The sequence below is a fragment of the Mannheimia bovis genome, from assembly GCF_014541205.1.
GTDB classification, from domain to species: domain Bacteria; phylum Pseudomonadota; class Gammaproteobacteria; order Enterobacterales; family Pasteurellaceae; genus Mannheimia; species Mannheimia bovis.
In genome coordinates this window covers 1719802-1777472 of record NZ_CP061280.1, presented here as the reverse complement: position 1 = coordinate 1777472, position 57671 = coordinate 1719802, and the positions used below count along the sequence as shown (strand labels likewise).

The 57671-nt window shown below is 38.7% G+C and carries 51 protein-coding genes, 2 other RNA genes, 1 pseudogene and 1 riboswitch (2 of these 55 only partly in view); of the genes and pseudogenes, 30 read left to right on the top strand and 24 right to left on the bottom strand.

The window, feature by feature from the left end:
* From lpxA to uppS, 8 genes are all read right to left on the bottom strand, one after another.
* On the bottom strand, positions 1-87 hold the 5' portion of the coding sequence (lpxA, locus tag ICJ55_RS08785) for an acyl-ACP--UDP-N-acetylglucosamine O-acyltransferase (protein WP_188156459.1). Its footprint begins 708 nt before the window's first position; only the first 87 of its 795 coding nucleotides appear in the window; it begins with the start codon at positions 85-87; the stop codon falls past the left edge of the window.
* Positions 88-115: 28 nt separating this feature from the next.
* Complete coding sequence (gene fabZ / locus ICJ55_RS08780) at positions 116-574, bottom strand: 3-hydroxyacyl-ACP dehydratase FabZ (protein ID WP_188157722.1); 459 nt, start codon at positions 572-574, stop codon at positions 116-118.
* Positions 575-617: 43 nt separating this feature from the next.
* On the bottom strand, positions 618-1643 hold the full coding sequence (gene lpxD, locus ICJ55_RS08775; protein ID WP_188156458.1) for a UDP-3-O-(3-hydroxymyristoyl)glucosamine N-acyltransferase: 1026 nt from the start codon (positions 1641-1643) through the stop codon (positions 618-620).
* The gene (locus ICJ55_RS08770; protein WP_188156457.1) at positions 1643-2428 is read right to left on the bottom strand and encodes an OmpH/Skp family outer membrane protein; all 786 of its coding nucleotides are present in this window, start codon (positions 2426-2428) and stop codon (positions 1643-1645) included. Before ICJ55_RS08770 ends, lpxD begins: the two co-directional genes overlap by 1 nt.
* Before the next feature lie 75 nt (positions 2429-2503).
* Positions 2504-4888, bottom strand: coding sequence for an outer membrane protein assembly factor BamA (gene bamA / locus ICJ55_RS08765; RefSeq protein WP_188156456.1), 2385 nt, complete (start codon positions 4886-4888; stop codon positions 2504-2506).
* Positions 4889-4950: 62 nt separating this feature from the next.
* Positions 4951-6264, bottom strand: coding sequence for an RIP metalloprotease RseP (rseP, locus tag ICJ55_RS08760; RefSeq protein WP_188156455.1), 1314 nt, complete (start codon positions 6262-6264; stop codon positions 4951-4953).
* 3 nt (positions 6265-6267) lie between these two features.
* On the bottom strand, positions 6268-7137 hold the full coding sequence (locus ICJ55_RS08755) for a phosphatidate cytidylyltransferase (protein WP_188156454.1): 870 nt from the start codon (positions 7135-7137) through the stop codon (positions 6268-6270).
* A 21-nt stretch (positions 7138-7158) separates the two neighbouring features.
* Positions 7159-7914, bottom strand: coding sequence for a polyprenyl diphosphate synthase (uppS, locus tag ICJ55_RS08750; protein ID WP_208455127.1), 756 nt, complete (start codon positions 7912-7914; stop codon positions 7159-7161).
* Between the two features lie 156 nt (positions 7915-8070).
* Here uppS and pstS point away from each other — a divergent pair, with 156 nt between their 5' ends.
* From pstS to phoR, 6 genes are all read left to right on the top strand, one after another.
* Positions 8071-9093: a phosphate ABC transporter substrate-binding protein PstS gene (gene pstS / locus ICJ55_RS08745; RefSeq protein WP_188156453.1), complete on the top strand. Its 1023-nt coding sequence runs from the start codon at positions 8071-8073 to the stop codon at positions 9091-9093.
* A gap of 66 nt (positions 9094-9159) precedes the next feature.
* Complete coding sequence (gene pstC, locus ICJ55_RS08740; protein ID WP_188156452.1) at positions 9160-10104, top strand: phosphate ABC transporter permease subunit PstC; 945 nt, start codon at positions 9160-9162, stop codon at positions 10102-10104.
* Entirely contained in the window at positions 10104-10955 is an 852-nt protein-coding gene (gene pstA, locus ICJ55_RS08735) for a phosphate ABC transporter permease PstA (RefSeq protein WP_188156451.1), read from the top strand. Before pstC ends, pstA begins: the two co-directional genes overlap by 1 nt.
* Before the next feature lie 15 nt (positions 10956-10970).
* Positions 10971-11732 (top strand): phosphate ABC transporter ATP-binding protein PstB, encoded by a 762-nt coding sequence (gene pstB / locus ICJ55_RS08730; protein WP_025236171.1) that lies wholly within the window; start codon positions 10971-10973, stop codon positions 11730-11732.
* Positions 11733-11802: 70 nt separating this feature from the next.
* The gene (phoB, locus tag ICJ55_RS08725) at positions 11803-12495 is read left to right on the top strand and encodes a phosphate regulon transcriptional regulator PhoB (protein ID WP_188156450.1); all 693 of its coding nucleotides are present in this window, start codon (positions 11803-11805) and stop codon (positions 12493-12495) included.
* Positions 12495-13769 (top strand): phosphate regulon sensor histidine kinase PhoR, encoded by a 1275-nt coding sequence (phoR, locus tag ICJ55_RS08720; protein WP_188156449.1) that lies wholly within the window; start codon positions 12495-12497, stop codon positions 13767-13769. Before phoB ends, phoR begins: the two co-directional genes overlap by 1 nt.
* Here phoR and gloB read toward each other — a convergent pair.
* From gloB to ftsB, 5 genes are all read right to left on the bottom strand, one after another.
* Positions 13766-14473 carry a hydroxyacylglutathione hydrolase gene (gene gloB, locus ICJ55_RS08715; protein WP_188156448.1) on the bottom strand — a complete coding sequence of 236 codons (708 nt, stop codon included), beginning with the start codon at positions 14471-14473 and terminating at the stop codon, positions 13766-13768. The two genes, phoR and gloB, sit on opposite strands and share 4 nt — an antisense overlap.
* Before the next feature lie 38 nt (positions 14474-14511).
* Positions 14512-14609: signal recognition particle sRNA small type (ffs, locus tag ICJ55_RS08710), an RNA gene on the bottom strand.
* Positions 14610-14832: 223 nt separating this feature from the next.
* Positions 14833-15309, bottom strand: coding sequence for a 2-C-methyl-D-erythritol 2,4-cyclodiphosphate synthase (ispF, locus tag ICJ55_RS08705; RefSeq protein WP_188156447.1), 477 nt, complete (start codon positions 15307-15309; stop codon positions 14833-14835).
* Between the two features lie 17 nt (positions 15310-15326).
* Positions 15327-16010, bottom strand: a complete 684-nt coding sequence (ispD, locus tag ICJ55_RS08700; protein WP_188156446.1) for a 2-C-methyl-D-erythritol 4-phosphate cytidylyltransferase — start codon at positions 16008-16010, stop codon at positions 15327-15329.
* Positions 16011-16018: 8 nt separating this feature from the next.
* Positions 16019-16297 (bottom strand): cell division protein FtsB, encoded by a 279-nt coding sequence (gene ftsB, locus ICJ55_RS08695; protein ID WP_025236163.1) that lies wholly within the window; start codon positions 16295-16297, stop codon positions 16019-16021.
* A gap of 270 nt (positions 16298-16567) precedes the next feature.
* Here ftsB and pckA point away from each other — a divergent pair, with 270 nt between their 5' ends.
* Together pckA and bioB are read left to right on the top strand one after the other, a co-directional pair.
* Complete coding sequence (pckA, locus tag ICJ55_RS08690) at positions 16568-18175, top strand: phosphoenolpyruvate carboxykinase (ATP) (RefSeq protein ID WP_425168883.1); 1608 nt, start codon at positions 16568-16570, stop codon at positions 18173-18175.
* A 79-nt stretch (positions 18176-18254) separates the two neighbouring features.
* Positions 18255-18907 (top strand): annotated as a pseudogene (bioB, locus tag ICJ55_RS08685) (biotin synthase BioB); the annotation flags it as partial.
* 162 nt (positions 18908-19069) lie between these two features.
* Here bioB and paeA read toward each other — a convergent pair.
* Positions 19070-20362 (bottom strand): polyamine export protein PaeA, encoded by a 1293-nt coding sequence (paeA, locus tag ICJ55_RS08680; RefSeq protein ID WP_188156445.1) that lies wholly within the window; start codon positions 20360-20362, stop codon positions 19070-19072.
* A gap of 99 nt (positions 20363-20461) precedes the next feature.
* Positions 20462-20980, bottom strand: a complete 519-nt coding sequence (locus ICJ55_RS08675) for a single-stranded DNA-binding protein (protein WP_188156444.1) — start codon at positions 20978-20980, stop codon at positions 20462-20464.
* 162 nt (positions 20981-21142) lie between these two features.
* Here ICJ55_RS08675 and uvrA point away from each other — a divergent pair, with 162 nt between their 5' ends.
* The 3 genes from uvrA (at position 21143) to lysS (ending at position 27260) form a co-directional block, all read left to right on the top strand.
* The gene (gene uvrA / locus ICJ55_RS08670; protein ID WP_188156443.1) at positions 21143-23971 is read left to right on the top strand and encodes an excinuclease ABC subunit UvrA; all 2829 of its coding nucleotides are present in this window, start codon (positions 21143-21145) and stop codon (positions 23969-23971) included.
* 161 nt (positions 23972-24132) lie between these two features.
* Positions 24133-25608, top strand: coding sequence for a ribonuclease G (rng, locus tag ICJ55_RS08665; protein WP_188156442.1), 1476 nt, complete (start codon positions 24133-24135; stop codon positions 25606-25608).
* A 149-nt stretch (positions 25609-25757) separates the two neighbouring features.
* On the top strand, positions 25758-27260 hold the full coding sequence (gene lysS, locus ICJ55_RS08660; protein ID WP_188156441.1) for a lysine--tRNA ligase: 1503 nt from the start codon (positions 25758-25760) through the stop codon (positions 27258-27260).
* A gap of 61 nt (positions 27261-27321) precedes the next feature.
* Here lysS and ygiD read toward each other — a convergent pair whose 3' ends face one another.
* Positions 27322-28107, bottom strand: a complete 786-nt coding sequence (gene ygiD / locus ICJ55_RS08655) for a 4,5-DOPA-extradiol-dioxygenase (RefSeq protein ID WP_188156440.1) — start codon at positions 28105-28107, stop codon at positions 27322-27324.
* Positions 28108-28247: 140 nt separating this feature from the next.
* On the bottom strand, positions 28248-29321 hold the full coding sequence (gene metX, locus ICJ55_RS08650; protein WP_188156439.1) for a homoserine O-acetyltransferase MetX: 1074 nt from the start codon (positions 29319-29321) through the stop codon (positions 28248-28250).
* Between the two features lie 363 nt (positions 29322-29684).
* Here metX and ICJ55_RS08645 point away from each other — a divergent pair, with 363 nt between their 5' ends.
* A complete protein-coding gene (locus ICJ55_RS08645) occupies positions 29685-30281 on the top strand; it encodes a SanA/YdcF family protein (RefSeq protein ID WP_188157719.1) in 597 nt (198 codons plus the stop codon).
* Between the two features lie 32 nt (positions 30282-30313).
* Here ICJ55_RS08645 and purU read toward each other — a convergent pair whose 3' ends face one another.
* Entirely contained in the window at positions 30314-31150 is an 837-nt protein-coding gene (gene purU, locus ICJ55_RS08640) for a formyltetrahydrofolate deformylase (RefSeq protein ID WP_188156438.1), read from the bottom strand.
* A gap of 73 nt (positions 31151-31223) precedes the next feature.
* Positions 31224-31643 carry an H-NS family histone-like protein gene (locus ICJ55_RS08635; RefSeq protein ID WP_188156437.1) on the bottom strand — a complete coding sequence of 140 codons (420 nt, stop codon included), beginning with the start codon at positions 31641-31643 and terminating at the stop codon, positions 31224-31226.
* Between the two features lie 142 nt (positions 31644-31785).
* A riboswitch (Lysine riboswitch) is annotated at positions 31786-31955 on the top strand.
* Between the two features lie 119 nt (positions 31956-32074).
* Here ICJ55_RS08635 and ICJ55_RS08630 point away from each other — a divergent pair.
* The 5 genes from ICJ55_RS08630 (at position 32075) to ICJ55_RS08610 (ending at position 38315) form a co-directional block, all read left to right on the top strand.
* Entirely contained in the window at positions 32075-33604 is a 1530-nt protein-coding gene (locus ICJ55_RS08630; protein WP_188156436.1) for a Na+/H+ antiporter NhaC family protein, read from the top strand.
* A 241-nt stretch (positions 33605-33845) separates the two neighbouring features.
* The gene (locus ICJ55_RS08625; RefSeq protein ID WP_188156435.1) at positions 33846-34598 is read left to right on the top strand and encodes an SDR family oxidoreductase; all 753 of its coding nucleotides are present in this window, start codon (positions 33846-33848) and stop codon (positions 34596-34598) included.
* Between the two features lie 18 nt (positions 34599-34616).
* Positions 34617-35807: a tryptophan synthase subunit beta gene (trpB, locus tag ICJ55_RS08620; RefSeq protein WP_188156434.1), complete on the top strand. Its 1191-nt coding sequence runs from the start codon at positions 34617-34619 to the stop codon at positions 35805-35807.
* Between the two features lies 1 nt (position 35808).
* Positions 35809-36615, top strand: coding sequence for a tryptophan synthase subunit alpha (gene trpA, locus ICJ55_RS08615; protein WP_188156433.1), 807 nt, complete (start codon positions 35809-35811; stop codon positions 36613-36615).
* Positions 36616-36749: 134 nt separating this feature from the next.
* Entirely contained in the window at positions 36750-38315 is a 1566-nt protein-coding gene (locus tag ICJ55_RS08610; protein WP_188156432.1) for a sialidase family protein, read from the top strand.
* A gap of 84 nt (positions 38316-38399) precedes the next feature.
* Here the strand turns inward: ICJ55_RS08610 and ICJ55_RS08605 are convergent, their stop codons facing one another.
* Entirely contained in the window at positions 38400-39395 is a 996-nt protein-coding gene (locus ICJ55_RS08605; RefSeq protein WP_188156431.1) for a transferrin-binding protein-like solute binding protein, read from the bottom strand.
* 222 nt (positions 39396-39617) lie between these two features.
* On the opposite strand from ICJ55_RS08605, the gene ICJ55_RS08600 reads away from it, so the two are divergent.
* From ICJ55_RS08600 to pepT, 13 genes are all read left to right on the top strand, one after another.
* Positions 39618-41012 carry a YdgA family protein gene (locus ICJ55_RS08600; protein WP_188156430.1) on the top strand — a complete coding sequence of 465 codons (1395 nt, stop codon included), beginning with the start codon at positions 39618-39620 and terminating at the stop codon, positions 41010-41012.
* A 120-nt stretch (positions 41013-41132) separates the two neighbouring features.
* Complete coding sequence (gene polA, locus ICJ55_RS08595; protein ID WP_188156429.1) at positions 41133-43988, top strand: DNA polymerase I; 2856 nt, start codon at positions 41133-41135, stop codon at positions 43986-43988.
* 119 nt (positions 43989-44107) lie between these two features.
* The gene (gene lolA / locus ICJ55_RS08590) at positions 44108-44749 is read left to right on the top strand and encodes an outer membrane lipoprotein periplasmic chaperone LolA (RefSeq protein ID WP_188156428.1); all 642 of its coding nucleotides are present in this window, start codon (positions 44108-44110) and stop codon (positions 44747-44749) included.
* 108 nt (positions 44750-44857) lie between these two features.
* The gene (trpR, locus tag ICJ55_RS08585) at positions 44858-45166 is read left to right on the top strand and encodes a trp operon repressor (protein ID WP_188156427.1); all 309 of its coding nucleotides are present in this window, start codon (positions 44858-44860) and stop codon (positions 45164-45166) included.
* Positions 45167-45940, top strand: a complete 774-nt coding sequence (gene mtgA / locus ICJ55_RS08580; protein ID WP_188156426.1) for a monofunctional biosynthetic peptidoglycan transglycosylase — start codon at positions 45167-45169, stop codon at positions 45938-45940. It begins immediately after the preceding gene.
* A 15-nt stretch (positions 45941-45955) separates the two neighbouring features.
* The gene (gene nfsA, locus ICJ55_RS08575; protein WP_188156425.1) at positions 45956-46681 is read left to right on the top strand and encodes an oxygen-insensitive NADPH nitroreductase; all 726 of its coding nucleotides are present in this window, start codon (positions 45956-45958) and stop codon (positions 46679-46681) included.
* Positions 46678-47592 carry an ATP-grasp domain-containing protein gene (locus tag ICJ55_RS08570; protein WP_188156424.1) on the top strand — a complete coding sequence of 305 codons (915 nt, stop codon included), beginning with the start codon at positions 46678-46680 and terminating at the stop codon, positions 47590-47592. The genes nfsA and ICJ55_RS08570 overlap by 4 nt, the downstream gene beginning before the upstream one ends.
* A gap of 141 nt (positions 47593-47733) precedes the next feature.
* A complete protein-coding gene (rplY, locus tag ICJ55_RS08565; RefSeq protein ID WP_025236087.1) occupies positions 47734-48021 on the top strand; it encodes a 50S ribosomal protein L25 in 288 nt (95 codons plus the stop codon).
* A gap of 122 nt (positions 48022-48143) precedes the next feature.
* Positions 48144-48523: RNase P RNA component class A (gene rnpB / locus ICJ55_RS08560), an RNA gene on the top strand.
* 58 nt (positions 48524-48581) lie between these two features.
* Complete coding sequence (locus ICJ55_RS08555; RefSeq protein WP_188156423.1) at positions 48582-49223, top strand: DUF1007 family protein; 642 nt, start codon at positions 48582-48584, stop codon at positions 49221-49223.
* Complete coding sequence (locus tag ICJ55_RS08550; protein ID WP_188156422.1) at positions 49214-50227, top strand: nickel/cobalt transporter; 1014 nt, start codon at positions 49214-49216, stop codon at positions 50225-50227. The genes ICJ55_RS08555 and ICJ55_RS08550 overlap by 10 nt, the downstream gene beginning before the upstream one ends.
* 103 nt (positions 50228-50330) lie before the next feature.
* Positions 50331-51776, top strand: coding sequence for an alanine/glycine:cation symporter family protein (locus ICJ55_RS08545; RefSeq protein ID WP_188156421.1), 1446 nt, complete (start codon positions 50331-50333; stop codon positions 51774-51776).
* A 327-nt stretch (positions 51777-52103) separates the two neighbouring features.
* Positions 52104-53333 carry a peptidase T gene (gene pepT / locus ICJ55_RS08540; protein WP_188156420.1) on the top strand — a complete coding sequence of 410 codons (1230 nt, stop codon included), beginning with the start codon at positions 52104-52106 and terminating at the stop codon, positions 53331-53333.
* A gap of 102 nt (positions 53334-53435) precedes the next feature.
* Here the strand turns inward: pepT and sucD are convergent, their stop codons facing one another.
* The 4 genes from sucD to sucA form a co-directional block, all read right to left on the bottom strand.
* Positions 53436-54305 (bottom strand): succinate--CoA ligase subunit alpha, encoded by an 870-nt coding sequence (gene sucD / locus ICJ55_RS08535; RefSeq protein WP_188156419.1) that lies wholly within the window; start codon positions 54303-54305, stop codon positions 53436-53438.
* 8 nt (positions 54306-54313) lie between these two features.
* Positions 54314-55474 (bottom strand): ADP-forming succinate--CoA ligase subunit beta, encoded by a 1161-nt coding sequence (gene sucC, locus ICJ55_RS08530; protein WP_188156418.1) that lies wholly within the window; start codon positions 55472-55474, stop codon positions 54314-54316.
* 123 nt (positions 55475-55597) lie between these two features.
* The gene (odhB, locus tag ICJ55_RS08525; protein ID WP_188156417.1) at positions 55598-56827 is read right to left on the bottom strand and encodes a 2-oxoglutarate dehydrogenase complex dihydrolipoyllysine-residue succinyltransferase; all 1230 of its coding nucleotides are present in this window, start codon (positions 56825-56827) and stop codon (positions 55598-55600) included.
* Between the two features lie 114 nt (positions 56828-56941).
* Positions 56942-57671: the final stretch of a 2-oxoglutarate dehydrogenase E1 component gene (gene sucA / locus ICJ55_RS08520; RefSeq protein WP_188156416.1), read on the bottom strand. 2081 nt of this gene lie beyond the right edge of the window; the window shows 730 of its 2811 coding nt (coding positions 2082-2811); its start codon lies off the right edge, out of view; it ends in the stop codon at positions 56942-56944.

Sequence of the window (57671 nt, the reverse complement as noted above, 5' to 3'; positions counted from 1 at the left end):
GCCAATTTCAACATTAGCACCAATTTGTGCACCATCTTCAATGATTGCAAGTGGGCTGATTTTAGCTGTTGAGTCAATTAGACGCATCGTTAGCTCCTCTAATATAGCTAGTTAGTTATTTACGGCGTGCACACATTAAGTCTGCTTCACACACTAATTTTCCATCAACGTATGCTTTACCTGTGAATTTAGTAATACCACGAACTTCTTTTAAAAATTCGACTTCAAGTTGAAGTTGATCGCCGGGTACAACAGGGCGTTTAAAGCGGGCATTATCAATAGCGGCGAAGTAGTAAAGTTCATCGTCACTTAATTTGCCATAGGTCGCAACCGCTAATACACCTGTTGCTTGAGCCATTGCTTCAAGAATAAGTACGCCCGGGAAAATCGGAGCACTTGGGAAATGCCCTGTAAAACAAGGTTCATTAAAGGTTACATTTTTAATCGCTTTTAACCATTTCCCTGCTTCATAATCCGTTACACGATCCACTAAAAGGAAAGGGTATCTGTGTGGTAACATACCCATAATTTCGGTAACTTCAATAATTTTTGATTCACGATTTTCAGTTGTAATTTCTGTCACTTTAGACCTCTAAATAAAAAACTCTCAGTAAAAATTAATCGTTAAAATGTTTTTCTAACGATTTTAAACGTTTGTTCATTTCATCAATATTCATCACTAATGCGGCAGTTTTACGCCACTCTTTATTTGTTTGTAGCGGAATACCTGATGAATAAATGCCTTTTTCTGTAATTGGTCGCATCACCATTCCCATACCGGTAATAATTGCACCATCACAGATTTCCATATGACCGTTGATTACGCTCGCCCCGCCAATTTGGCAGAAACGACCGACTTTGAGACTCCCCGCCATAATGACACCGCCTGCGACAGCAGTACCAAAACCAATATGAACATTATGGGCGATTTGGCAAAGGTTATCAATGATCACATTATCTTCAATAACGGTTGGATCTAGTGCCCCCCTATCAATACAGGTGCAAGAGCCGATTTCTACACGATTGCCGATAATCACACCACCGGTTTGTGGAATTTTAATCCATTGCCCTTTATCGTTAGCATAACCGAAACCATCGCTACCAATCACAGCAGAAGATTGAATTAAACAATCAGAGCCGATTTGCACATTGTGATAAACCGACACATTTGCCCAAAGTTGGGTTCTTGCTCCGATTTTACTGTTTTTGCCGACAAAGCAGCCTGCACCGATTATCGCATCATCGCCTAGCTCTACACCGCTTTCAATCACGGCATTTGCCCCAATAGACACATTATTACCTAATTTGGCTTCAGGCGAAATGACAGCATTCGGGTGAATGCCTGTTGCCGCTTTTGGGGTAGAGTCCATATATTGTGCGAGTAAGGCGTAGGCAACATAAGGATTCGCCACAATAATTAAATTTTGATCTTCACGGCAAAATTCAACATCTGCAGGGCTAACGATGATTGCCCCAGCATTACAAGCGGTTAAATTTTCCCGATATTTTGCATTTGAGATAAAGGTAATTTGCGAGCTGTTTGCTTTATCTAAAGCGGCTATGCTTTGAATAGCCAAATCGGCGTTACCCCTAAGAGTACCGCCGATATGCTCCGCTAAATTAAGTAAACGGAAAGTTGCCATTATTTTTTCGCTTCTTCTGGTTTGGTTTCAGCACCTTCAGGTTTCGTTTCTGCTTGAGCTGGATCTGTCGGTTTTTCTAATTTGATTTCTGGGTGTTTTTTCACAATCGCTTCAAGCACTGCTTCGGTGATATCTTTGCTTTCATCTTCCGCATAAAGTGCAATTTGTGGTTGCAGAACTAACGTGTAACCTTTCGATTTTGCTATTTCTTTGATAGTAGCATTCACTTCTTCTACCGCTTGTTTTTGAGCTTCTTGTGGGTTAATGCCGCCATTTTCTTTGTTCGCTTGCTCAATTTTTTGCTGGAACTCGTCAGCACGTTTTTGGAATGCTTCTGCTTTTTTAGCAAAATCTGCTTCACGCTTTTGAATAGCTTCTACTTTCTTTTGGAAAGCATCGGCTTCTTTTTGAATTGCGTTTTGACGAGCTTGAATATCTTTTGAGCGTAAGCGTGGAGCTTCTTTCTCTAAAGCTGCGACTTTCTTTTTAATATTCGCTTCTACCGTCTTTTGCTCATCTTGTAATTTTTGAGCGTCGGCATTAATTTTATCACGTTCAGCAGTGAGTGCTTTATTCTCTTCAGCTAATTTCTTATCTTCTTCGGCAAACTTTTCTTGGCTTTCTTTCATAAATTTATCGAATTTTGCTGAAGCATCTAATAACACAGGGTGGTTTTGTAAAACGTAGGTTGGATCAACGAAACCGATCGTATCTGCTGCATTTGCCATACCTGTTGCCGTTGCAAGAGCAGCGGTTAAACCTGCGATTTTAAATAATTTTTTCATTTGTTTTCCTTAATCTATATGAAGGTAAGCGGTTAGATTTGCAGATTTTTTTGCAATTTTAACCGCTGAGGTTAATTAGAATGAGCTACCAATATTAAATTGGAATTGTTCAATTTCGTCCTTGTCGTATTTACGAATTGGTTTCGCATAAGAGAATGACAATGGACCAATTGGTGACATCCATTGGAACGCAATACCTGCTGAAGCACGGAAACGTTTGAAGTCTCCATAGTCAGGCAAGGTTGGGTAATCGGTTTGCTTCCATTTGGTATTCCACGCACTAGCGGCATCGACGAAGATCGAGGTTCTTACATTGTGTTGATATTTCTCACTCACAAATGGCGTAGGGGTAATTAATTCCAAACTTGCAGCCGCTAATGCGTTACCGCCGATAATGTCATTATCGTAAGTACGATTAAACAGTTTATCTTTTGCATTGTAGTAAATCGCTTGCGGACCTATTGCACCATAAGCAAAACCTCTTAGCGTACCAATACCACCGGCGGTGTAGAGTTGGTAGAAAGGCACTTCTTTTCCGCTCAATCCGTTAGCATAAGCCACACTCGCTTTAGTTGAGATAACCCATTTATGTTCACGGTTTAATGGGAAATAGTTTCTAAAGTCGGAACTCACACGATAATATTTATTATCAGAACCCGGAATAGTGATTTTACCACCGATATTTGCAGTTGTTCCTTCCGTTGGGAAATAGCCTCTATTTAAGCTGCTATAGTTCCAGCCAAGTGAGAAATCGAAATCATCTGCTTTGATTTTTTCATAGTAATTTGAGTTCGGATCAAACTCAAAGTTCATTGATTTCACATATTTTTCACGGGTATATTCACGAGAGGCATTTTTAATCTTATCGTGCGTATAGCCTAAGCCTAAGTAGTATGAGTTATTTTCATTCACCGGGAAACCAAGCGTACTGCTAATACCATAAGTTTGGCGTTTGTATGAAGCGACGTTATCATTTTTTGAGTTATCGAAATCTTCATAGAAGACATTGCCACCTAAACTTACCCCATCTTTAGTGAAGTACGGTTCGGTGTAGCCTAAGTTTACACTGGTGCCGTAGTCATTACGTTGGCCGCTTAAGCTGATGGTTGAGCCCATACCTAAGAAGTTATCTTGTTTGATACCTGCTTGGTAGCTGATACCACTTTCTGTACCGTAGCCGATACCAAAGTTAATGCTACCTGTATTACGTTCTTTGATTTTATATACCACATCAACTTGGTCTTTTTTGTCGGCTACACTTAGCATTGACATATCAACACTTTCATAGAAACCGGTTCTCTCCAAGCGAGTCTTACCTAAATTCACGTTGTTGGTTGATAACCAAGCCCCTTCTTGCTGACGCATTTCACGGCGGAGGGTAGAGTCTGCAGTTACATCATTACCTTCAAAGCGGATTCGATGCACATACAAGCGTTGGCCGGCATCAACCACGAAGCTGATTTTTACTGTTTTATCATCTTCATTAAATTGTGGATAAATATCTACTTTAGCAGAACCGTAACCGGCATCGCCTAAAATGCTTTTAATTCCTTCATCAATCTGGGTTAAATCAGACTTACGGAAGGTTTGACCTGCTTTAAAATCTTTTAATAATGGATTTAATTTATCACCCATATTGGCAGTGTTGCCGATAATACGCATTTCACTGATGCTATATTTCGAGCCTTCATTTAATTTATAAGTCAGGTTCACTTCGGTTTTATCATCATTGAACTGCACATCGCTATCTTCAATGGCGAATTTGGCATAACCACGATTTAAGTAGAAATCTCTTATTGTTTCTAAATCTTTTTGGTAGGCGGTTTGCTCAAATTTGCTGCTTTCAAAAATATTCCACCAAGATACATCAGGTTGAATATCTAAGTTTTCTAATAATTTTTTCTCAGAGAAGGCATTGTTGCCTTCAAACTTAACCGTTTTTGCACGAGTGACATCGCCTTCATCAAGCACTAATTTAACATTTACGCTGCCTTCAACACTGTTTGTGACCAGCGTATCTACTTTTGCCAAATAGCGACCTGTAGAACGGTAATGCTCTACTAGGCTCTCTTTAAAGGCTGCTAATTTTTCAGCATTAAAAATTTCGCCTTGAGCAATTAAGTTTGCTTTTAAGTTTTGTTCCAAAGCGTCTTTAGGAATAGCCTTATTACCTTCAATTTCTACTTTACCGATAATCGGTTTTTCTGCTAGTTTAATTACAAGGGTATTGCCTTCTCGTGTTGCACGCACATCTGCAAAACGTTGCTGACTGAATAAGTGGCGAACTACATTGGAAACATCCGTATCTGTTGCAGTTTGACCTACTCTAACAGGAATAGATGAAATAATAGCTGCACCTGTTGTTGGCTGAACGCCTTCAACACGAATATCTTTAACGACGAAAGGTGCAGCAATGACACCATTTGCAATTAAAAGAGAAGAAAGTAATAATTTTTTCATTGAAATTATCCTATGATTGTATTGCATTAATTTGCAAAATTATTAGAAAAATAAACCGCTTGTTAAAAATGAATAATATCATTGATAAAGGCAAACACCATTAATCCTAATACAAATGCAATGCCGATTTGTTGAAATAGCATTTGTATTTTTTCAGATAATGCTTTACCTTGAACAGCTTCAACAGCTAATAAAACCAGTTGACCGCCATCTAGTGGTAAAATTGGAAACAAATTCATTACACCTAAATTGACGCTAATTAATGCCATAAAACTTAAGTAATAAATTAAACCAATTTCAGCCGTTGCCCCAGCTCCTTTTGCCATTGAGATAGGACCGCCTAAATTTTTAATTGATAAATCACCGGTAATTAAATTACCGATAAATTGCAGTATGGTTTGAATTAAAGACCATACTTTTTCAATACTTTTATAAAATGCTGTAAGAATATCATATTTTAATTCGGTGCGATATTTATCTGCAAGTCTTTCGTATGTTGGCACAATGCCGATAATGTAGCGGTCATCTCGCTTTTCGGGCTGAATGCTTAGTGTCTTAATTTGTCCTTTTTGTTCAACTTGGAGTTCAATAAAATTGCCTGTTTGAACATTTTCAACAAGCGTAGCCCAATCAAAAGGTTGTTGATTAACCTTGAGAATTCTATCGCCTGAAGCTAATCCTACTTTTTCAGCAGGCGAATTTTCAACAATATCTTTGATTTCTGGCATTACCTTTGTACTTTTAGGGCGAATACCTAATACCGTTAATGGATTTTCTTTAGTGCTATCAATGTTCCAACCGGAAAGATCTAACTCATAATGCTGCGTAGCTTGGCTATCAATTAATCGCCCTTCTACTTGAACATTTTTGCTTCCAATTGAACCCACTAGTGCTAAAGAGGCACTTTCCCAGTCGTGGATATTTTGATTACCGATTTTAGTAATTTCTAATTCAGCAGGTAATTGAGCTTGTGCTGCAATCGTGTTAGGTAACACCTCGCCGATTACAGGCTTAATGGTTGGAATACCTGAAACAAATACCACCCAATAAGCCAGTATTGCAAAAATAAAGTTTGCAGCAGGACCTGCGACAATAATAAATGCACGCTGTAAAACAGACTTCGTTGCTAATGATTGTTCTGGTCTCGCATCAACACCTTGCTCACCATTCCACATCTGCACATAGCCGCCGAGAGGAATTAATGAGAAAGCAAATTCTGTGCCGTGCTTATCCGTTTTTCTAAGCAATACTTTGCCAAACCCGATAGAAAAACGGGTTACTTTTACACCACATTTACGAGCAGCCCAGAAGTGCCCGTATTCGTGTACGAATACCAGTACGCAGATTAATACAAAGAAAGCAATAGTTGATGTCATAACTTATAGCACAAAAAAGAAGAAGGTTGCGAAAAACGGTATTGCTGCTGTTAAGCTATCAATACGATCTAAAATACCACCGTGTCCAGGAATGAGATTGCTGCTGTCTTTAATGCCGGCTTGGCGTTTGAACATACTTTCAACTAAATCGCCTAATACAGAAATTGCAACTGTTGCGATAGAAACTAAAATAAATGGCGTAGTGGCTAATTCTCTGCCAAATACATTTTCGGGTGTAAGCTGTAAGAAGGCAAAAGCAATCACACCAGATGTTAATAAGCCACCCAAAACCCCCTCCCACGATTTACCCGGAGACACTTTCGGTGCAAGTTTTCGTTTGCCAAAGGCTCGACCAAAGAAATAAGCACCGGAGTCCGCCCCCCAAACTAATAAGCAAACATACAGGAATAAATAAGTGCCTTGATACGGATCAATATGGTAATTATGGAAACGTAATGCTAATACACCAATTAAAAAAGGAATTAAGGTAGCAAAACCAAATAGGAATTTAGCTACGACAGACTTTTCCCATAGTCTTGCAGAATTTGGATAAGTAATTACTAATGCAAGAGCAATCAGCCACCAAATGCAGCCAATAAAGAGAATGGGTGTGGTTTCATCCGTAATAAAACGCGTTGCTCGGATATAATCGGTATTCGCAACTACTGCAAAAAGCAATAAACAGATAGTCACCATTGCGACAATAGCACGAGGTAAAGGGCGTTTAAAACCTGCAAATTGAGCCCATTCCCACATTGCCGCAACAATAATGGCAGATAATGCGATAGTTAATGGCAATGGAGAAAGCCAGAAAATAGCTGCCAATACGGCAATAATCATAATAATTGCTGAAAGTACACGTTCTTTAAGCATTGTGTTTCCTTGTAAATTGTATTAACAGCCACCAAATCGGCGTTCACGCTGTTGATAAGCTAAAATTGCTTCACTAAAAGAGTCTTCGTTGAAATCAGGCCATAAAACAGGGCTGAAGAAGAGTTCCGCATAGGCAATTTGCCATAATAAAAAGTTGCTGATCCGTTGTTCGCCACTTGTTCTAATGAGTAAATCCACCTGCGGTTGAGCTTCTGTTACCAAATGTTGCTGAAATAATTCAGGAGTAATTTGTGTAACTTCAAGCTGGTTTTCTTTTACTTGTAACGCTAATTTTTGTGTAGCTTGCACAATATCCCAATAGCCACCGTAGTTTGCTGCAATGTTTAAAATTAGCCCTGTATTGTTCTCTGTTAATTTTTCTGATTCTGCAATACGTTTTTGCAAACTTTCACTAAAGGCGGATTTATCGCCAATAATCTTCAAGCGAATATTATTTTTATGCAATTTTTTGACTTCAGAGTCTAAGGCTTTCATAAAAAGTGTCATTAAAGCGGACACTTCAGTTTCCGGTCTGCTCCAATTCTCACTACTAAACGCATAAAGTGTTAGTACTTTAATCTGATGTTTAGCTGCAAAATTTACTGCAGAACGAACCGCTTTCACGCCGTTTTGATGCCCGAAAACACGTAATTTTCCTTTCTGCTTAGCCCAGCGACCATTGCCGTCCATAATAATGGCAACGTGTTTGGGCATATTTTGAGGATCAAAATTCAAAGGTTCACTCACTAAAATAATAAAATAAGATAAAAATGGCATTAACTATATCATAGGATAGATAATAGTGGAATTGACAAGCGATATTTGCTTTATTTTTTCTAAAAAAATGAAAAATTTAATGCGTTGTCATCAAACTGTCATAATTCTTTTCTACACTTACTCACGCAACAGCAATCTAACGTAAGGAGAATTACTATGCTAATGCGTAAGACTAAAAAAATAATGTTATTAGGTACTCTTTTTGCATCAGTGGCGGCGGTTTCTCACGCTCACACTATTACAGGAGCAGGGGCATCTTTCCCTTATCCGATTTATGCGAAATGGGCAGCTTTATATGAAAAAGAGACAGGCAATAAAGTAAATTATCAATCAATAGGCTCTGGTGGCGGTCAGCAACAAATTATTGCAAAAACCGTTGATTTTGGTGCATCTGATGACCCAATGAAAGCAGAGTTACTACAACAACATCAATTACTGCAATTCCCGGCAATTATTGGCGGTACAGTGTTAGTCGTGAATATTCCCGGTATCAAAGAAGGCGAACTAAAACTTTCCGGTGACTTACTGGCTCAAATCTATCTTGGTAAAGTTGCTAAATGGAATGATGCAGCTATTCAAAAATTAAATCCAAATTTAAATCTCCCTGATAAAGATATTCTTGTTATCCACCGTTCAGATGGCTCTGGTACAACCTTTGGTTTTACTAACTATCTCTCTAAAGTTTCAAGTGAATGGAAATCAACCGTTGGTGAAGGTAAAGCCGTGAAATGGCCGAAAGGGCACGGTGGTAAAGGCAATGAAGGCATTGCAGCCTATGTTCGCCAAATGAAATATTCTATCGGTTATGTAGAATATGCGTATGCAAAACAAAATCAACTGGCGTGGACAGCATTACAAAACTCGGCAGGTGAATTTGTTCAACCGAATAAAGAAAGCTTTATGGCAGCCGCAAGTAATGCGAAATGGAATGAAGCAGAAGGTATGGGTGTCATTCTAACCAATGAAGCAGGTGAAAAATCTTGGCCTATTACTGCAGCAAGTTTCATCTTAATTCACAAAAAAGAGGGTAAACCTGAAGCAACGCAAAATGTGGTGAAATTCTTTGATTGGGCGTTTGCCAAAGGACAAGATGCCGCCGCTGAGTTGGATTATGTGCCAATTCCTGAAGATGTTGTAAAAAGCATTCAAAATAAATGGAACACTGAATTGCAAAAATAATGAAAAAAGCGACCGCTTGTAGAAGTGGTTGCCTATTTTTGACAGCTTTCATATAGAAAAATAATTATGTCTAAAATGAACCAGTTTTTAAATCAAAATCGATTTGAAATATTTTTTAGAAATATGACCGCTTGTTTTGCGTGGTTAGTATTTCTATTACTTGCTGCAATTATGATTTCGTTATTTGTAGAAAGTTGGCCAAGTATCAAAAAATTTGGCGTAAGCTTTTTATGGGATAGCGAATGGGATCCTGTGCAGAATCAATATGGTGCATTAATGCCGATTGTGGGGACATTAATCACTTCCTGTTTAGCCTTAATGATTGCAGTACCGATTTCATTTGGAATTGCAGTATTTATCAACGAACTTTCGCCACAATGGCTAAAACGCCCAATTGGAACGGCGGTTGAAATGTTAGCTGCTATTCCTTCTATCATTTATGGTATGTGGGGCTTATTTGTATTCGTACCTTTATTTCAAGAACACATTCAACCGACGATGATCGAATGGTTTGGTGATCTGCCTGTACTTGAATATTTATTTTCTGGTGCACCTTTTGGTATTGGTTTATTCACTGCCGGCTTAGTGCTTGCCATTATGATTATTCCATTCATCGCTTCAATGATGCGTGATGTGTTTGCAATTGTGCCACCAATGTTAAAAGAAAGTGCCTACGGATTAGGTTCAACCCGTTGGGAGGTATTATGGAAAGTAGTGCTACCTTATACCAAAACAGGACTTATCGGCAGTATTATGTTAGGTTTTGGGCGTGCATTAGGTGAAACAATGGCAGTTACTTTTGTGATTGGAAATGCGTTCCAAATACCAAATTCATTATTCTCGCCTTCGGTTTCTATTGCTTCAGCTATTGCAAATGAATTTAACGAAGCCTCGGGCTTACAAAAATCAGCATTAATTGAATTAGGTTTAGTTCTTTTCTTAATTACAACGATTGTACTGTCTATTTCTCGCTTAATGATTTTAAGAATGCAGCGTAAGGAAGGAAAATAATGAAAAATTTACAGAACGCTCGTTTTTACAGACGTAAATGTTGTAACCGCATAATGCTAAGTCTAGCCTATGTGGCGGTTGCTTTCGGATTGTTTTGGCTTTGTTGGATTTTATATTCACTGATTAGTCGAGGTATTCCGGGGCTTTCATTAGAACTTTTCACACAAATTACCCCGGCACCCAATGAGCAGGGTGGTTTAAGCAATGCGATTTTAGGCTCATTGCTTATTGTGGGAACCGGTACGCTTATCGGTACGCCAATCGGCATTTTAGCAGGCACGTATTTAGCAGAATATGGCAACTATAGCCGTTTTGCCAAAGTAACTCGTTTCTTAAATGATATTTTACTTTCTGCTCCGTCAATTATTATTGGCTTATTTGTGTATACGCTTTATGTTTCGAAAGTAGGGCATTTTTCAGGCTGGGCAGGATCTTTAGCCTTAGCATTATTGGTTATTCCAATTGTGGTGAGAACGACAGACAGTATGCTTAACCTTATTCCTAATAACTTGCGTGAAGCCACCATTGCATTAGGCTGCCCACAATGGCGAGTGATTGTGATGATCTGCTATCGTGCAGCAAAATCAGGGATCTTAACCGGCGTATTACTTGCAGTTGCTCGTATTGCAGGTGAAACTGCCCCATTATTGTTTACTGCATTATCAAACCAATTTATGTCTTGGGATATGAATGCACCAATGGCAAACTTACCTGTTGTGATTTACCAATATGCGGCAAGTCCGTTTACAGATTGGAATAATCTTGCGTGGGCAGGTGCGATTTTAATTACGCTATTCGTGTTATGTATCAATGTTTTAACCCGTGTTTTCTTACAACCAAAACAGAAATAATTAAGGTGTTTAGAAATGAACGTAGAACCAAAAATTTCAGTAAAAAATCTTAACTTTTATTATGGCGATTTCCACGCTTTAAAAAATATCAATTTAAATATTGCGAAAAATAAAGTAACTGCATTTATCGGACCTTCCGGCTGTGGTAAATCCACGTTATTGAGAACTTTCAATCGTATGTTTGAGCTTTACCCGAACCAAAGAGCAGAAGGGGAGATCAATTTAGACGGTGAAAATCTATTAACTACCGATACGGATATTTCCATTATTCGTGCAAAAGTGGGTATGGTATTCCAAAAACCGACACCGTTCCCGATGTCAATTTATGACAACATTGCTTTTGGTATCCGCTTATTTGAGAAGCTATCCAAACAAGAGATGAATGAGCGAGTAGAGTGGGCTTTAACCAAAGCCGCTTTATGGAATGAGGTGAAAAATAAGTTGCATCAAAGTGGTGATAGCTTATCAGGCGGACAACAGCAACGTTTATGTATTGCTAGAGCCATTGCCATCAAACCCGATGTCTTATTGTTAGATGAGCCTTGTTCAGCACTCGATCCGATTTCTACAATGAAAATTGAAGCCTTGATTACCGAACTCAAGCAAGATTATACTGTGGCAATGGTAACGCACAATATGCAACAAGCTGCTCGTTGCTCTGATTACACCGCATTTATGTATCTTGGTGAGTTAGTGGAATTTGGCGAAACTGCTCAAATCTTTAGTCAACCTAAAATTCCACGTACAGCGGATTATATTCAGGGCAAAATGGGCTAATAAATTTAATTCAAATGCAGTGTTAATACCAATTTCACTGCATTTCTTCTATTTGATGGAGTAATGAATAATGAGCAGAAGCATTTTAGTCGTAGAAGATGAACGTGGCATTCGTGAGATGATTAGCCTTTTTCTAATGCAGCATCAATACGATGTCATTGAAGCAGAAGATTATCAAAGTGCAGTGAAAAAACTGGCTGAAAAGCCACAATTGGTTTTATTGGATTGGATGTTACCGGGGCGTTCAGGCGTGCAACTCATTGAATATATGAAAAAGAACGAAGAAACGGCTCAAATACCTGTCATTATGCTCACTGCTCGGAGTGCAGAAGAAGATTGTATTACTTGTTTAAATGCTGGGGCAGATGATTATGTCATCAAGCCATTTTCTCCTAAAGTGTTATTGGCTAGAATTGAAGCCGTTTGGCGAAGAATTTACGAGCAAACCACACAAATTATTCAGATAGGTGATTTAACGTTGGACGAAAATGCTCAACGAGTTTCTTATCTATCTGAACAAATTCATCTAAGCCACACTGAATTCAAATTACTCCATTTTTTTATGACACACCCGGAAAAAGTGTATTCCCGTGAGCAGTTATTAAATCGAATTTGGGGTGATGATTTAGAAGTAGAAGATCGAACGGTAGATAGTTATATCCGCCGTTTACGCCGAAGCCTTGAACCTTACCAATGCGATAGCTATGTGCAAACGGTAAGAGGAAGTGGCTATCGTTTTTCGCAATATATTCAAGGTGAGTGATGAAAAAATTACTTAACTTTTTAGCAGAGCTGATTTTATCTGCTTTAATTGCTTTCATATTTAGTTTATTTGGCTTAGATTTCAGCACTTGGCTGATTGTCATCTTTGTTGGTTTATTGGTATGGCATCACATCACAGAACATCGTTTACTTCAAACCTTAAATCCGCAAGGTAAGAAAGAACTAGAACTGATTAATTTAGAAAATTTTTCCCAAACAATTGCTTATTATCGGAATAAAAATAAAAAAGAGAAGTTTGAAAATTTACGTTTGCTGTCTAAATTAAATAAAAATATCCAATATTTACCTGATGCAATTATGATCGCACAAGCAGACGGTGAGCTTGTTTGGTGTAATAATGCTGCTCAAAAAATGTTTGATTTCTATTGGCATAAAAAAACGCAAAAAAACATTCTCAACGTGATTTTTTACAAACAATTTAAGCACTATTTTGCCCAGCCGAAGAAAAGCCGACCGCTTGTATTACTGACTTACAATGAGCGTTATATTGAAATTCATATTCATCAATATGATCCGGAAACCTTGTTGATTATTGGGCGTGATATTACTGAAATGATAAAACTGCTACGTTCCAGACAAACTTTTTTAAGTAATATCAACCACGAGTTACGAACGCCGCTCACGGTTCTGCAAGGCTATTTGGAAATATTAGCGGATCAACCTGTACAAAGTTTGCTACAAGAAAAAGCGATAAAGGCAATGCAAGAGCAGAGCTTGCGAATGACGAACTTATTACAGCAGTTGAATATGTTGGCGAAAATTGAAACCTCATCAAATAAAGACCATCAATTGTTTGATATGTCTGCAATGATCCTTTCACTCAAAAAAGATGCGGAAATTTTAAATACTTATTCACACCAAATTACCTTTGATATTCAACCAAGCGTAGAAATATTGGGTAATGAACATCAACTACATAGCGTGGTGTCTAACTTGATTTATAATTCAATTAAACATTCGGGGCAGGCTTGTCATATTGAGATCAGCTGGAAACCGTGTGAGGAAGGTATGAAATTTGAGGTAAAAGACGATGGAATTGGTATTCCTGAAATCCACTTGCCGCATTTAACCGAACGCTTTTACCGAGTTGATGAATCCCGAAGTAAGAAAACAGGGGGCAGCGGTTTAGGGCTGGCAATAGTGAAGCACGCATTAGAGCAACACGCCTCAACACTCAACATTACCAGCAAAGAAGGCGAGGGGAGCAGTTTCTCTTTTGTGTTGAAATCAGCACTATGCTCCCATAATCATTAAAAATTATCTTTTTGTTTACGAAGTGCAATAAATTCGTCTAAATTGACCGCTTGCATAAACGGATTTACCTGCATTTCAAGCCCAATGGTAGTAGGTAAAGTCGGCTTATTTTGTGAACGTAAAATATCAACCTGTTCTTGATATTCTGCGAGAGTACAACTCGCAGGTAACACGGCTTCGGCAAATTTTAGATTGCTCTTAGTATATTCGTGGGCAGGATAGGCCCTAACCGAATTAGGGAGATTTTTAAAGCGTTGTAATGCCTCAAATTGGGCTCGATAATCACCTGTGAATACACGTCCGCAACCGCCGGAAAATAACGCATCGCCACAAAATAGATAATCATAGCCAAACAAATAGCTAATATGTCCTGCAGTATGCCCTGCACTTTTAATAATGCTCACATCATAATCAAACAGGTTGATATGTTGCTCTGGTGAAACAATCACATTGGCAAACTCAGCGACTTCTTGCGGACCATAAATAGGAATATTGGGATATTTCTCAACAATGCCAGCCACACCATCAGTATGGTCGTGATGATTATGGGTAAGTAAGATAGCGGTCAAATTTAACGAATTTTTTGCAATAAAGTCTAATACAGGCTGATGTTCTGACGGATCAACAATAATCACATCTTGTTCTTTACGAATTGCCCAAATATAGTTATCGCTTAATGCCGGAATGGGAATGATCTGGAGCATAGTTTTCTCCTGATAGGGAGTTTAGATAAAAGGGTGGGGCGTTACCAGCGACCCTCGGCACACAGAAATTTCAACCCAGACTGCTTTCTTCCGAACCTGATCAAGTAAGCTGAACACCATTGCGAGGAACCAATAACGCCCCATCGGATTACGCTTGTTGCGTAAGGCTTTCTATTATAGATAAATTTAAAAATAAGACAAGGTGGAATTTTACAAGCGGTTATTTTCTGATAGGAATTTGCAAAACTTTGCGAAAAATTATTCACAATCCTTGTAAGGATTGTTCGCAGTTTTGCTGCCGTTGGCAAAGCCAACGTTCAAAAAGCGATGCTTTTTGAGACCGCTTGTCTTGTAATGTATTATGCTTTTAGCAATAACGCCACTGCTTCACAAGCAATACCTTCTCCACGCCCAGTAAAGCCCAACTTTTCCGTTGTAGTGGCTTTTACATTCACTTGGGAAATATCGCATTTCAAATCATCAGCAATAGTTTGACGCATTTTATCGATATGCGGACGCATTTTCGGTGCTTGGGCGATAATAGTTACATCAACATTGCCTACTTTATATCCTTGTTCTTGAACTTGGCGATAGGCTTCAATTAATAAACCTCGACTATCAGCATTTTTATATTGCATATCGGTATCCGGGAAAAGTTTGCCAATATCGCCTAATGCAACTGCACCGAGTAACGCATCGGTTAGAGCGTGAAGGGCAACATCGCCATCACTATGAGCAATAAAACCAGTGTGGTAAGGTACTTCAACGCCTGCAATAATGAGCGGTCGGTTTTCGCCAAAGGCGTGAACGTCAAAACCGTGTCCAATACGAATCATATATTATTTCTCCAAATTTATAAGCTAGAGTGATGAGTGAGGTAAAACTCTGCTAAGGCTAAATCTTCCGGGCGGGTAATTTTGATATTATCGCTTCTGCCGGCAACAAGTTGTGGTTGGTAGCCGCTTAGCTCCATAGCAGAGGCTTCATCTGTTACAATTTGCCTTTTGCTAAAGGCTGTCTCTAACGCAGTTTTTAGCTTCTTGGCAGGAAAGAATTGTGGCGTTAAAGCGTGCCATAAGGTTGAGCGATCTTCTGTATGCAAAATTTGTGTACCATTGGCTCGCTTCATTGTATCAATGGCAGGAGTGGCTAAAATGCCCCCTCGCTCATCTTCAATTTGCAAAAGTTTATCTAAATCCGACCGCTTGAGGCAGGGGCGAGCAGCATCGTGAACTAACGCCCAAGCATTTTCATCCTCAATGGCGTTTAACGCATTGAATACGGAATCTGCTCGTGTTTCGCCACCAAACACAATTTGGATTTGGGGCGATTTGAGTAATGCAATTTCGGTATAGAAAGGATCATCTTTTGCTACCGCCACAATCACTTTGGCAATTTTAGGGTGATCAAGAAAAAGGGAAACCGTATGTTCTAAAATGGTTTTCCCTTTTAATGTTAAATATTGTTTTGGTTTGTCTGCCTGCATTCGGCTGCCTACGCCTGAAGCAGGAATAACCGCAAAAATTTTTCTTTTCATAAATGTTTTTATTTATTTTTTGGCACGATACGGTAGAACATTTCATTCTCTTTTACCATTTCACGTTCAAGTCTGGCACGCTCTTCAAGTGCATCTACCCCATTTTTTAAGTCATAGATTTCTGCTTCAATCAGTTTATTGCGAGCGGTTAATCTCTCATTCTCTTCTTTTAAAGCAGAAACTTCCTCTTGAAGCTCTTGGTAATCTGTCCACCCATTTTTGCCAAACCAAAAACTATATTGGAAAAAGCAGAGTAGGAAGGCAAAAAAAATAATCAATAAACGCATTTATTTTCTCTTTGTTTTAAATGATAAGTACAAGCGGTCAGATTTTACCTTGAATTTGCAAAAAATCCTAAATTTCTTACCGCTTGTAGCAAAATTTCTGGTTTGACAAGCCTGAATCCATTTTAAAATTTGATGTAAAACAAAAAAATATAGAAATTTTGTTAAATTTAGGAGAAAAATTTCAAAAATTTGAAGTATGTAACATTTTTTTTATTTCATTTGAGTATAATAGGCACAGTTGAATTTTATAACTATTATGAGGTAATTACTATGTTAAATCGTATTGAACAAGAACTTGCAGACTTAGGTATTACAAATGTTAAAGAAATCGTTCGTAACCCTAGCTATGAGCAACTGTTTGAAGAAGAAATGAAATCAGATCTTCAAGGTTATGAAAAAGGTGTTTTAACAAACTTAGGTGCAGTAGCTGTTGATACAGGTATTTTTACCGGTCGTTCTCCAAAAGACAAATACATCGTTTTAGATGAAAAAACAAAAGATACTGTTTGGTGGACATCTGATGCGGCTAAAAATGATAATAAGCCGATGAACCAATCAACGTGGCAAAGCCTAAAAGGTTTAGTAACTGATGAGCTTTCAAACAAACGCTTGTTCATTATTGATGCATTCTGTGGTGCAAGCCCGGAACATCGTATCAATGTGCGTATTATTACGCAAGTGGCTTGGCAAGCACACTTCGTGAAAAATATGTTTATTCGCCCAACAGAAGAAGAGTTGAAAGATTTCAAACCTGATTTCGTGGTAATGAATGGTTCTCAAGTAACTAACCCGAATTGGAAAGAGCAAGGTTTAAATTCTGAAAACTTTGTGGCATTTAATATCACAGAAGGTGTACAAATCATTGGTGGTACTTGGTACGGCGGTGAGATGAAAAAAGGTTTATTCTCAATGATGAACTACTTCTTACCACTTAAAGGTGTTGCATCAATGCACTGTTCTGCAAACGTGGGTGAAGAAGGTGATGTTGCCGTATTCTTTGGTTTATCAGGAACAGGTAAAACCACATTATCAACCGATCCAAAACGTAAATTAATCGGTGATGACGAACACGGTTGGGACGAAAACGGCGTATTTAACTACGAAGGTGGTTGCTATGCGAAAACTATCAACCTTTCTATCGAAAATGAGCCGGATATTTACCGAGCAATCCGTCGTGATGCGTTATTAGAAAACGTGGTTGTGCGTGAAGATGGTACTATTGATTTTGATGATAAATCAAAAACTGAAAATACACGTGTAAGCTATCCGATTTATCACATTGATAATATTGCAGTGCCATCAAAAGCAGGGCATGCGAAAAAAGTGATTTTCTTAACTGCTGATGCGTTCGGTGTGTTGCCTCCGGTATCTAAACTTACACCAGAGCAAACAAAATACTACTTCTTATCAGGCTTTACTGCGAAATTAGCTGGTACAGAGCGTGGTATTACTGAGCCAACCCCTACATTCTCAGCTTGTTTCGGTGCTGCGTTCTTATCTCTACATCCAACACAATATGCTGAAGTGTTAGTGAAACGTATGGAAGCAGCCGGTGCAGAAGCTTACTTAGTGAACACTGGTTGGAACGGTACTGGTAAACGTATCTCAATTAAAGATACACGTGGTATCATTGATGCAATTTTAGATGGCTCAATCGATAAAGCGGAAATGGGTAGCTTACCAATCTTTGATTTAGCTATTCCAACAGCATTACCTGGTGTTGATACCAATATTTTAGATCCTCGCAATACTTACGAAGACAAAGCACAATGGCAAGCGAAAGCAGAAGACTTAGCTGGTAGATTTGTGAAAAACTTCGAAAAATATGCAACAAATGATGAAGGTAAAGCATTAATTGCGGCAGGTCCAAAATTATAATTTGTAATTTAAAATAATTAAATATTTCAAGGACTAAACCTTTTGCAAGGTTTAGTCCTTTTGTATAAAAGGAGAGTAAATGACAACATTCCAGCTAAGGCTCAAACCAAAAGATGAACTTATACCACACCCAACAGCTCAATATTGGCGAAAATGCCAAGTGGAGCACTTTTTGATATGCCGTTTATGGATTTAGTATTTAAAGCTGCTCAAATTCATCGAGAAAATTTTGATGCAAATGCTATTCAGCTTTCAACTTTACTTTCTATTAAAACAGGTGGTTGCCCAGAAGATTGTGAATATTGTCCACAATCTGCCCGCTATGATACCGGACTGGAAAAGCAGACAATGCTAGATATTGACACCATTGTTGCAAAAGCCAAAATTGCCAAAGAAAGAGGAGCAAGCCGTTTTTGTATGGGCGCTGCTTGGCGAGGACCAAAACCAAGAGATATTAAAGTGGTATCTGAAATTGTTGGGGCAGTGAAAGCATTGGGGTTAGAAACTTGCGGTACGTTTGGAATGCTTGAAGAAGGAATGGCGGAAGAATTAAAAGAAGCAGGCTTGGATTATTATAATCACAATTTAGATACCGATCCTGAACGCTATAATCAAATTATCCACACACGCAATCACGAATACAGAATGGATACCTTAGGCAAAGTACGTAATGCAGGCTTAAAAGTATGTTGTGGCGGTATTGTGGGTATGAATGAAAACCGACCACAGAAAATCCGGAAGAAGATTATGACCGTCAGCTAATGGATAAATTGAATTTATATCTATTACAATATGAAGAAAGGAGTTGACGAATACAAGCGGTTGAATTTTACGAAAATTTTGCAAATTGTTTAAACTTAAGTATAGGGCGAGTTCCACTCGCCCATAAATTTGCTACATCACATCATTTCGGATCGAAACCATCACTTGATCGATTTTGAAGTTATCGGTATCAATAATTTCAAACTTATATTTATCCCATAACACAAAATCGGTTTTCTTTGGAATTTTGCGTAAAATGTACATCATAAATCCCGCGATGGTTTCGTAGTTTTCTGCATTTGGGAACTCAGCAATCTCTAAGGCTCGCATTACATCTTCTAGTGGAGTTGCCCCATCAATCAACCAAGAATGTTCATTACGCTGAACAATTTGCTCTTCTTCGTGAGAAACCAGCTCACCCATTACAATACTCATTACATCATTTAGGGTAACAATACCCACTACTAATGCATATTCATTCACAATAACGGCAAAATCTTCACCGGTTGATTTAAAGAGTTCTAAAACTTCATATAAAGAGAGTGTATCCGGAATAAACAGTGATTTACGCAGAATAGCCGGATCAGTCAGTTTTACCTGCTTCTCTTGTAGGTAAAGCGTTAAAATGTTATGGGTTTCAACATAGCCTAAAATTTTATCGATAGATTTATCACAAATTAATAGCTTAGAGTGAGAATTTGCTTTTACGGTTTCAAGCACTTGATCCCTATTGAAAGTTTGATCCAAGAAAACAATATTTTCACGTGTTGTCATTGTGGAGGTAACAGTACGTTGTTGCATTTCAAAGATATTTTCAATCAAGTATTGCTCTTGTTCTTTGACAATCCCGGCTTGAGCCCCGGCATCAACTACTGCAAAAATATCCTCAGAAGTCATATTATCTTCTCGAATAGTTGGTACTCGAAACAGTTTGAAAATCGCATTTGCAATAGTGTCAAACACCCAAACTAAAGGTTTAAATATAATGATTGAAAAGGTCATTATTCCTATTGTTCGCAAGGCAATTTTTTCCGGATTTGCCATTGCTAGTCGTTTAGGAATAAGATCGGCAAATAAAATAAAAGCTACCGTTACAAAAATGAAGGCTAACCAAGAGCTTGCACTTTCAACCCATTCTGCTTGGCTATATTGAGAAAGTAGAGAATAGACAAAAGGGCTAACAATGCTCTCACCGATTACTCCACCTAAAATCGCTACCATATTTAAGCCGATTTGCACAACAGTGATGAACCGCCCCGGTTGTTCCTGTAATTTCAGCACTTGGCTCGCTTTTGTGTTTCCTTCATTTGCCAGTTGCTGTAATTTAAGTTTTCTCGCTCCGGCTAGAGATATTTCAGCAGAGGAAATAATTGCACTAATGATAATAAGTGCAATCAAAATTAAAATTGCTTCAAATAAATTCATAATAGATGTTAGATAAAAATAAAAATCTGCACCTTAATCAGTCGGTTTTACTCAACTTTTGGTGTGCAGATCACATTTTGCTTATAAACTGATTAATGATTAGAACGGAATATCATCATCAAAGTTATTCATTGCAGGCTCAGCTTGTGGAACAGGTTTAGATTGCTGTGGTGCTGAACTTGAAGTTTGGTTATAACCATAATTACTATTGCCTTGATTATAGCTATTACCCGCAGGTGCTGAATTACCCCAACCACTCGGTTGTCCACCCATATCGTTGCCTTGACGACTACCTAACATTTGTAATACATCGCCTTGAATTTCGGTAGTGTAGCGATCTTGCCCGTTTTGGTCTTGCCATTTACGGGTTCTTAAACGACCTTCTACATAAACTTGTGAGCCTTTACGTAAATATTGACCACAAACTTCTGCTTGACGACGGTAGAACACAATACGATGCCATTCGGTTACTTCACGGCGTTCGCCAGTGTTTTTATCTGTCCAGCTTTCTGATGTTGCAACACTAATATTTGCAACTGCTTCGCCGTTTGGCATTGTACGCATTTCCGGGTCGTTACCCAAGTTACCTACGATAATTACTTTGTTAATACCAGCCATAAAATCCTCTTTCTATGCTTTTATACAAAATTGTGGAGTATTCTACCCGAAAATTAACTTATTGAACACTGAAAAACTGATATTTTGTACAGTTTTATCAAAATATGCGATAATGCTCGAAAATTTAGAAAATAGTGCTGGACATAATTGGATATAGGAAATATGCAACATATTGATATTCGTGGTGCAAGAACGCACAACTTAAAAAACATCAATTTAATCTTACCGAGAGATAAATTTATTGTCATCACGGGGCTTTCCGGCTCAGGTAAATCTTCTTTAGCCTTTGATACACTTTATGCTGAAGGGCAACGCCGTTATGTAGAATCGCTTTCTGCATATGCTCGTCAATTCCTTTCTTTAATGGAGAAGCCTGATGTGGATCATATTGAGGGGCTTTCGCCTGCAATTTCTATTGAGCAAAAATCAACCTCTCATAACCCCCGTTCTACGGTAGGTACAGTAACAGAAATTCACGACTATTTGCGTTTATTATTTGCTCGAGTAGGTGAGCCTCGCTGTCCTGATCACAATGTGCCATTAGCCGCTCAAACCATTTCACAAATGGTGGATAGAGTAATGGAAGAGCCTGAAGGAAAACGTTTGATGTTGCTTGCCCCGGTGGTGAAAGATCGCAAAGGCGAACACGTAAAATTATTGGAAAATTTGACCGCTAGTGGTTACTTAAGGGCAAGAATTGACGGTGAAATTTGTGATTTATCTGATCCTCCGGCGTTAGAGCTTCAGAAAAAGCACACCATTGAAGTAGTAGTGGATCGTTTTAAAGTACGAGCCGATCTGGCAACCCGTTTAGCAGAATCGTTTGAAACTGCATTAGATTTATCAGGCTCAACTGCGATTATTGCGGATATGGACGACCCAAATGCGGAAGAAATTGTCTTTTCATCGAGCTTTGCTTGCCCACATTGTGGCTATTCATTACAGGAATTAGAGCCACGCTTATTTTCATTTAATAACCCTGCTGGAGCTTGCCCAAGTTGCGATGGCTTAGGGGTAGAGCAGTTTTTTGATGAAAAGAAAGTAGTGCAAAATTATGATGTTTCATTAGCTGCAGGGGCAATTAAAGGTTGGGATCGACGCAGCTTCTACTATTTCGGATTACTTAAAGCGGTTGCAGAACATTACGGATTTGATTTAGAAACCCCATTCGGGCAGTTATCGAAAAAACACCAAAATCTCATCTTAAACGGCACGAAAGAAGAGATTGAGTTTGTTTATGTCAATGATCGAGGCGATAAAGTTAAACGCAAACACGCTTTTGAAGGTGTGTTAAATAATATGGCTCGCCGTTATAAAGAAACCGAATCTAACTCGGTGCGAGATGAATTAGCGAAATATATCAATACTCGCCCTTGCGTGGAGTGTGAAGGCTCTCGTTTGCGTCGTGAAGCCCGTTATGTTTTCCTTGATAAAACTAACTTACCGATGGTATCAGAAAAAAGCATTGGCGAAGCGTTGGCTTTCTTTGAGGAAATCAAACTCTCTGGGCAAAAAGAGAAAATTGCTGAGAAGATCCTAAAAGAAATTCGTGAGCGTTTACAGTTTTTAGTGAACGTGGGCTTGAATTATCTCTCACTTTCTCGTTCGGCAGAAACCCTTTCAGGTGGTGAGGCACAGCGTATCCGTCTCGCCAGCCAAATCGGTGCAGGCTTAGTTGGGGTAATGTATGTATTGGACGAACCCTCTATAGGCTTACATCAACGAGATAACGAACGCCTGCTTAATACACTGATCCATTTGCGTAACTTAGGCAATACGGTGATTGTGGTAGAGCACGATGAAGATGCCATTCGAGCCGCTGATCATATTGTAGATATCGGACCAGGAGCGGGAGTTCACGGCGGTCAAGTAATTGCACAAGGCACTGCTAAAGAAATTATGCAGATTGAGGAATCAGTCACGGGGCAATTCCTTTCAGGTCAGCAAAAAATTGAAATTCCTCTTAAAAGAGTAGCGTATGATGGTTCAAAATTGCTTACTTTATCAGGAGCAAGTGGTAATAATTTGAAAAAGGTAAAGCTGGAAATTCCGGTTGGCTTGTTTACTTGTATCACAGGGGTTTCGGGGTCGGGCAAATCGACTTTGATTAACGATACCTTATTCCCACTGGCACAAAATGCGTTAAATCGTGCAGAAAATAGTGATGTTGCTCCTTATGAAACTATTGATGGCTTGGCTCACTTTGATAAAGTGATCGATATAGATCAAAGCCCGATTGGGCGAACCCCTCGCTCAAATCCAGCCACTTACACCGGGCTATTTACCCCAATTCGTGAGTTATTTGCAGGTACGCAAGAGGCTCGGGCAAGAGGTTATAACGTAGGGCGTTTTAGCTTCAATGTGCGTGGTGGACGCTGCGAAGCCTGTCAAGGTGATGGTGTGATTAAGGTGGAAATGCATTTCTTACCCGATGTTTATGTGCCGTGCGATCACTGTAAAGGTAAGCGTTATAACCGTGAAACGCTGGAAATTCGCTATAAAGGCAAAACCATTCACCAAGTGCTGGATATGACAGTGGAAGAGGCGAGGGAGTTTTTTGCCCCTGTGCCGATGATTGCTCGTAAGCTACAAACCTTGATGGACGTAGGGCTATCTTATATCCGCTTAGGTCAATCTTCTACTACGCTTTCAGGTGGGGAAGCTCAACGTGTGAAATTGGCGACAGAGCTTTCAAAACGAGATACGGGTAAAACGCTGTACATTTTAGATGAACCGACTACAGGCTTGCATTTTGCCGATATTAAACAGTTACTTGGCGTGTTACATCGTTTGCGTGATCAGGGCAATACTATTGTGGTGATCGAACATAATTTAGATGTGATTAAAACCGCAGACTGGATTGTCGATCTCGGTCCTGAAGGTGGTAGCGGTGGTGGAGAGATTATTGCTACAGGCACACCGGAACAGGTAGCTAAAGATAAACGTTCTCACACTGCAAGATTCCTAAAAGAGATCTTAGCAAAAGGATAATTCAAGTAAAGGTTACAAGTGGTCATATTTTGAGAATTTTTTGCATTTGCAAAATCTTGGAGAAATATGACCGCTTGTTGTTTGTAAGATCTATCTAAGATTTTGTTTTATTAATGATGAAATGGTAAACTTCTAAACAGTTTAAAATATAGAGATAAGATATGAGTGGAACAGAATTATTAGTCAATGTAACCCCGAGTGAAACAAGGGTTGCATTGGTTGAAAACGGCTTATTAAAAGAACTCCACATTGAGCGTGAAGCAAAACGTGGTATTGTGGGGAATATTTACAAAGGGCGAGTAACCCGTGTATTGCCCGGAATGCAGTCTGCTTTTGTGGATATCGGCTTGGAGAAAGCTGCTTTTTTGCACGCTTCCGATATTGTTTCTCACACCGAATGTGTTGATGAAAATGAGAAAAAGCAATTTGTGGTAAAAGATATTGCCGAGCTTGTGCGTGAAGGGCAAGATATTGTTGTTCAAGTCGTTAAAGATCCGATTGGTACAAAAGGGGCGAGACTGACAACGGATATTACCTTGCCTTCTCGCTATTTGGTTTTTATGCCTGAAAATAGCCACGTTGGGGTTTCACAACGTATTGAAAGTGAGGCGGAGCGTGAGCGTTTAAAAACATTAGTTGAGCCTTATTGTGATGAATTGGGGGGCTTTATTGTCCGTACTGCAGCGGAAGAAGCGAGCGAAGAAAGTTTAAAGCAAGATGTAGCATTTTTAAAACGCTTATGGCGTAAAGTGTTGGAACGCAAGACAAAATATCCTGCCAAATCAATGCTTTATGGTGAATTGGCATTAGCTCAACGTGTGTTGAGAGATTTTATCGGTACACATATTAATGCTGTTTGGATTGATTCAAAAACAACCTGCGAGCAGGTCAAAGAGTTTTTAACTGAGTTTATGCCGGAACTGACGAATTCCGTGAGCTTATACACCGGGGCAAAAACCTTATTTGATGCTTATGGCGTAGAAGAGGCGATTCAGAAGGCACTGAATAAGCGAGTAAACCTAAAATCAGGTGGTTATCTGATCATTGAACAAACAGAAGCGATGACAACGATTGACATCAATACTGGGGCATTTGTTGGGCATCGAAACCTTGCTCACACCATTTTCAACACGAATATTGAAGCAACGCAGGCAATTGCACATCAGCTACAGTTACGCAATTTAGGCGGTATTATCATTATTGATTTTATTGATATGCAAGAGGAAGAACACCGCAATTTAGTGTTGCAGTCGCTACAAGATGCATTAAAAGGCGATAGGGTAAAAACCAACGTGAATGGTTTTACCCAGCTTGGTTTGGTTGAAATGACGCGTAAACGTACACGTGAGAGTTTAGAACGCATTCTTTGTTGTGATTGCCCTGAGTGTCAAGGTCGTGGTACGGTGAAAACCGTTGAAACGGTGTGTTATGAAATTATGCGTGAAATTGTGCGTGTTCATCATTTATTCAAAGCAGAGAAAATGCACGTTTATGCGTCTAAAGAGGTGGCAGATTACTTAATTAATGAAGAAAGCCACGCATTATTGGCGGAGTTGCAAGCCTTTATCGGGGCAAAAATTGAGATAAAAATTGAGCCATATTATCATCAAGATCAGTTCGATGTTGTTGTGATGTGATGAATTAGAGGATTGGAGCTATTTAGTTTTAATCCTCTTTTTGCAAAATTTATCGAAAATCTTACCGCTTGTTTCCTACCAAAATTGCCTAAAATAACGTATAATCGCCCAGTTTTATTTATCCAAATTTTGAAATCTAAGGTAATTCAATGTCTGAAGTAGAAAATCAAGAATTAGATCTGAATGGCGAAATGTTAGCCCGTCGTGAAAAATTAACTAAAATTCGTGAGCAGGGTAACGCTTTCCCAAATACTTTCCGCCGTGATGCGTTAGCAAAAGATTTACATAGTCAATATGATGAAGTAGACGGTGAAGTATTAAAAGAACAAAATATTCAAGTGAAAGTTGCCGGTCGTATTATGCTAAAACGTGTAATGGGTAAAGCCTCTTTCTTTACTATTCAAGATGTTAGCGGTGCAATTCAGCTTTATGTTGCTCGTGATAACTTGGCTGAAAATATTTACGAAGAAAAAGTTAGTCTGTGGGACTTAGGCGATATTATTGGTGTTGAAGGTACTTTATTCAAAACCAAAACTGGCGAATTAACCGTTCGTTGTTCAGAAGTACAACTCTTAACAAAAGCGTTACGCCCATTACCTGATAAACATCACGGTTTAACGGACTTGGAAACTCGTTATCGTCAGCGTTATTTAGATTTAATTTCTAACGAAGAATCACGCCGTACCTTTATGATCCGCTCACAAGTAGTTTCTGGTATTCGTAAATTTTTCTTAGATAGAGATTTTATTGAAGTTGAAACGCCAATGTTACAAGTGATCCCGGGCGGTGCAGCAGCAAAACCGTTTGTAACGCACCACAATGCGTTAGATGTGGATATGTATTTGCGTATCGCTCCTGAGCTTTACCTGAAACGCCTTGTAGTGGGTGGCTTTGAACGTGTATTTGAATTAAACCGTAACTTCCGTAACGAGGGGGTTTCTGTTCGTCACAATCCTGAATTTACAATGATTGAATACTACCAAGCCTATGCGGATTACCACGATTTAATGGATAACACCGAAGAGCTGTTACGCCAATTAGCGTTGGATATTCTTGGTACAACTGATGTGCCGTATGGCGAATATGTATTCAATTTTGGTAAACCGTTTGAGCGTATTACAATGCACGATGCAATCGTGAAATATGGTAACGGTATTAAACGTGAAGATTTAGATAACTTCGAGAAAACGGTCGAAATTGCCAAAGGTTTAGGTATTGAAATTCAAAAATCGTGGGGCTTGGGTTCTGTTGTAAATGCAATTTTTGAAGAAGTAGCAGAGCACCAGTTAATTCAGCCGACTTTCTTAATGGCTCACCCTGCAGAAATTTCACCGCTTGCACGTCGCAATGATGAAAACCCTGAAGTAACAGATCGTTTCGAGCTGTTTATCGGTGGACGTGAAATCGGTAACGGTTTCTCAGAGTTGAATGATGCGGAAGACCAAGCAGAACGTTTTGATGCTCAAGTAGCCGCAAAAGATGCAGGTGATGATGAAGCGATGTTTAAAGATGAAGACTTTATCGTGGCGTTAGAACACGGTTTACCACCAACTGCAGGTGAAGGCTTAGGGATTGACCGCCTGGCAATGATTTTTGCTAATGCACCATCAATCCGTGATGTGATTTTATTCCCTGCAATGCGTCAGAAATAATTTCTAAAAATAATAAATAAGCCCCACTAGGAAATTCCTTAGTGGGGCTTTGCTATTTAGACTAACCGATTTTTATTGATGTCATACTTAGCGATCCGCCAACCAGTTCGTCATTAAAGAAAGTAATTTCTTCATTCTCTTCTTGTTGAGCAACAACATAAAGCAATGGCAAGTAATGCTCTGGTGTGGGAATTGAAAGCTCTGCTGCTTGTCCGAATTGTTGGGTTTCGATAATTGCATCATAGTTGCCGTCCACAATCGCCTGATTGATATATTCACGGAAGGCGAATGCCCAATCATACCCAGCTCCAATCTGTTCCATATGTTGCCAGCTAATTGCCCGTAAATTATGTACAATGTTACCACTGCCGATAATTAGAACGCCTTGTTCACGCAATGGTTTTAATTTTTGGGCTAATTCAAAATGCCATTTCGCCGGCTGGTTGCGGTGAATACTCAGCTGAATGACGGGGATATCTGCTTCTGGGTAAAGGTGTTTCAGTACAGACCACATTCCGTGATCGTAACCACGTGTTGGGTTGAGTTCCGCTTGTTCCGGCAGTAAAAGCTGCTGAATATGTTCAGCTAACTCAGGGCAGCCTTGAGCAGGGTAAGTTACTTGGCTCAACTCTTCAGGGAAACCGTGGAAATCGTAAATTAATTCGGGATTTTGACCGCTTGTAATCTGTAATTTACTGCTATACCAATGAGCGGAAATCATTAAAATCGCTTTTGGTTTTTCAAAGGTTTTGGTGATCTGTTTGAAGCCTAGATTAAATGGGTTTTGAGCATCGAGTGTGTTCATCGGGTTGCCGTGTCCGACAAAGAGGGCTGGTAATTTTTTCATCTTATTTCTCCATTTATTTAGTCGAGTACAGTATAAATAGAGCAAATAAAGAGAAAAAGAGGCAAAAAAGCAAAAGATTATTTCCGATGGGGAAATAATAAGAAATACAAGCGGTTAAATTTTTCTTAAAAAATGCAAATTTACTTTTCCAGCCCTTTTTTAATCATCGGCTCAAAGAAATCATAATCAACCAGAAAGGCATCGTGTCCGAAATCAGAGTGAAATTCGTGAAAATCTAAATTCACCCCTGCGTGTTCTAATTTCTGTTTGCTTTTATATACATCAACTTGTTTGAACAGTTGATCACTGGTTACTGCTACAAACACGTAATTGGCTTTAATACGCTTTAACGCAGTTTCTTCATTTTCATAGCCAAGAGCAGGGTCATATAAATCTAGGGCTCTTAATAAGCGAAGGTAAGTATTGGCATCAAAGCGACCTAAAAATTTGGTGCCTTGATAGCTTAAGTAAGATTCTACTTGAAAATGATCACCCCAAATTTGCCCTTGCTGTTTGGTTTCTCGCCCGAAAGCTTTAGCCAGTTGAATATCCGTACGGTAAGTCAGCATTCCTAACATTCGGGCAATTTTTAAGCCATTATCGGGTGCGATGCCATCATAATAATCTCCACCATTGAAATGTGGATCATTAATAATTGCCTGACGCATAACGTGGTTAAAACCAATCGCTTCCGCACTTAAAGTAAGTGAAGAACAAAGGTTGATAATATTACGTACCTGATCCGGGTAGCTAATGCCCCATTGCGTGGCTTGCATTCCACCAAAAGAGCCACCAATGACAGCGTGGAGAATTGGAATTTCTAAGTAATCAATTAAGGCTTTTTGTACATTAACAATATCTTGAACCGTAATAATCGGGAATTGGCTACCGTAAGGTTTATTGGTTTTCGGATCAATTGAAGAAGGACCTGTTGTGCCTTTACAACCACCTAAAACATTACTGCAAATAAAGAAATATTTTTCCGTATCAAAGGCTAAACCCTTGCCGATAAAATCCTGCCACCAGCCTTTCTCGGTTGCAGAATCGTAATAAGGCTCGGCATCGCCGGTTAAGGCGTGGCAGATCAACACAGCATTGCTTTTATCTGCATTTAATTCGCCGTAAGTTTGGTAAGCCACTGTGATAGGGGAAAGTTCGCCGCCTAGTGAAAGGGATAATGGCATTTCCTCAAAAAGTGTAATGTGCTGAGCCATAGAATCCTTATTTGCAAAAAATTATGCTTTTTTAACCGCTTGTAATTGTAATAATATAGTTAAATTAACGGTGTTGTTGTCAATTGTCAAGAAGTTTTAGCCGTCTAAACGTCTAGATTTTTAAGCGGCTAAAAATTTTAGGTTTTAAGTGTGATAAATAGAGCTTAAGACTTAACAAACACGCCAAAATAGAATAAATTGGTTGAACGCTCAGGCAATTTCGTTTGTCTTTGATATACTCATTACCCGAGTAATAAAAATAAATAAAGTTGTTTATTGAAAGTTGAAACTTAAGGGAGCAGATAATTGCCGTTTTTTCATCAAATTAAGCAGTTTGGCATAAAAATATTTAAAGTGATTGTGATGTTACATTTGATAGGAATTGCAATCTTATTAATTGTGGATTCTATTACCAGTTATGCTGTGCGAGATAAAGTCTATAGCGAGATTAAGGAACTGCCTCATCGAGATTATGCCGTAGTGCTTGGGACGGCAAAATTTTATTCAAAAAATGTAATTAATGAATATTATAAATATCGCTTGGAAGCTGCGAAACAACTAGTGAAAAGTGAAAAAGTAAATAAACTTTTAGTCAGTGGAGATAATAAAACTCCTTATTATAATGAGCCTAAAACAATGACCAATGATTTGCTGAAAATGGGTATACCTCAGCCACAAATTAAGCAAGATTATGCAGGCTATACTACTTTCGATTCGATTATAAGAGCGACAGAAGTGTATAAATTACCGCCATTTACGATTGTGTCGCAGAAGTTTCATTGTGAAAGGGCATTATTTATTGCGAAATTTAAAAATATAGATGCGATTTGCTTTGCTGCGAAATATCCAGATGGGGCTTATCAAGTAAGGTTGAGAGAGATTTTTGCAAGAACGGCAATGCTATTTAATTTATTAATAGGTAAAACCCCTGAAACATTGGAAGATATACCATCTAAATAAAAATAGCCAGTTTTAATTACTGGCTATTTGTTTTATAAAATAATGGTTTTATTTTTATAAACAAAGATCTTATCAGAAAGAACTAATTCTAATGCTTGGCTAAGAACGGTTTTTTCTACGTCTCGCCCTGCACGCATCATTGCTTCTGCGGTATAGGTGTGATCTACGTTGATCACATTTTGCATAATAATCGGACCTTCATCTAATTCATCATTTACAAAATGAGCCGTTGCACCAATAATTTTTACCCCACGCTCATAAGCTCGTTGGTATGGCTTCGCACCAATAAATGCAGGTAAGAAAGAGTGGTGAATATTTACCACACGATTTGGATAACGTGCTACAAATTCAGGATTAAGCACACGCATATATTTAGCTAATACAATATAATCCGGGGCGTATTCGTCAATTTTATCGGCTAATAATTTATCGTGTTCAACACGGGTCAGATTTTCGTGGCTGACCAAGTGGAACGGCACATCAAAGCGTTCAACTAATTCTCTTAATGTGTCGTGATTACCGATTACAGCTGCAATTTCTACATCTAAACCACCATAATAGTTTTTCATTAATAAATCGCCTAAACAGTGAGCTTCTTTGGTTACTAAAATAACAATACGCTTTCTCTGCTTTGGCAATAATTTATAAATTGAACCCTCAGGCAAAGTAAATTCTAGATCGGCTAGTAATGTTTTATCGTTAAAAATACCGTTTAACTCCGTACGCATAAAAAAGCGTTTCGTTTCGTTATCCACAAATTCCGAGTTTTTAATAATATTTAATTGGTGTTTGTAACAAATATTGGTAATTTTAGCGACTAACCCTGTATCATCTGGGCATTCAGTTAATAAAATTTTATGTTCAAGCATTTGATATCCTATTATAAAAATAAGAGAACCCAATTAGAGTTCTCTCATATCTAATCTTTATATAAATAATAAATTAAATAGCAAAATCTTCTAATTTCTTGCCTTTATCAAGTGCTTCTTGCAATGCTTTTGGTGTTCTGCCTTGACCTGTCCACGTTTTTTCATTACCTTCAGAATCAACAAATTTATATTTAGCAGGACGAGAGGCAATCGGTTTGCGTGCTTTAGGGGCTTTGCGACCTTTAATTACTTTATCTGCTAATAATTGAGCTAATTCATCAATAGAAAGCCCATCTTGTTTTAACATTTCTGCGTATTTATTTAAGTTTTCTAATTGTTTTGCTTTTTCTTGCTCTTCTTTTCTGATTTCTTCTTCTTTTTCAGCAATAATAGTATCTAATTTTTCAGCAAGTGATTTTAATTGTTCAAGTGCTAAATCTTTAGCAAATACTCTTAAACTACGGATGTTTAAAAGACTTTTTAAATCTGACATTGTATTCTCCTTAATGTTTTTAGTTAAGAAATAAAATCTATTCTTATTTATCATATATTAAAAGATATTTAAGGTAAATAAATATAAATAAAAAAGAGGTACTTTATATCTTAGGATATTCGTGGTATCTTTGTGTTGTCCTACAAAATGTAGAGGTGCAAATTCAATAAGTATTTTTTCTGAGTGGAAAACGATGAAGAAAAAGGAAAGGTGGATTTGCCGAAATCAATTAGGCGTCATCTTAATTGGTTGGGGTCGTTCTCGAAAGAAACGACACTGTCGTAGTAAATGCTACGGAGTGCTACTGTTAGGGTGGGTTTTAGTTTGTCATATTTCCTTCCTTTATATTTATTTCTATAAATATCTCAGTACATTTCTTGTTTGGCTATCATTATTATATACAAATTATACAAAGTCATTTTAGAGGTTTTATGAATCTAGTTGATTATTCCACATCGTTTTGGTCTGTGTTACCTGCTCTGATTGCATTAATTTTAGCAATTGTGACACGCAAAGTGATTATTTCATTAAGCATTGGGATTATATTTGGTGCATTTATGCTAACCAATAGTAATTTTCTTGATGCACTTACTTATATTAAAAATAGTGTTGTTTCTTTAGTTTATAAAGGACCGGAAGAGGGATTAAACGCTAATAATATCAATATTATTTTATTCTTAATTTTATTAGGGGTATTAACTTCTTTATTAAGCATTTCAGGAAGTAATCAAGCCTTTGCGAATTGGGCTCAAAAAAGAATAAAAGGTAAACGTGGTGCAAAATTGGTAGCAGCAGGTTTAGTATTTTTCACTTTTATTGATGACTATTTCCATAGTTTAGCGGTAGGGGCAATTGCTCGTCCTGTAACGGATAAATTCCGAGTTTCTCGTGCAAAATTAGCTTATATCCTTGATTCAACCGCTGCACCAATGTGCGTATTGATGCCGATTTCAAGCTGGGGTGCTTATATTATTACCTTAATTGCGGGTTTATTGGCAACACACTCAATCACAGGGTATTCGCCACTAGGTGCATTTATGACAATGAGTGCAATGAACTTCTATGCGATTTTCTCTATGATTATGGTATTCTTTGTGGCTTATTTCTCATTTGATATTGGCTCAATGGCTCGTTTTGAACGCCAAACTGAACATTTAGCAGAAGTAGAGGAAGAAACTATTGAAGTTAAAGGTCGAATGCGAAATTTAGTATTCCCGATTATTACCTTAATTGTAGCTACGGTTGCGATGATGATCAAAACAGGTGCTGATGCGTTATCTGAAGCCGGTACCCCATTCTCTATTTTAGGAGCGTTTGAAAATACTACTGTGGGCGTTTCGTTAGTAGTGGGTGGTCTTGCCGCACTGATTGTTGCTACCGTTTGTATTATGGCAAGCGGTCATATTTCGCTAAAAAATTACTTCCGTGCTTATGGATTGGGCGTAAAAATGATGTCGGGTGCAATTACGATTTTATTCTTCGCTTGGACAATTAATGGCGTAGTAAGTGATATGCAAACAGGCAAATACTTATCAGGCTTAGTTGGCGAGCATATTGCAGCAGGATTCTTACCGGCAATTTTATTCGTATTAGCCGCATTTATGGCATTCTCAACAGGTACAAGCTGGGGAACATTCGGTATTATGTTACCGATTGGAGCGGCAATGGCGGTTCATTCTGATCCTACATTAATCATTCCTTGCTTGTCGGCAGTAATGGCGGGGGCGGTATGCGGAGACCACTGTTCACCGGTGTCGGACACCACGATTTTGTCTTCAACCGGTGCACAATGTAACCATATGGATCACGTTATTTCGCAATTACCGTATGCATTATTAGTTGCTGCTGCATCTATTGTTGGCTACTTAGTAGTAGGTTTCACACAATCGGCTTTATTAGGATTTGTAGCAACAGCTGCGGTGATGGCAGTCTTAATTTTAATCTTTAAAGCAAAAAAGTAGAAAAATAAAGGTTAATTTCTAAAAATGTGAAGGCAATCACAGAATTAAATTTATTTATGCTATAGAATGCAACCTAAGATATGGATATCGAATGTTGTGTTATATAAATCTTAAAATAAGATCCTCCTATGTATTTAGCGTACCTTTTGGTACGCTTTTTTCTTTTCTAAGCTATATATTTCTTGCAATTTTTAAAATTTTGTACTACTTTAATAGTACATTTTAATTTTGAGGGCAAAAGATGAAAACTGCATTAGTAACAGGGGCAACCGCCGGTTTTGGCTTAGCAATTTGTAAATTACTTCTTCAATCAGGCTATAGAGTGATTGGCACAGGCAGACGTGCAGAGCGTTTAAGCGAACTACATTTGCAATTTGGCGACAATTTTCTACCGCTTGTATTTGATATTCAAGATCCCTCAGAAGTTGAAAAAGCATTAAATAGCCGCCCTCAAAGTTGGCGAAAGATTGACTTATTAGTGAATAACGCAGGTTTGGCGTTAGGTTTAGAGCCTGCTCATAAAGCAGATTTAAATGACTGGTATCAAATGATCGATACTAATATTAAAGGCTTGGTAACAATGACACGCTTAGTTCTCCCTGAAATGATTGAACATAATTCAGGACATATTATTAATATTGGTTCGATTGCAGGGACTTACCCTTATCCGGGTGGGAATGTCTATGGTGGTACAAAAGCCTTTGTGAAGCAGTTTAGCTTAAACTTGCGTGCAGATTTAGCAGGTACAAAAGTACGAGTATCTAACGTTGAGCCGGGCTTATGTGGCGGAACGGAATTTTCTAATGTTCGCTTTAAAGGTAATGATGAGAAAGCAGCGAAAATTTATGAAAATGTTGAATTTGTTCGTCCTGAAGATGTGGCTAATATCGTGCTTTGGTTAAATCAACAACCGGAACACGTCAATATTAACCGTGTTGAAGTAATGCCGGTAGCTCAAACGTCATCTGCCTTGAATGTAACAAGAAACCTATAAATATATAAAGGAAATATTATGTCAGATACACTTCTTAATCCTTATTTTGGCGAATTTGGTGGTATGTATGTACCTGAAATTTTAGTGCCGGTACTCAAAGAATTAGAACAGGCTTTTGTTGAAGCTCAACAAGATCCAACATTCCAAGCAGAATTTACAGATTTATTAAAAAACTACGCAGGTCGCCCAACGGCATTAACGCTTTGCCGTAATCTTACTAAAGGCACTAATACTAAACTTTATTTAAAACGTGAAGATTTATTGCACGGTGGGGCACATAAAACGAACCAAGTATTAGGGCAAATTTTACTCGCAAAACGTATGGGGAAAACCCGCATTATTGCTGAAACGGGAGCAGGTCAGCACGGAGTGGCAACCGCTCTTGCCTGTGCAATGCTTGGTATGCCTTGTGTGGTTTATATGGGGGCGAAAGACGTGGAACGCCAATCGCCTAACGTGTTTCGTATGCGTTTGATGGGGGCGGATGTGATTCCTGTCGAAAAAGGTTCTTGCTCACTAAAAGATGCCTGTTGTGAAGCGATGCGTGATTGGGCGGCAAACTATGATACTACCCACTATTTAATTGGTACGGCAGCAGGTCCACACCCATTCCCGACAATAGTGCGTGAGTTCCAAAAAATGATTGGCGAAGAAACCAAACGCCAAATTTTAGAAAAAGAAGACCGCTTGCCGGATGCTGTCATTGCCGCTGTTGGCGGTGGTTCTAATGCCATTGGTATGTTTGCAGACTTCATTGAAGAAATATCAGTGAAGTTAATCGGTGTAGAGCCGGCAGGCAAAGGCATTGAAACAGGCGAGCACGGTGCTCCGCTCAAACACGGTACAACGGGGATTTACTTCGGTATGAAATCGCCGATTATGCAAGATAAAGATGGGCAAATTGAAGAATCTTATTCCATTTCAGCCGGCTTAGATTTCCCGTCAGTTGGTCCGCAACACGCTTATTTAAACGCAACAGGGAGGGCAGAATATGTCTCTATTACTGACCAAGAAGCATTAGATGCTTTCCAAGCACTCGCTAAAAATGAAGGGATTATTCCTGCGTTAGAGTCTTCACACGCCTTAGCTTATGCACTGAAGTTGATTAAGCAAAATCCTGAAAAAGATCAACTGTTAGTGGTGAATTTATCTGGACGTGGCGATAAAGACATTTTCACGGTCGATAAAATTTTAAATGGAGGAGAGTAAAATGAGCCGTTTTGATACCTTATTTAACCGCTTAAAAGCGAAAAACGAAGGGGCTTTCGTACCATTTGTTACTTTATGCGATCCTGATTTTGACCGTAGTTTTGAAATTATTGAAACGATGATTGCCAATGGGGCTGATGCGTTAGAATTAGGTTTCCCATTTTCAGATCCGCTATTAGATGGCCCTGTTATTCAAGCGGCTAACAAACGTGCATTAGATGCAGGTTACAGTACAGATGCTTGCTTTGCCTTGATTGAAAAAATTCGAGCGAAATATCCCGATATTCCAATTGGTTTATTGCTTTGTGCGAACTTAATTTTTGTGCCAACTGCAGATACATTCTTCCAACGCTGCCAACAATCCGGGGTTGATGCCGTGTTAATTGCGGATTTACCTATTTTAGCAGCAGAAGAATTTGTGCCAACAGCTAAAAAATATGGTATTCAGCCTGTGTTTATCTGCCCGCCAAATGCAGATGAAAATACCATTCAACGCATTGCAAAATTAACTGAAGGCTATACTTATTTAGTTTCTCGTGCAGGTGTAACCAGTGCGGAAAACCAAGCTCACGCAAGTAATCTTGATAATTTAGTGGAGAGCTTAAAACAAGCGAATGCTGCACCAATCTTACAAGGTTTTGGTATTGCTAAACCGGAACAAGTGAAAGAAGCCTTAAGACTTGGTGCTGATGGAGCAATTTCAGGTTCGGCAATTGTGAAGATTATTGAACGTAATTTAGATAACCAAGCGAATTTGCTGGAAGAACTTGCTGAATTTGTACAAGCGATGAAAGCTGCGACTAAGTAACTGACAAGCGGTTATTTTACCGAAAAAATTTGCAAACGCTTTTAACTTAAAAATAAGTTAAAAGCGTTTTGTTTTACTGTTCAAAATTAATACATTAAGCTAAAATACGCCGCTTAATTTTGAATAGAGATATTATGAAACCTATTATCGTTTTTTGTTTATTCTGCCTATGTTTACCTTACAGTTTTGCCAAGCAGACGGCTGGAGCAGTGAATGCTTATGGTGAGGAACTGGAAATTGCGAATAATATTGTTATTGGGCAAGAAAAGCCCCTTTTTGTGGCGAATAAATTGGCAAAAAATTACCGTATTCCCTCGCTATTAACCACCGAAGACGGCATTGTGTTAGCGGCAATTGATAAACATCAATTTGATAATAAGGATTGGGGTAATATTGATTTAGTTATCCGTCGAAGTTTGGATAACGGCAAAACTTGGCAGAACGACCAAGTCGTGATCGATTTAATTGAGCAGCCCTACAATGCTCCTAATTTTGAAAATACCCAATCGGCATTTGTTATTGACCCTGTGATGGTGCAAGACAAAAATTCCGAACGCATTTTCTTATTGGTGGATATGTACCCCGAATCGAGTGGCATTCATAGTCATATTACTTATCACGGCAAAAGAGAGCCTGCTAACCCAGCCAATGCGTTAGGTAGTGGTTACACTAACATTGATGGTCAAGCCTTTTTGAAACTGATTGGTAAAGATCAGACCTATACTTTGCGAGAGCAAAGCCATACTTTAGGTCGAGTGTATGATACCCAAAACAATCCAACAGACTACCAAGTAGTAACTCGAGGCAATCCTTATAAAGCCTATCGAGACTTAGGTGATGTTTATTTAGGCGAGATAAATGAAGCAAATTACCAAGGTAATATTTTTCTTTCTTCGCAAAAAGAGTTTAATCGTTCCGCCCCATTTACAGTACAGAAGACGAGTTATTTATGGCTTATTTACAGCGATGATAACGGCAAAACGTGGTCGAATCCGATTGATTTAAACCCACAGCTGAAAACCGATTCGATGAAATTTCTCGGCACAGGTCCTGGTACAGGTGTACAGTTAGAAAGCGGTTCATTATTAGTGCCGGTTTATTTTATTGACCAAAATGATAATGAACTCACTGCGATAATTAAAAGTGAGGACGGCGGAGAAACTTGGGTAATGGGAGAAACACCGGTTAAATTTAGTGGTAACAAAGCCCCTTATAAGGCGAGTGAATCACATATTGTAGAGCTGAATGACGGCACAATAATGCTTTTTACCCGTACCAATAAAGGCAATGTATTGGTGTCTACCAGTAATACTGAAGGTATGACGTGGCAAAGTAGCGAATTTGATGCGGAGTTACTCAATTCCTACACGCAATTATCAGCAATAAAATATTCAAAAGAAATTAACGACAAAGAGTATGTACTGCTTTCTAACGCTCATTCTAAGCAAATGTGGAAACGCATTAATGGAAGAGTTTGGATTGGTGAAATCAAGTCAGATAATACCATTGATTGGCAAGATTATATTCAGATAACTGATGATAATGAAACTTTTGGCTACAGTAGCATTGCAGAGTTGCCGGACGGAAAAGTCGGTTTACTTTATGAAAAAGTGGGTGGTGAGATCAGATATGTTCGCTTAGAGGTTGAACAGATATTAAAAGATGATAGGCTAAATAACTACAAGCAGTCGTTTTTCTAAATTTTTGCTAAAAGACTATTATTTATTTAATTCTTGTAAATATAAAAAGACCGCTTGTAGCGGTCTTTGAAAGAAAGTTAATTGTTATTGAGATTTTTCTGCTCGGAATACACCAATAGCATTTTGTTGGTCATCACCCTTACGAATATAGTCACCAGCTAATTCTCCAGCATTCTCGCCAAAGAAGCCACCCTGCACACTCACATAGTTTTTACTCCCAGAGAATGTGTTCTGAGTAATGTTGCCTGAAATTTCGACAGGCTCAAAACCACTATTTTCCAAAGATGATTTAATTGTACCAGTTAAGGTTTTTTGGTTAAAGTCAGCTGTAAACTCGGCTAAGCCATTATCATCAATAGTGTCAAGTTTACCTGCTTTATCATTTTTAGCATACAGGCTGAAACTGTGTCCTTTATAAGTCAGAGCACCTTCTTTAGGCATATTTTTTGTCTGATTTATATTGGCATTAAACAAATAACGATTTTCTAAGTCATTTTGCTGAACAAAAGCAATTAAGGTATTAGTGCCCTTTTGAACTATTAATGTGCTGTTTGCATCTTCAATGTTTATCTTATTACCATTTAAACCGGGTCTTGAAAGTGGGATTTGTTTACCTTCAACGTTTAGAAGTGTTGTCAGTTCAGTATCTGGCGAGTTTAAATGACCTGTTTCAATGCCCCCACTATTTTTAGGAATGGTAAATATACCACCAACGGTAGGAGAGTTTTGAGTGTAGGCAGTTTCTTCCTGTGGCAATAAATCATCTGGTTTTGGAGGCTGTTCTGGTTGAGCCGGTTGAGCAGGTTGTTCTGGTTGAACAGGTTGTGCTGGTTGAGCAGGTTGTGCTGGTTGAGCAGGTTGTGCTGGTTGAGCAGGTTGTGCTGGTTGAGCAGGCTGTGCTGGTTGAGCAGGCTGTGCTGGTTGAGCAGGTTGTGCTGGTTGAGCAGGTTGTGCTGGTTGAGCAGGTTGTACTGGTGATACCTGTTTATTATCAGTAGTGTTGCTATTGCTACCACTGCTACCACAAGCCACTAAACCAAGAGCCATTAAAATGGTTAATGCAACATTTGTTTTTTTCATATCGAACCTCGTTAAGTTAGAAATAATCACTTAAATTGTATGCTTTTTATCTTAATAATCAAGCGAGTTTTATTAATTTACACTATTTTGTTAAGTTCAGTGATATAAGTCATTTTTTATTTATGGTAAACTCAATTACGATATATCTAAACTTGCAAAATGATATGTCGGTAAATAACAAGCGATCATTTTTTTAATATTTTTTACAGATAAAGGAAAATTATGAAATTAAGCAAAATTGCTCTTTCAGTTGTAGCGGTAATTGGTGTATCTCTAGTTGGCGGTAGCTGGTATACGGGCAAACAAGTTGAAGAAAAATATCAAGCATTAGTCGTTCAAGCCAATAACCAACTTAAGCAACTAAGTGGCGAGTTTGGAGCAAATATTGAGCTCAAAGATGTGCAAATTGATCGCCATTTCTTTAGTTCTGATGCGAAATATCGTTTAGAAGTGGATTTTGGCGATGGTAAAAAATTAGATTTTATCGGTAATGATAAACTTCATCACGGTCCGCTACCGCTTAATCGTTTAGCGAAGTTTAATTTTGCTCCTGTGATGATGAGTATGGAAAATAGCCTTCAAGGACCAGAGATATTTAAAAAATTTGTCGGTGAACAAATTGGTTCGGGGGTGGCTAATATCAGCTATTCTGGAGATACAAAAGGATATTTTGATTTCTCGCCAATTAAATATAGCGATGAAACAGGCACTATTGAAACAACCCCTGTCAAAGTGCAATATAGTTACGACCAAAAATTAAAAGGCATTGATAGCACTGTTGAGCTAGAGAGTTTTAAAATAAAAGCAGAAGAAGTTGATTTGCAAATTCAAGGTATAGTTTATGATGTTCAAACTGAAAGTAATGAAAGTTACCCTAATTTAACTTTCGGCAAAGGAAGTGGAAAAATCAACGCTATTGAGTTTAAGTCTAAAGATGGCAAATTATCTCAAATTAAAGATATTGTGGTTAAAGGCGATAACCTATTAAAAGGCGAGCGTGTGATTTCGACAGGAGATTTAGAGGCGGCTTCTTTCAACATTGAAGGTATTGAACTGGGTAAATTAAAAATGGATATGGCATACGATTTAGATGCTAAATTAACCAACGATATTACGCCTTTATTATCTAGTCCTGAAGGATTTGAAGATGAACTTTTAATGCAGTTGTTGGCAAAATCGGTGAAGTTCCATATTAATAACTTCTCACTTGAAAATAGCAAAGGTAAATTTAATTTAGCTTTATTATTGAATATGGCTCAATTTGATCCACAAAATATGAGCAATATGCAAGAGGTATTAAAAGCTCTTTCAAGTAGTAAATTTACTTCAAATATCAACCGTGAATATGCAGAAGATATTATTCGCCAAATCTCAATGGTTACAGAGAAATTGAGCGAAGAAGAGGCAAAAAGGTTTGCCAAACAACAAGTTGATGCGGCTTTTCTGAATGCAGGCGTTGAACAGTACGGATTAAGAAAAGTAGATGAAAATAACGTGAAGATTGAATTATCGGTTGAGAATGAGAAATTAATCTTAAATGGTCGTGAATTAACCGAAGATGAAATTCAAATGGCGTTATTTGTGATTATGATGGGAGCCGGCTCGTTCGGTCAATAATCGTAAATATCAGATAGAAAGCGTATTTTAGCTATGGCTGAAATACGCTTTTTTTATCCCTTTCTTTCACTATTCTTGTATAATAACGCCAATATTTATTTGATTTTCAAGAGATTTTTTATGGCAACTATCGCAAAAAATCCACTGGTGCTGGTGGATGGTTCTTCTTACTTATATCGAGCATTTCACGCATTTCCTCCGCTAAGTAACCGTTTTGGTGAGCCAACAGGGGCAATGTATGGTGTATTGAATATGTTAAAAAGCTTGATTTCACAAGTAAACCCAAGCCATATTGCGGTAGTATTTGATGCGAAGGGCAAAACCTTCCGTGATGAATTATTTGAACAGTATAAATCACACAGACCACCAATGCCTGAGGATTTACGCCCTCAAATTGAGCCATTACACCGTATTATCAAAGCCTTAGGTATTCCGCTGATCTCCATTGAAGGGGTAGAAGCGGACGATGTGATCGGCACCCTTGCCGTGCAAGCTGCCAAAGATGGCAAAGACGTGTTAATCAGTACAGGCGATAAAGATATGGCACAACTGGTGAACGATCACATTATGTTGATAAATACGATGAACAACACTTTGCTTGACCGTGAAGGCGTCATCGAAAAATATGGCATTCCGCCCGAGTTGATTATCGATTTCTTAGCCCTAATGGGCGATTCCGCCGATAATATTCCGGGTGTAAAAGGTGTGGGTGAAAAAACGGCGTTAGCCTTATTACAAGGGATTGGTTCCCTTAAACAGATTTATGAAAATTTAGATCAGATTGCGACACTTTCGTTTCGTGGGGCAAAAAACTTTGCCCCGAAATTAGAGGCAGAAAAAGCCAATGCGGATTTATCCTACCTGCTCGCCACCATCAAAACTGATGTGGAATTAGACGTTACCCACGATCAACTTTTAACCCAAGCACAAAATCGTGCAGAGCTTGCTACATTATTTGAGCATTATGAATTTAAGCGTTGGTTAAATGAAGTAAATAACAATGCGAATCCTGTTACACAAACTCCAGCTGAAAAAGTGCCGAATAATTACCAAGCAACGCAAGCGGTTAAAAATGAGGAAAATTTTGCAGATCCTATTGCTATTGACCGTAGCAAATATGAAACGGTGGACATGGAAGCAAAATTAGCGGCTTGGATTGAAAAGCTTACATCAGCCAATATCATTGCGGTGGATACCGAAACGGATAGTTTAGATTCTATGTCAGCCAATTTGGTGGGAATTTCCTTTGCCCTTGAAAATGGCGAGGCTTACTATATTCCACTTGGGCATAAGCAAAAAGCCCTGCCACAACAAGCGGATATGTTTGGCGATGATGAAGCAGAAACCGAAATCGCAGACGAATTGGTAAAAAATCAGCTAAATTTGACCGCTTGTTTAACCCAACTCAAGCCGATTTTAGAGAATAGTGCCATTAAAAAAATCGGGCAGAACATTAAATATGATTTAACTATTTTTGCTAACTACGGCATTGAGCTACAAGGTGTTGAGTTTGATACGATGATCGAATCCTACACGCTAAACAGCACAGGTCGTCATAATATGGACGACTTAGCTTACCGTTATTTAGGGCATAAAACCATTCCGTTTGAAGAGTTAGCAGGTAAAGGCAAAAATCAGCTTACTTTTGATAAAATTGAGATCGCCAAAGCAGCGGAATATGCTGCCGAAGATGCCGATGTAACGATGAAACTGCACCAAGTGCTATGGCAGAAATTATCACAAGAGCCTGAATTGGTAAAACTCTTTAACGAAATCGAAATGCCATTGGTTAGCGTGCTTTCTCGCGTCGAACGCAATGGCGTATTGATTGACCCGAAGAAATTATTAACGCAATCGGCAGAAATTGAAAAACGCTTAAGTGAAGTTGAGCAGCTAGTTCACACCGAAGCAGGGCAAGTGTTTAACCTTGCTTCAACTAAGCAGTTACAAGAAATTTTGTTTGATAAATTAGGCTTACCGGTACTGAAGAAAACCCCGAAAGGAGCTCCTTCAACTAACGAGGAAGTGCTAGATGAATTAGCTCAACAAGGTCATCTTGTGCCGAAATTATTAATGGAGCATCGTGGTTTAAGTAAGTTGAAATCGACTTACACAGACAAATTACCTCAGTTGATTAATGCAAAAACAGGGCGAGTACATACCTCTTACAATCAAGCAGTAACGGCGACAGGGCGACTTTCGTCAAGTGATCCGAATTTACAGAACATTCCGATCCGAAACGAAGAAGGCAGACGTATTCGCCAAGCTTTTGTGGCAAGAGAAGGCTATAAAATTGTCGCAGCCGACTATTCCCAAATTGAGCTACGCATTATGGCTCACTTGGCGAATGACGAAGGAATGATTAAAGCCTTTGCTGAGGGTAAAGATATTCACCGAGCAACGGCAGCAGAAATTTTTGGTGTGGCATTAGAGGATGTTACTAGCGAACAACGTCGCAGTGCGAAGGCTATCAATTTCGGGCTGATTTACGGAATGTCGTCATTTGGGCTTTCAAACCAATTGGGGATTGGGCGAGCTGAAGCTCAAAAATATATGGATCTCTACTTCCAACGTTACCCGGCAGTACAGCAGTTTATGACGGATATTCGTGAAGTTGCCGCAGAAAAAGGCTATGTAGAAACTTTATTCGGTCGTCGTTTATATTTACCTGATATTAAATCAAGCAATGCTATTTTGCGTAAAGCGGCAGAACGAGTGGCAATTAATGCACCAATGCAAGGCACGGCGGCGGATATTATCAAAGTTGCGATGATCGGCATTGATAAAGCTATTCACGGCGATGATGAAATCAAAATGATTATGCAAGTACACGATGAATTGGTGTTTGAAGTGAAAGCCGATAAAATCGAGCATTATAGCCAGCTAATCAAAGCAGAAATGGAAAAAGCTATTTCGCTTAAAGTGCCATTAATTGCTGAAGTTGGCATTGGCGATAATTGGGACGAGGCTCATTAATCTAACGCTATACAATTATCCCTTTTTAATGTATTGTTGTAGTAGTTCGTTAATATGAAACTTTTCAAAATTTCATTGTCAAAGAAGAACAAATCTTTTTTGATAAATAAGGAAAATAGATGAAAGCATTATTCAAGAAATCAGTATTTGGTTTAGCTTTATTAGGCTTAACAGGCACAGTGTTTGCTGATGCACAATCGGTAGCGGAATTGCAACGTCGTTTAGAGCAAGTTAGCCAATATAGTGCGGATTTTGATCAAACTGTCCGTTCAAGCAAAGGGAAAGAGATCCAAAAAGGGCAGGGTAAATTCCAAGTAAAACGCCCGAATTTATTTAGAATGGATACAAAATCGCCACAAGAAAATTTAATTGTTTCTGACGGTAAAGATTTATGGTTTTACGACCCATTTGTTTTACAAGTAACGGTAAATACAGTGCAAGATGCAGTGAACAATACACCGTTTGTGCTTTTAACCAGCAGTGATAAAAACCATTGGGATCAATATGACGTAACTCAAAATGCCGATACGTTCGTATTAAAACCAAAATCGAAAAAAAGTAATTTAAAGCAGTTTGATGTGCGTATCGACCAAAGCGGTTTATTAAAAGGTTTCAGCACCATTGAGCGTGATGGACAGAGCAATCTCTATGTGTTGCGTAACATTACCACAGGCGGTGTTTCAAATGACTTATTCAAATTCAGTGTACCGAAAGGGGCTGAGTTAGATGATCAACGTGGTGGCAAGAAATCGAAAAAATAAGGTAATACAAGCGGTCTTTTTTAGTAAATTTTTTACACAAATACTTGCGTTTGAGCGTAACGAGTAAAATACGACCGCTTGTATATTCTTGTATATTAAGGAATATCAATGAAAACGCTTTATAATCAACGAGATCCAAAAGAGTGGGAGCAATTTTTAGTTTTGCTTAAACAAGCCGTTGCTGAAGATAGATTGGAGCTCTTTTTCTCGATGTTTTTGACCGCCGATGAGAGAGAATCTTTGGGATTGCGAGTTCAAATTGTGCAGGCTTTATTAAAAGCTGAAGATTCACAACGTGAAATTCAGCAAAATTTGAATACCAGTGCAGCAACCATTACACGTGGCTCGAATATGCTTAAAACACTAGACCCGAATTTCCTGCAATGGGTAAATGCTAAACTTAACGGTATGAAGTAAATGGCAAAGCGTAACAACCGTTTTCTAAGCTCTCTTTTGAAGAAAATAGGGCTTTTTTTTATTCCTCGAAAAATTAAATCAAAATCAGCTTGGCTCTGGTTTGGGGTTAGCCGTTTATTTACTTTTTTCGGAAGTTTTTTCTTGATAGGGACTTTGCTTTTTTCTGTTTTGCCCGTACCGTATTCGGCTTATATGGTGCAGAAAAAAGTTGAAAATATACTGCAAGGAAAAACCTATAACATCAAAAAAGATTGGGTAAGCCTTGATGACATTTCTTGGCAGATGCAAATGGCGGTGATTGCTTCGGAAGATCAGAAATTTGAAAGCCATTTTGGTTTAGATCTTACTGCGATTGAAACTGCCCTAAAACTGAATGCAAAATCCAGCAAAGTGCGTGGAGGTTCAACCATTTCACAACAAACGGTTAAAAACCTGTTTTTATGGCACGGTCAAAGCTGGATAAGAAAGGGCATTGAAGCTCCGCTGACTATTTTTGTTGAGAATATCTGGACAAAATCCCGTATTTTAGAGGTATATCTCAACATTGCAGAATTTGGGCACGGGATTTTTGGTGTTGAAGCAGCTGCTCAACATTTTTTCAAGAAATCAGCAAAAAATTTGAGCTTGCAAGAAGCCGCATTATTAGCCGCCTCGTTACCTAATCCGAATGTGTTTAAAGTGGATAAGCCCGGACCAACTATGCGAAAACGTCAAGCGTGGATTATGCGTCAAGTAAACCAACTTGATGGAAAAAATTATTTAGACAAACTTTAGGTGGGAAGAATAAATATGACAACACAAAGCAAAGCGACACTTAAAACGATTTTATCTCATCGTTCGATTCGTAAATTTACCGAACAACCGATTTCAGAAGAGGTATTTCAGACCTTAATTAATGCGGGGAAAGCGGATTCAAGCTCTAACCATTTACAATGCGTAAGCGTTATCCGTGTAACGGATAAACAAATTCGTGAAACCTTAACAGAGGTTTCAGGTATGCAATATGTAGCTGATTGTGCAGAGTTTTTGGTGTTCTGCATTGATTTTAATAAACACAAACAGCTTGTGCCGGAATCGCAATTGGAATGGGCGGAAGTGTCTATTATTGGAGCGGTTGATACGGGAATTTTTGCTCAAAATGTACTGTTAGCAGCAGAGTCTTTAGGGTTAGGTGGTGTTTATATTGGTGCATTGCGTAATGATATTAAACGTGTATCCGAAGCATTAAATTTGCCTGAATACTGTGTACCATTAGTCGGAATGTGTTTGGGCTATCCTGCACAAGATCCTGATTTAAAACCTCGTTTACCAAACACTTTGATTTGTCATACTAATCAGTATCAGCCTTTTGATGAGGTAGAATTTGCAAAATATAACGAAAATTTGACCGCTTACTACCAAGCGAGAATCGGCGAACCTCAGCAATGGCAAGCTGCAATTCATAAAACTTTAGATAAACCGGTTCGACCGCATATTCTGCCGTTTTTTAATCAGAAAGGATTATTGAAAAAATGAGATGGCTAATGCTATGTCGTGAGCCTCGCTTATATAGTTGCAAACGAATTAAAGAAGCCTGTGTAGAAAGAGGGATCGAACTGGATATTTTAGATCCTAACAGAATGTTACTTTCTCTAAATAATGGAAAATTTGAGATTTTTTACCAAGAAGGAGAAAATTACGATAAACATCGCTCTGAACCTGTTTTATTGAAGGATTACGATGGTATTTTACCTCGTTTTGGTACAAGTAGTACGGAAATGGGCTGTGCAGTGTTACGCCATTTTGAGGCTAAAGGTATTCCTGTTTTGAACCATTCGGAAGCATTCGCTTTAGCCCGAAATAAGTGGCGTTCGTTGCAAAAATTAGCTGAACATAATTTGCCTGTTCCGAATACCAACTTCGCCGGGCATTTAGTGTCTGTTAAATCTCAATTAAATTATTTCACTTTTCCACTTATTGCAAAAGTGCTGAATGGCTCGCAAGGTAATGGGGTAATGCTGTTTGAAAATAAAAGCAATACGGAAGCGGTATTATCAACTTTTAGGCAAGTTGATGAGCCTTATCTATGTCAACAATTCATCAGTGAGGCTAAAGGACAAGATATTCGTGCTTTTGTGATTGGTGATAGAGTAATTTCTGCAATGAGTAGAAATAATTCGGCAAAAGATTTTCGATCCAATCTTCATCAAGGCGGAATTGCTCAACGTATTGAATTAACCAAAGAGGAAATCGCATTAGCAATTAAAGCAACCAAAGCGATAGGGCTTGATGTTGCAGGCGTGGATTTTTTGCGGGCAGACAATGGGATAGTTATTTTAGAAGTCAATGCAAGTCCGGGCTTTGAAGGCATTGAGCAAGTGAATGAAGTCAATATTGCGAGAGAAATGGTGAACTATTTTATAGAGAAAATCCGCAAATTATCGTAATTTACGTTGCATTTCTCGCCAATTTCAGTAAAATACGCACTCGGCATATCTCTTGGTATGCCGAAGTTTTTTAACAAACAGCTGGGTCGCCTGCTGTTTTTCTATTAACGGGATAATCCCAATATTTAAGAGAATAAAACAATGTCATTCAAATTTGAAGCTGAAGTTCGTTCAACGCAAGGTAAGGGTGCGAGCCGCCGCCTGCGTCATAATGGTCAAGTTCCTGCAATCATCTACGGTGGTAGTGCAGAACCTGTATCAATCATCTTAAACCACGATGATGTAAACAACGCACAAGTACACGATGCGTTCTACAACGAAGTTTTAACTATCGTTGTTGCGGGCAAAGAAGAGCAAGTTAAAGTACAAGCGATTCAACGCCACCCAACTAAACCAAAACTAGTTCACTTAGACTTCAAACGTGCGTAATCGCTCGTTAGTGAATTAAAGAAAAGGATTAAGTTTTTGAAACTTAATCCTTTTTTGCATTTCTAATAGGGTGCAAGCGGTTAAATTTTTGCAAAATTTTGCGAATCTGCTATACTTGCTCCTGAGTTGGTTAGACAATCGCTGGTTTATTGAAGCCTCTAAATTCGTGAAAACGAGAACTGGGGGACAAGTAAACGAGAGGAAAGTCCGAGCTACACAGGGCAGAGTGCCGGATAACGTCCGGGGGGCGTGAGCCTACGACCAGTGCAACAGAGAGCAGACCGCCTGTTTCGGCAGGTAAGGGTGAAAGGGTGTGGTAAGAGCACACCGTGCCGGTGGTAACATTCGGCAGCAGGGTAAACTCCACTCGTAGCAAGACCAAATAGGAACTCAATCGGTTGCCCGCCGAGAGTTCGGGTAGGTTGCTTGAGCGTATGTGTAAATATACGCCTAGAGGAATGATTGTCCACGACAGAACTCGGCTTATCGACCGACTCACCAAATTTCTGAAAGCGAACAGGGGCAACTTGTTCGCTTTTTTATTTTTATAGTGAATGAATATGAAATTATTAAAATCTTTCGTTATTACATTATCTACATTATGTTCTAGCTATGCGTTTTCTCACCCGCATTCGTTTGTCGATCTAAAAAATAAAGTGATTGTAGACGGCACAATGTTGAAATCATTCCAAATGGAATGGATGCTTGATGAAATTGCCTCTTCTGAATTGATTTATGAGATGAATAATAGTGCGGATAAAGAGAAAACGCGTAAAGATATTACCGCAGAAATGGTGCAATCCGCCCTGCAAAACCATTATTTCAGTGTGTTGTACGATAGTAAAAATCAGCCGATAAAATTTACCACTCAACCGACAGAAACCCGTTTTGAAATCAAAAATAATCGAGTTGTGTTTTATATTACTTTCCATTTAAGTAAGCCTTATGATTTGAAACAAAATAAGGCAAGATTTTCGACTTATGAGCCAAGTTATTATATTGCAATGGAATACAACCATGCTAATGAGATTAGTATTAACAATACCAGCTGCAACGTGGCATTAATACAGCCACAAGTAGATAATAAATTGCGTTTATATGCTTCAAGTTTGGATAAAACCCAATCACCCGATATGCCTGATAATGAAGATTATTCATTAGGGGCACAATTTGCACAGAAAGTGGAGATTGTATGCGATTGAAGTCAAAACAATGGGGAATACTAGCGGTCGGATTTCTCGCATTTTTTGCACTTTATCAACTGTATCCGATTTTGCTCTTTAAAGTGATGGAGTGGCAAAAGGTATTCAATTCAGAACTCTCCGGCTCGTTAAATGCATTGAACAATAATCAGACTAAAGCCGGACTTACCTTAGTGTTTATCAGCTTTTTATATGGCGTATTTCACGCTGTAGGTCCCGGGCACGGTAAGTTTATTCTAACGAGCTACCTTTCTCTTGAAAAAACGAAGCTCAATCAGGCAATGAAAATTACTTTCGCCTCAGCTTTAGTGCAAGGATTAGTGGCGGTTTTGCTCGTTACTGTGATTGTGGTTATTTTTACACTTTCCCGCCAATATTTTAATTTAACTTTGAAATGGGTAGAGCGTGCTAGCTTTGCGATGATGATTTTGCTTGGGCTTTATTGGTGCTATCAGGTTTTCAAAGAAACAAAGAAAGTGAGCAAGCCTAAAATTAAATCAATTCGGTTCTCTCAACAAGTGGTACAACAACCCATTGTGCAAAAAATTCCGCAAAAACGACCGCTTGTTCAGCATACGTATCACATTCACGATGAACATTGTGGCTGCGGACATAAGCATTTACCTACCTCAAATGAAATGCAGAAAGCTAAAGATTGGAAAACACAGCTAATGTTGATTTTAAGTATTGGTGCGAGACCTTGCTCTGGGGCAATTTTAGTCTTATTCCTCTCTTATACTTTAGATCTTTATGTTTGGGGCGTAATTTCAGCCTTAGTAATGGCAATCGGAACAGGTTTTACCTTGAGCCTATTTGCTTATTTAGTGATTGTGGCAAGGAATAAAGCGGTTAAAGTAAGTGGTTGGTATTTTTCTGCGCAAGTGAATAGAAATGTGGTTCGATTATTCAAGTTTAGCTTGGGAATAGCACTGATTTTATTTGCTGTTATGCTACTTCATAGTAGCTTTATTGATACTAGCACAGGGATTTTATTTAGACGTTAATTTGATACAGATTAAAAATTATTATAGAAACTATCAAAAAAACTGTTTAAAAAGAGAAAATCAGGTAAACTAGCTCGCTTTTATTTTAATTAAGAGGTCTTTTATGGATTCTATTATTTTATTTTTTGAAGGTATTCTCACTTGGGTAGTCAATACGATTGATGCCCCCCTTTGGGATATTACTATTATTTTATTACTGGGTGCAGGACTGTTTTTTACCATAACAACTGGTTTTGTGCAGTTTCGTCTTCTGCCACAAAGTTTGCGTGAAATGTGGGGAGGGCGTTCTGCTTCAGGTCAGTCTCTTACCCCTTTCCAAGCCTTTACGACGGGTTTGGCAAGCCGTGTTGGCGTAGGTAATATCGGTGGGGTGGCAACTGCGATTGCATTAGGTGGTCCGGGAGCCGTTTTCTGGATGTGGGTAACAGCATTAATGGGTATGAGTTCTGCATTTGCGGAATCTTCTTTAGCTCAATTATATAAAACCAAAGATCCGAATGGTATGTTTCGTGGTGGACCAGCTTACTACATCACTCGCGGTTTAAAACTTCCTTCACTAGCGATTGCATTTGCAGTTACCTTAATTTTTACCTTTGGTTTTGCTTTCAATGCAGTGCAATCAAATTCTATTGTAGAAGCAACCAAAAATGCGTGGGATTGGAATCCGGTTTATGTTGGTGTTACCTTAGTAGTGATTACCGGAATTATTATTTCCGGTGGGGTAAAACGTATCGGTAAAGTGTCTGCACAAGTAGTACCAATGATGGCATTATTCTACCTCATTATTGCCGTTATTATTTTAGGTATGAATATTGAACGAGTACCACATATTATCGGTTTAATTATTGAAAGTGCTTTTGATTTCTCGGCAGCAGCAGGCGGTATGTTCGGGGCATTAGTTTCAAAAACGATGTTAATGGGGATTAAGCGTGGCTTGTTCTCAAATGAAGCTGGTATGGGTTCTGCTCCAAACTCAGCGGCAACATCAGATGCTAAACACCCAGCAAGTCAAGGCTTAATTCAAATGTTAGGTGTATTTGTCGATACAATTGTGGTTTGTACCTGTACTGCAATTATTATCTTAATGTCTGATAATTATGGTGGGGAAAGTTTAAGAGGCATCTCTCTTACCCAAACAGCATTACAATTCCACTTAGGCGAGTTTGGTTTGCACTTCTTAGCCTTTGTTATCCTCCTTTTCTGTTTTACCTCAATTATCGGTAACTACGCTTATGCAGAAACTAACATTCGTTACATTAAAAACACATCGTGGTTTGTGTGGAGTTTCCGTGCAATTGTATTATTCTTCGTTTATTTTGGTGCAGTTCGAGATGGTGGCATTGTATGGGCATTTGCTGACACCGTAATGGCATCAATGGCGGTCATCAATCTAGTCGCAATTTTAATTCTTGCACCTATTGTGTGGATTATTATGAAAGACTATATCCGCCAACTAAAACAAGGCAAAGAGCCGGTATTTAGAATTGAAGAACACCAAGATTTAATTCACAAAGGTGTTGATCCACTTATTTGGAAATCAAAAGAGTAATATTAAAGCATAATAGATAAAAGAGGTTTAAGGCTTATACAGGGGCTTTAAGCCTCTTTTAGAAACATAAGAAATTAACTATTTTGCATAATAGAATGTTCTCTAATAGCCCCCCAAAATTTACTTTTCCCCTTGAATTCTTTAAGTTTAATTGCATTTTGTTTTTCTCGGAAAAATATTCTATAACAGCGTTTAGACGTTCAATAGCGGATAAAAATGAAGTTATTGTGATTTATCTCAACTCTATCGACACTATAAATTGAATACATTTAGCTAAACTGTTATGTTTATACTATCCTTAATTTGACAATAATAGGGAGAATAAAGATGGATTTACAACAACCGCTAGTAGAACGTTTTTTTCGTTATTTATCTATAAGTAGCCAAAGTAAAGCATCGGAAACCACTGTACCGAGTAGCGAAGGACAATGGGAGTTAGCCCGTTTACTGGCAGACGAATTAAAGCAGCTTGGATTGAAAAATGTAGAAATTGATGCACACGCTAATGTAACTGCTATTTGGCAAGGAACATTGAAAAATGCTGTACCGATTGGTTTTGTTGCTCATTTAGATACGGTGGATGTAGCACTTTCAGCGGATATTCACCCGCAAATTAAAACTTTTTATGGGGAAGATCTGCAATTAAATGACAATGAAAATATTTGGCTTCGTGTAGGCGAGCATTCTGAAATCTTACCTTATTTGAATCAAGAGATTATTTTCAGTGATGGGACTAGTGTATTGGGTGCAGATAATAAAGCAGCAATTGCTAATATTATGACGGCACTTTCGATTTTAAAAGAAGATCAAATCCCGACCGGAGATATTTACATAGCATTTGTGCCTGATGAAGAAATTGGTTTACGTGGAGCAAAGCTATTAGATTTAACTAAATTTAAACCGGATTTTGCTTATACGATTGATTGTTGCGAATTAGGTGAGGTTGTATATGAAAACTTTAATGCGGCATCGGCAACAGTAATAATTCAAGGGGTAAGTGCACACCCAATGTCGGCGAAAGGTGTGTTATTAAATCCGATTTTAGTGGCACAGGATCTCATTAGCTTGTTTGATCGTAACCAAACTCCGGAATGCACTGAAAATAAAGAAGGCTATTGGTGGATAAACGGAATGGAGGCAAATTATACTCAAGCCACGTTGCGTATTGCGATACGTGATTTTGATAAACAGTCTTTTGAAAAGCGTAAGGCTTTTATAGAAAACGCAGTGGAGGAAATACAGCTTCGTTATCCTCGAGCGAAAATAGAGTGCAAAATCAATGATATCTACGGTAACATTGCGAATAGCTTAACGGAAGATCGCCGTTCCATTGATTTGTTATTTGCAGCAATGGAAGAAATGGGTGTTCCCCCTAAAGTGATACCGATGCGTGGAGGTACGGACGGTGCTGCATTATCAGTCAAAGGTATTACGACCCCGAATTATTTTACCGGAGCACATAATTTTCATTCCAAATTTGAATTTTTGCCAATCCCATCTTTTGTGAAATCTTGTGAACTAACATTAAAATTAATTCAACTGGCAGCTAAGGGCTGATCTCAAGACTAAACAAAAAGTATAATTAGCAAACTATATGCCAATAAACAAGAGGTCTAATTTGCAAAAAAATCCACAAATTAGACCGCTTGAATATTAAGATTAGCCTAAAATTTTGCGTAAGGCTGAGCCGATTTCAGCAAGGCTTCTTACTGTTGTTACACCGGCATCTTCAAGGGCTTTGAATTTCTCATCAGCTGTGCCTTTACCACCACTGATAATTGCACCTGCGTGCCCCATACGTTTTCCTTTTGGTGCGGTAACGCCTGCAATATAACTTACAACAGGTTTAGTTACGTTAGCTTTAATAAAAGCAGCAGCTTCTTCCTCTGCTGAACCACCAATTTCGCCAATCATCACAATCGCTTCGGTTTCAGGATCTTCTTGGAACAGTTTTAAAATATCAATAAAGTTAGAGCCTGGAATTGGGTCCCCACCGATACCTACGCAAGTAGATTGCCCGAAACCTTCATCGGTGGTTTGTTTTACCGCTTCGTAGGTTAATGTGCCAGAGCGAGAAACAATCCCAATATTGCCTTTTTTGTGGATATTGCCCGGCATAATGCCGATTTTACATTCATCAGGAGTAATCACGCCCGGGCAGTTAGGACCAATCATTCGAACGCCTGTTTGGTTTAAACGTTGTTTCACTTGAAGCATATCCAGTGTTGGAATGCCTTCGGTAATACAAACAACCAACTGAATACCTGCATCAATGGCTTCTAAAATGGCATCTTTACAGCCCGGAGCGGGTACGTAGATAACGGTTGCGGTTGCACCTGTTGCTTCTACTGCTTCACGCACAGTATTAAATACAGGTAAGCCTAAATGTGTTGTGCCACCTTTATTAGGCGAAACACCACCGACTAACTGTGTGCCGTATGCGAGAGCTTGTTCGCTATGGAATGTGCCTTGTCCGCCGGTAAAACCTTGGCAAATTACTTTTGTGTTTTTATCAATTAAAATCGACATTTTTCCTCCTAATTTGCAGATTTTACCGCTAATTCAGCCGCTTCTTTTAGTGATGATGCTGCTAAAATACTCAGCCCACTATTTGCTAAAATTTCACGACCTTGTGCCGCATTTGTGCCTTCTAAACGGACGATAACAGGCACGTTCACGCCCACTTCGTTTACTGCCGCAATTACACCGTCAGCAATTAAATCACAACGTACGATACCGCCGAAAATATTAACCAGAACCGCTTTTACATTTGGGTCTGATAAAATCAGCTTGAATGCTGCTGCAACACGCTCTTTGGTTGCACCACCGCCTACGTCTAGGAAGTTAGCTGGTTTGCCACCGTAGAGTTTGACGATATCCATCGTTCCCATTGCAAGACCTGCACCGTTTACCATACAACCGATGTTACCGTCTAAAGCAACATAGTTTAAGCTCCATTTTTCCGCTTCGGCTTCACGTTCGTCATCTTGTGAGAGATCTTGTAGCTCTTTAAGTTCTGGCTGACGGTAAAGAGCATTGCTATCAATAGACATTTTTGCATCTAAGCAGAGTAGTTTTCCTTCTTTGGTAACAACAAGCGGATTGACTTCCAATAAGGCTAAATCTTTTTCGACGAATAACTTCGCCAGTTTTACAAAAATATCCGCAAATTGTTTGACTTCATCACCTTTTAATCCCAATTTAAAAGCCAACTCACGCCCTTGATAACCCTGACCACCCGTGAGAGGATCAATTGTTGCCTTATGGATTAATTCAGGTGTTTTTTCAGCCACTTCTTCAATGTTCATACCGCCCGCACTTGATGCCATAAATACCACTTTTTGTGCAGAGCGATCTAACACCGCACCTAAGTATAATTCACGGTCAATATTGCAGGTTTCTTCCACATAAATTGTATTAACCGGTTGCCCGGTAGCATCTGTTTGGAAGGTAACTAAGCGTTTGCCTAGCCATTGTTTAGCAAAGGCTTTGGCATCATCAGCATTACTCACTAGTTTTACACCACCGGCTTTGCCCCGACCACCTGCGTGAACTTGGCATTTTACAGCCCATTTTTCACCTTTTAGTTGTGAGATTGCCTCTGCGGTTTCATTTGCAGAAAAGCAAGCGATACCTTCACTGACAGGCAGCCCGTACTGTTTAAATATTTGTTTTGCTTGATACTCGTGTAGATTCATAGAGTTTCCTCGTTGGTTTTTATACTACTTTTCTTTGCTTGTGTGAATTTAAATAACTAAAATTTGTAAAAAATAAGTAAAAATAGACCGCTTGTAGCTAAATACAAGCGGTCAAATTTTAGATTAAATTTCTAAAAGCAGGCGAGTTGGGTCTTCTAATAACTCTTTTACAGTCACTAAGAAACCAACAGATTCTTTGCCATCAATTAAACGGTGGTCGTAGCTTAATGCTAAGTACATCATCGGGCGAATAACTACCTGCCCATCAATGGCTACAGGGCGATCTTTAATGGCGTGCATACCTAAGATCGCACTTTGTGGCGGGTTGATAATTGGAGTAGACATTAATGAGCCAAATACACCACCGTTAGTGATAGTAAAGTTACCGCCGGTTAAGTCTTCAACCGTTAATTTACCATCACGACCTTTCTCGGCAAGCTCTTTGATTTTCTTCTCGATATCAGCCATACTCATTTTATCGCAATCACGCAACACTGGCGTTACTAAGCCTCGAGGCGTTGAAACCGCAATGCTGACATCGAAGTAGTTATGGTAAACTACATCATCGCCATCAATAGAGGCATTGATTTCGGGGTAACGTTTAAGAGCCTCAACTACCGCTTTAATGTAGAACGACATAAAGCCTAAACGTACACCGTGTTGTTTTTCAAACTTCTCGCCGTAGGTTTTACGCAGGTTCATAATCGGCTGCATATCTAACTCATTAAATGTAGTTAGCATTGCTGTTGTATTTTTCGCTTCAAGTAAACGCTCAGCAATACGCTTGCGTAAACGGGTCATCGGAACGCGTTTTTCGCTACGGCTGCTGAATGCAACGGTACTTACCGTATTTTGACTGGTTGCTGATTCTTTTACTTGGTTGAGCTGTACACGTTTAGCTATTTCTTTTTCAATATCTTCACGGGTAATTCTACCACCTACACCACTACCTTGAATATCAGCAGCTTGTAAATCGTGTTCGGCTAGTAAACGACGAATGGCAGGACCTTGATCATCTGCATTAGCGTGGCTGTTTTCAATAGAGGCGTGTTTGCGATCCGATGGGGTAGATTCTGTTTTTTGTTCAATAGTGGCAGAGCTGATATCGCCTGCTTGTGCAGTATCTAATTTACCTAAAACTTGTTTTGACACCACCGTTGCACCTTCCGCTTGTGTAATTTCAACAAGCACACCATCACTTGTAGCAGGCACTTCTAAAACAACTTTGTCGGTTTCAATTTCGACGAGAATTTCATCACGCTTTACACGATCGCCCACTTTTTTGTGCCAAGTCGCAACACTTGCATCAGCCACTGATTCGGGAAGGTCTGGAGTTAAAATTTCAATTGCCATCTTATTATCCTTTTCTTTTAATAAAGATGTATGTGGTACACCTTTTATAATCAAATTTGTAAATTTTTGTTGAAAATGAACCGCTTGCAGGGCGTATTAGCTACGCCCATCTTTTTAAGCAATCGTTAAAGCATCTTCAACAAGTTGTTTTTGCTGTTTGTTATGAAGCGATGGATAGCCAACTGCCGGTGAAGCAGAAGCAGCTCTACCTGCATAAGTTAATTTTGCCCCTTCCGGAATAGATGCTTCAAAATTATGCTTACTGCAATACCACGCCCCTTGATTTAAAGGCTCTTCTTGACACCATACAAAGTCAGTAACGTGAGCGTAAGGTTCAAGAATTTGTTTCATTTCGTCAAGTGGGAATGGGTAGAGTTGTTCAATACGAATAATCGCAACATCTGTTTGGTTATTTTCACGGCGTTTTTCAATTAAGTCGTAGTAAACTTTACCCGAGCACATTACCACACGTTTCACTTGTTTCGGATAGATATCATCAATTTCGCCAATTACATTTTGGAATGTACCGTTAATTAATTCATCAAATGTTGAAACCGCAAGAGGGTGGCGTAGTAGTGATTTTGGTGTAATTGCAACCAGTGGACGACGCATTTTGCGAATTGCTTGGCGACGTAACATATGGTAAACCTGAGCCGGTGTTGATGGCACACATACTTGGATATTTTGTTGTGCACAAAGTTGTAAATAACGTTCAACACGAGCAGAGGAGTGTTCAGGACCTTGACCTTCATAACCGTGTGGAAGAAGCATCACTAAGCCACACATTCTGCCCCATTTTTGTTCGCCCGAGCTGATAAATTGGTCGATTACAATTTGTGCTCCA

What these genes read in the sequence shown, in the direction of transcription:
- lpxD (WP_188156458.1), bottom strand. Translation starts at nt 1,643, where the DNA reads ATGGCAACTTTCCGTTTACTTAATTTAGCGGAGCATATCGGCGGTACT.
- ICJ55_RS08770 (WP_188156457.1), bottom strand. Translation starts at nt 2,428, where the DNA reads ATGAAAAAATTATTTAAAATCGCAGGTTTAACCGCTGCTCTTGCAACG.
- bamA (WP_188156456.1), bottom strand. Translation starts at nt 4,888, where the DNA reads ATGAAAAAATTATTACTTTCTTCTCTTTTAATTGCAAATGGTGTCATT.
- rseP (WP_188156455.1), bottom strand. Translation starts at nt 6,264, where the DNA reads ATGACATCAACTATTGCTTTCTTTGTATTAATCTGCGTACTGGTATTC.
- ICJ55_RS08755 (WP_188156454.1), bottom strand. Translation starts at nt 7,137, where the DNA reads ATGCTTAAAGAACGTGTACTTTCAGCAATTATTATGATTATTGCCGTA.
- uppS (WP_208455127.1), bottom strand. Translation starts at nt 7,914, where the DNA reads ATGCCATTTTTATCTTATTTTATTATTTTAGTGAGTGAACCTTTGAAT.
- pstS (WP_188156453.1), top strand. Translation starts at nt 8,071, where the DNA reads ATGCTAATGCGTAAGACTAAAAAAATAATGTTATTAGGTACTCTTTTT.
- pstC (WP_188156452.1), top strand. Translation starts at nt 9,160, where the DNA reads ATGTCTAAAATGAACCAGTTTTTAAATCAAAATCGATTTGAAATATTT.
- pstA (WP_188156451.1), top strand. Translation starts at nt 10,104, where the DNA reads ATGAAAAATTTACAGAACGCTCGTTTTTACAGACGTAAATGTTGTAAC.
- pstB (WP_025236171.1), top strand. Translation starts at nt 10,971, where the DNA reads ATGAACGTAGAACCAAAAATTTCAGTAAAAAATCTTAACTTTTATTAT.
- phoB (WP_188156450.1), top strand. Translation starts at nt 11,803, where the DNA reads ATGAGCAGAAGCATTTTAGTCGTAGAAGATGAACGTGGCATTCGTGAG.
- phoR (WP_188156449.1), top strand. Translation starts at nt 12,495, where the DNA reads ATGAAAAAATTACTTAACTTTTTAGCAGAGCTGATTTTATCTGCTTTA.
- gloB (WP_188156448.1), bottom strand. Translation starts at nt 14,473, where the DNA reads ATGCTCCAGATCATTCCCATTCCGGCATTAAGCGATAACTATATTTGG.
- ispF (WP_188156447.1), bottom strand. Translation starts at nt 15,309, where the DNA reads ATGATTCGTATTGGACACGGTTTTGACGTTCACGCCTTTGGCGAAAAC.
- ispD (WP_188156446.1), bottom strand. Translation starts at nt 16,010, where the DNA reads ATGAAAAGAAAAATTTTTGCGGTTATTCCTGCTTCAGGCGTAGGCAGC.
- ftsB (WP_025236163.1), bottom strand. Translation starts at nt 16,297, where the DNA reads ATGCGTTTATTGATTATTTTTTTTGCCTTCCTACTCTGCTTTTTCCAA.
- pckA (WP_425168883.1), top strand. Translation starts at nt 16,568, where the DNA reads ATGTTAAATCGTATTGAACAAGAACTTGCAGACTTAGGTATTACAAAT.
- paeA (WP_188156445.1), bottom strand. Translation starts at nt 20,362, where the DNA reads ATGAATTTATTTGAAGCAATTTTAATTTTGATTGCACTTATTATCATT.
- ICJ55_RS08675 (WP_188156444.1), bottom strand. Translation starts at nt 20,980, where the DNA reads ATGGCTGGTATTAACAAAGTAATTATCGTAGGTAACTTGGGTAACGAC.
- uvrA (WP_188156443.1), top strand. Translation starts at nt 21,143, where the DNA reads ATGCAACATATTGATATTCGTGGTGCAAGAACGCACAACTTAAAAAAC.
- rng (WP_188156442.1), top strand. Translation starts at nt 24,133, where the DNA reads ATGAGTGGAACAGAATTATTAGTCAATGTAACCCCGAGTGAAACAAGG.
- lysS (WP_188156441.1), top strand. Translation starts at nt 25,758, where the DNA reads ATGTCTGAAGTAGAAAATCAAGAATTAGATCTGAATGGCGAAATGTTA.
- ygiD (WP_188156440.1), bottom strand. Translation starts at nt 28,107, where the DNA reads ATGAAAAAATTACCAGCCCTCTTTGTCGGACACGGCAACCCGATGAAC.
- metX (WP_188156439.1), bottom strand. Translation starts at nt 29,321, where the DNA reads ATGGCTCAGCACATTACACTTTTTGAGGAAATGCCATTATCCCTTTCA.
- ICJ55_RS08645 (WP_188157719.1), top strand. Translation starts at nt 29,685, where the DNA reads ATGTTACATTTGATAGGAATTGCAATCTTATTAATTGTGGATTCTATT.
- purU (WP_188156438.1), bottom strand. Translation starts at nt 31,150, where the DNA reads ATGCTTGAACATAAAATTTTATTAACTGAATGCCCAGATGATACAGGG.
- ICJ55_RS08635 (WP_188156437.1), bottom strand. Translation starts at nt 31,643, where the DNA reads ATGTCAGATTTAAAAAGTCTTTTAAACATCCGTAGTTTAAGAGTATTT.
- ICJ55_RS08630 (WP_188156436.1), top strand. Translation starts at nt 32,075, where the DNA reads ATGAATCTAGTTGATTATTCCACATCGTTTTGGTCTGTGTTACCTGCT.
- ICJ55_RS08625 (WP_188156435.1), top strand. Translation starts at nt 33,846, where the DNA reads ATGAAAACTGCATTAGTAACAGGGGCAACCGCCGGTTTTGGCTTAGCA.
- trpB (WP_188156434.1), top strand. Translation starts at nt 34,617, where the DNA reads ATGTCAGATACACTTCTTAATCCTTATTTTGGCGAATTTGGTGGTATG.
- trpA (WP_188156433.1), top strand. Translation starts at nt 35,809, where the DNA reads ATGAGCCGTTTTGATACCTTATTTAACCGCTTAAAAGCGAAAAACGAA.
- ICJ55_RS08610 (WP_188156432.1), top strand. Translation starts at nt 36,750, where the DNA reads ATGAAACCTATTATCGTTTTTTGTTTATTCTGCCTATGTTTACCTTAC.
- ICJ55_RS08605 (WP_188156431.1), bottom strand. Translation starts at nt 39,395, where the DNA reads ATGAAAAAAACAAATGTTGCATTAACCATTTTAATGGCTCTTGGTTTA.
- ICJ55_RS08600 (WP_188156430.1), top strand. Translation starts at nt 39,618, where the DNA reads ATGAAATTAAGCAAAATTGCTCTTTCAGTTGTAGCGGTAATTGGTGTA.
- polA (WP_188156429.1), top strand. Translation starts at nt 41,133, where the DNA reads ATGGCAACTATCGCAAAAAATCCACTGGTGCTGGTGGATGGTTCTTCT.
- lolA (WP_188156428.1), top strand. Translation starts at nt 44,108, where the DNA reads ATGAAAGCATTATTCAAGAAATCAGTATTTGGTTTAGCTTTATTAGGC.
- trpR (WP_188156427.1), top strand. Translation starts at nt 44,858, where the DNA reads ATGAAAACGCTTTATAATCAACGAGATCCAAAAGAGTGGGAGCAATTT.
- mtgA (WP_188156426.1), top strand. Translation starts at nt 45,167, where the DNA reads ATGGCAAAGCGTAACAACCGTTTTCTAAGCTCTCTTTTGAAGAAAATA.
- nfsA (WP_188156425.1), top strand. Translation starts at nt 45,956, where the DNA reads ATGACAACACAAAGCAAAGCGACACTTAAAACGATTTTATCTCATCGT.
- ICJ55_RS08570 (WP_188156424.1), top strand. Translation starts at nt 46,678, where the DNA reads ATGAGATGGCTAATGCTATGTCGTGAGCCTCGCTTATATAGTTGCAAA.
- rplY (WP_025236087.1), top strand. Translation starts at nt 47,734, where the DNA reads ATGTCATTCAAATTTGAAGCTGAAGTTCGTTCAACGCAAGGTAAGGGT.
- ICJ55_RS08555 (WP_188156423.1), top strand. Translation starts at nt 48,582, where the DNA reads ATGAAATTATTAAAATCTTTCGTTATTACATTATCTACATTATGTTCT.
- ICJ55_RS08550 (WP_188156422.1), top strand. Translation starts at nt 49,214, where the DNA reads ATGCGATTGAAGTCAAAACAATGGGGAATACTAGCGGTCGGATTTCTC.
- ICJ55_RS08545 (WP_188156421.1), top strand. Translation starts at nt 50,331, where the DNA reads ATGGATTCTATTATTTTATTTTTTGAAGGTATTCTCACTTGGGTAGTC.
- pepT (WP_188156420.1), top strand. Translation starts at nt 52,104, where the DNA reads ATGGATTTACAACAACCGCTAGTAGAACGTTTTTTTCGTTATTTATCT.
- sucD (WP_188156419.1), bottom strand. Translation starts at nt 54,305, where the DNA reads ATGTCGATTTTAATTGATAAAAACACAAAAGTAATTTGCCAAGGTTTT.
- sucC (WP_188156418.1), bottom strand. Translation starts at nt 55,474, where the DNA reads ATGAATCTACACGAGTATCAAGCAAAACAAATATTTAAACAGTACGGG.
- odhB (WP_188156417.1), bottom strand. Translation starts at nt 56,827, where the DNA reads ATGGCAATTGAAATTTTAACTCCAGACCTTCCCGAATCAGTGGCTGAT.